This is a genomic window from Streptomyces sp. NBC_00250 (assembly GCF_036192275.1).
Classification (GTDB): domain Bacteria; phylum Actinomycetota; class Actinomycetes; order Streptomycetales; family Streptomycetaceae; genus Streptomyces.
In genome coordinates this window covers 1,373,123-1,430,383 of the sequence record NZ_CP108088.1, presented here as the reverse complement: position 1 = coordinate 1,430,383, position 57,261 = coordinate 1,373,123, and the positions used below count along the sequence as shown (strand labels likewise).

49 protein-coding genes (2 of these 49 only partly in view) are annotated in these 57,261 nt (G+C 72.7%); 27 read left to right on the top strand and 22 right to left on the bottom strand.

What is annotated here, in order from left to right; all coding sequences use genetic code 11:
* The 6 genes from OG259_RS06320 to OG259_RS06295 all read right to left on the bottom strand — a co-directional run.
* Positions 1-641, bottom strand: the 5' portion of a protein-coding gene (locus tag OG259_RS06320; protein ID WP_328941298.1) for a Gfo/Idh/MocA family protein. 526 nt of this gene lie to the left of the window's left edge; only the first 641 of its 1,167 coding nucleotides appear in the window; its start codon is at positions 639-641; its stop codon lies beyond the left edge, outside the window.
* A 44-nt stretch (positions 642-685) separates the two neighbouring features.
* Positions 686-1,567, bottom strand: a complete 882-nt coding sequence (locus OG259_RS06315) for a carbohydrate ABC transporter permease (protein WP_443052114.1) — start codon at positions 1,565-1,567, stop codon at positions 686-688.
* 35 nt (positions 1,568-1,602) lie between these two features.
* Positions 1,603-2,541 (bottom strand): carbohydrate ABC transporter permease, encoded by a 939-nt coding sequence (locus tag OG259_RS06310; RefSeq protein WP_328941296.1) that lies wholly within the window; start codon positions 2,539-2,541, stop codon positions 1,603-1,605.
* Positions 2,542-2,661: 120 nt separating this feature from the next.
* Positions 2,662-4,407: an L-arabinonate dehydratase gene (gene araD, locus OG259_RS06305; protein WP_328941295.1), complete on the bottom strand. Its 1,746-nt coding sequence runs from the start codon at positions 4,405-4,407 to the stop codon at positions 2,662-2,664.
* Positions 4,404-5,327, bottom strand: coding sequence for a dihydrodipicolinate synthase family protein (locus tag OG259_RS06300; RefSeq protein ID WP_443051921.1), 924 nt, complete (start codon positions 5,325-5,327; stop codon positions 4,404-4,406). Before OG259_RS06300 ends, araD begins: the two co-directional genes overlap by 4 nt.
* Positions 5,324-6,034 (bottom strand): GntR family transcriptional regulator, encoded by a 711-nt coding sequence (locus tag OG259_RS06295; protein WP_328941293.1) that lies wholly within the window; start codon positions 6,032-6,034, stop codon positions 5,324-5,326. Before OG259_RS06295 ends, OG259_RS06300 begins: the two co-directional genes overlap by 4 nt.
* A 227-nt stretch (positions 6,035-6,261) precedes the next feature.
* Here OG259_RS06295 and yicI point away from each other — a divergent pair, with 227 nt between their 5' ends.
* The 3 genes from yicI to OG259_RS06280 all read left to right on the top strand — a co-directional run bounded on the left by yicI (position 6,262) and on the right by OG259_RS06280 (position 10,575).
* Positions 6,262-8,505: an alpha-xylosidase gene (gene yicI, locus OG259_RS06290; RefSeq protein WP_328941292.1), complete on the top strand. Its 2,244-nt coding sequence runs from the start codon at positions 6,262-6,264 to the stop codon at positions 8,503-8,505.
* Positions 8,506-8,543: 38 nt separating this feature from the next.
* Positions 8,544-9,002, top strand: coding sequence for a pyridoxamine 5'-phosphate oxidase family protein (locus tag OG259_RS06285; RefSeq protein ID WP_328941291.1), 459 nt, complete (start codon positions 8,544-8,546; stop codon positions 9,000-9,002).
* A 301-nt stretch (positions 9,003-9,303) separates the two neighbouring features.
* Complete coding sequence (locus tag OG259_RS06280; protein ID WP_328941290.1) at positions 9,304-10,575, top strand: MFS transporter; 1,272 nt, start codon at positions 9,304-9,306, stop codon at positions 10,573-10,575.
* Positions 10,576-10,649: 74 nt separating this feature from the next.
* On the opposite strand, the gene OG259_RS06275 is transcribed toward OG259_RS06280, so the two are convergent.
* On the bottom strand, positions 10,650-13,610 hold the full coding sequence (locus OG259_RS06275) for a glycoside hydrolase family 3 C-terminal domain-containing protein (protein WP_328941289.1): 2,961 nt from the start codon (positions 13,608-13,610) through the stop codon (positions 10,650-10,652).
* 350 nt (positions 13,611-13,960) lie between these two features.
* On the opposite strand from OG259_RS06275, the gene OG259_RS06270 reads away from it, so the two are divergent.
* Genes OG259_RS06270 through OG259_RS41745 form a run of 5 tightly spaced genes read left to right on the top strand, consistent with a single transcriptional unit; the run spans position 13,961 to position 20,128 of the window.
* Positions 13,961-15,664 carry an extracellular solute-binding protein gene (locus OG259_RS06270; RefSeq protein WP_328941288.1) on the top strand — a complete coding sequence of 568 codons (1,704 nt, stop codon included), beginning with the start codon at positions 13,961-13,963 and terminating at the stop codon, positions 15,662-15,664.
* 2 nt (positions 15,665-15,666) lie between these two features.
* Positions 15,667-16,689 carry an ABC transporter permease gene (locus OG259_RS06265; protein ID WP_328941287.1) on the top strand — a complete coding sequence of 341 codons (1,023 nt, stop codon included), beginning with the start codon at positions 15,667-15,669 and terminating at the stop codon, positions 16,687-16,689.
* Positions 16,690-16,697: 8 nt separating this feature from the next.
* Positions 16,698-17,642 (top strand): carbohydrate ABC transporter permease, encoded by a 945-nt coding sequence (locus tag OG259_RS06260; protein WP_328947008.1) that lies wholly within the window; start codon positions 16,698-16,700, stop codon positions 17,640-17,642.
* Positions 17,643-17,690: 48 nt separating this feature from the next.
* Positions 17,691-19,715 (top strand): beta-galactosidase, encoded by a 2,025-nt coding sequence (locus OG259_RS06255; RefSeq protein ID WP_328941286.1) that lies wholly within the window; start codon positions 17,691-17,693, stop codon positions 19,713-19,715.
* On the top strand, positions 19,712-20,128 hold the full coding sequence (locus OG259_RS41745) for a glycoside hydrolase N-terminal domain-containing protein (protein ID WP_443051920.1): 417 nt from the start codon (positions 19,712-19,714) through the stop codon (positions 20,126-20,128). The genes OG259_RS06255 and OG259_RS41745 overlap by 4 nt, the downstream gene beginning before the upstream one ends.
* Positions 20,129-20,169: 41 nt before the next feature.
* Here the strand turns inward: OG259_RS41745 and OG259_RS06240 are convergent, their stop codons facing one another.
* The 4 genes from OG259_RS06240 to OG259_RS06225 all read right to left on the bottom strand — a co-directional run bounded on the left by OG259_RS06240 (position 20,170) and on the right by OG259_RS06225 (position 24,995).
* On the bottom strand, positions 20,170-21,390 hold the full coding sequence (locus OG259_RS06240; RefSeq protein ID WP_328941285.1) for a GNAT family N-acetyltransferase: 1,221 nt from the start codon (positions 21,388-21,390) through the stop codon (positions 20,170-20,172).
* 127 nt (positions 21,391-21,517) lie between these two features.
* Positions 21,518-22,549, bottom strand: a complete 1,032-nt coding sequence (locus OG259_RS06235) for a LacI family DNA-binding transcriptional regulator (protein WP_328941284.1) — start codon at positions 22,547-22,549, stop codon at positions 21,518-21,520.
* Positions 22,550-22,809: 260 nt separating this feature from the next.
* Positions 22,810-23,844 carry a zinc-dependent alcohol dehydrogenase gene (locus tag OG259_RS06230; protein ID WP_328941283.1) on the bottom strand — a complete coding sequence of 345 codons (1,035 nt, stop codon included), beginning with the start codon at positions 23,842-23,844 and terminating at the stop codon, positions 22,810-22,812.
* A complete protein-coding gene (locus OG259_RS06225; protein WP_328941282.1) occupies positions 23,841-24,995 on the bottom strand; it encodes a mandelate racemase/muconate lactonizing enzyme family protein in 1,155 nt (384 codons plus the stop codon). The genes OG259_RS06230 and OG259_RS06225 overlap by 4 nt, the downstream gene beginning before the upstream one ends.
* A 244-nt stretch (positions 24,996-25,239) precedes the next feature.
* Between OG259_RS06225 and OG259_RS06220 the strand changes: the two genes are divergently transcribed.
* Entirely contained in the window at positions 25,240-26,010 is a 771-nt protein-coding gene (locus OG259_RS06220; protein ID WP_328941281.1) for an IclR family transcriptional regulator, read from the top strand.
* 22 nt (positions 26,011-26,032) lie between these two features.
* Here OG259_RS06220 and OG259_RS06215 read toward each other — a convergent pair whose 3' ends face one another.
* On the bottom strand, positions 26,033-27,310 hold the full coding sequence (locus OG259_RS06215) for an ROK family protein (protein ID WP_328941280.1): 1,278 nt from the start codon (positions 27,308-27,310) through the stop codon (positions 26,033-26,035).
* Between the two features lie 208 nt (positions 27,311-27,518).
* Between OG259_RS06215 and OG259_RS06210 the strand changes: the two genes are divergently transcribed.
* The 5 genes from OG259_RS06210 (at position 27,519) to dgoD (ending at position 32,607) form a co-directional block, all read left to right on the top strand.
* A complete protein-coding gene (locus OG259_RS06210; RefSeq protein WP_328941279.1) occupies positions 27,519-28,424 on the top strand; it encodes an SMP-30/gluconolactonase/LRE family protein in 906 nt (301 codons plus the stop codon).
* Between the two features lie 585 nt (positions 28,425-29,009).
* Complete coding sequence (locus tag OG259_RS06205) at positions 29,010-29,699, top strand: bifunctional 4-hydroxy-2-oxoglutarate aldolase/2-dehydro-3-deoxy-phosphogluconate aldolase (RefSeq protein ID WP_328941278.1); 690 nt, start codon at positions 29,010-29,012, stop codon at positions 29,697-29,699.
* Positions 29,696-30,658 carry a sugar kinase gene (locus OG259_RS06200; RefSeq protein WP_328941277.1) on the top strand — a complete coding sequence of 321 codons (963 nt, stop codon included), beginning with the start codon at positions 29,696-29,698 and terminating at the stop codon, positions 30,656-30,658. Before OG259_RS06205 ends, OG259_RS06200 begins: the two co-directional genes overlap by 4 nt.
* A 54-nt stretch (positions 30,659-30,712) precedes the next feature.
* Positions 30,713-31,465 (top strand): SDR family NAD(P)-dependent oxidoreductase, encoded by a 753-nt coding sequence (locus tag OG259_RS06195; protein WP_328941276.1) that lies wholly within the window; start codon positions 30,713-30,715, stop codon positions 31,463-31,465.
* Entirely contained in the window at positions 31,462-32,607 is a 1,146-nt protein-coding gene (gene dgoD, locus OG259_RS06190; RefSeq protein WP_328941275.1) for a galactonate dehydratase, read from the top strand. Before OG259_RS06195 ends, dgoD begins: the two co-directional genes overlap by 4 nt.
* 63 nt (positions 32,608-32,670) lie before the next feature.
* Here the strand turns inward: dgoD and OG259_RS06185 are convergent, their stop codons facing one another.
* Positions 32,671-34,254: a glycoside hydrolase family 53 protein gene (locus tag OG259_RS06185; protein ID WP_328941274.1), complete on the bottom strand. Its 1,584-nt coding sequence runs from the start codon at positions 34,252-34,254 to the stop codon at positions 32,671-32,673.
* A 193-nt stretch (positions 34,255-34,447) separates the two neighbouring features.
* Positions 34,448-36,469, bottom strand: coding sequence for a beta-galactosidase (locus OG259_RS06180; RefSeq protein WP_328941273.1), 2,022 nt, complete (start codon positions 36,467-36,469; stop codon positions 34,448-34,450).
* Positions 36,470-36,678: 209 nt separating this feature from the next.
* Here OG259_RS06180 and OG259_RS06175 point away from each other — a divergent pair, with 209 nt between their 5' ends.
* The 6 genes from OG259_RS06175 (at position 36,679) to OG259_RS06150 (ending at position 42,632) form a co-directional block, all read left to right on the top strand.
* The gene (locus OG259_RS06175) at positions 36,679-37,992 is read left to right on the top strand and encodes an ABC transporter substrate-binding protein (protein ID WP_328941272.1); all 1,314 of its coding nucleotides are present in this window, start codon (positions 36,679-36,681) and stop codon (positions 37,990-37,992) included.
* On the top strand, positions 37,989-38,921 hold the full coding sequence (locus OG259_RS06170) for a carbohydrate ABC transporter permease (RefSeq protein WP_328941271.1): 933 nt from the start codon (positions 37,989-37,991) through the stop codon (positions 38,919-38,921). The genes OG259_RS06175 and OG259_RS06170 overlap by 4 nt, the downstream gene beginning before the upstream one ends.
* Positions 38,918-39,832: a carbohydrate ABC transporter permease gene (locus OG259_RS06165; protein ID WP_328941270.1), complete on the top strand. Its 915-nt coding sequence runs from the start codon at positions 38,918-38,920 to the stop codon at positions 39,830-39,832. The genes OG259_RS06170 and OG259_RS06165 overlap by 4 nt, the downstream gene beginning before the upstream one ends.
* A gap of 29 nt (positions 39,833-39,861) precedes the next feature.
* Positions 39,862-40,887, top strand: a complete 1,026-nt coding sequence (locus OG259_RS06160; RefSeq protein ID WP_328941269.1) for a LacI family DNA-binding transcriptional regulator — start codon at positions 39,862-39,864, stop codon at positions 40,885-40,887.
* Positions 40,888-41,167: 280 nt separating this feature from the next.
* A complete protein-coding gene (locus tag OG259_RS06155; protein ID WP_328947007.1) occupies positions 41,168-41,488 on the top strand; it encodes an L-rhamnose mutarotase in 321 nt (106 codons plus the stop codon).
* Positions 41,489-41,594: 106 nt separating this feature from the next.
* Positions 41,595-42,632, top strand: coding sequence for a LacI family DNA-binding transcriptional regulator (locus tag OG259_RS06150; RefSeq protein WP_328941268.1), 1,038 nt, complete (start codon positions 41,595-41,597; stop codon positions 42,630-42,632).
* A gap of 86 nt (positions 42,633-42,718) precedes the next feature.
* Here OG259_RS06150 and xylA read toward each other — a convergent pair whose 3' ends face one another.
* Positions 42,719-43,888 (bottom strand): xylose isomerase, encoded by a 1,170-nt coding sequence (xylA, locus tag OG259_RS06145; protein ID WP_328941267.1) that lies wholly within the window; start codon positions 43,886-43,888, stop codon positions 42,719-42,721.
* 117 nt (positions 43,889-44,005) lie between these two features.
* Here xylA and xylB point away from each other — a divergent pair, with 117 nt between their 5' ends.
* Together xylB and OG259_RS06135 are read left to right on the top strand one after the other, a co-directional pair.
* Entirely contained in the window at positions 44,006-45,499 is a 1,494-nt protein-coding gene (xylB, locus tag OG259_RS06140; RefSeq protein WP_328941266.1) for a xylulokinase, read from the top strand.
* A 73-nt stretch (positions 45,500-45,572) separates the two neighbouring features.
* Complete coding sequence (locus OG259_RS06135) at positions 45,573-45,803, top strand: hypothetical protein (RefSeq protein WP_328941265.1); 231 nt, start codon at positions 45,573-45,575, stop codon at positions 45,801-45,803.
* A gap of 38 nt (positions 45,804-45,841) precedes the next feature.
* Here OG259_RS06135 and OG259_RS06130 read toward each other — a convergent pair whose 3' ends face one another.
* The 3 genes from OG259_RS06130 to OG259_RS06120 all read right to left on the bottom strand — a co-directional run bounded on the left by OG259_RS06130 (position 45,842) and on the right by OG259_RS06120 (position 48,172).
* Positions 45,842-46,438, bottom strand: coding sequence for a DUF1349 domain-containing protein (locus OG259_RS06130; RefSeq protein WP_328941264.1), 597 nt, complete (start codon positions 46,436-46,438; stop codon positions 45,842-45,844).
* Between the two features lie 229 nt (positions 46,439-46,667).
* Positions 46,668-47,606 (bottom strand): ketopantoate reductase family protein, encoded by a 939-nt coding sequence (locus OG259_RS06125; protein WP_328941263.1) that lies wholly within the window; start codon positions 47,604-47,606, stop codon positions 46,668-46,670.
* Entirely contained in the window at positions 47,603-48,172 is a 570-nt protein-coding gene (locus OG259_RS06120; RefSeq protein ID WP_328941262.1) for a winged helix-turn-helix transcriptional regulator, read from the bottom strand. The genes OG259_RS06125 and OG259_RS06120 overlap by 4 nt, the downstream gene beginning before the upstream one ends.
* Positions 48,173-48,267: 95 nt before the next feature.
* Between OG259_RS06120 and OG259_RS06115 the strand changes: the two genes are divergently transcribed.
* Positions 48,268-49,479: an ROK family protein gene (locus tag OG259_RS06115; RefSeq protein ID WP_328941261.1), complete on the top strand. Its 1,212-nt coding sequence runs from the start codon at positions 48,268-48,270 to the stop codon at positions 49,477-49,479.
* 40 nt (positions 49,480-49,519) lie between these two features.
* Here OG259_RS06115 and OG259_RS06110 read toward each other — a convergent pair whose 3' ends face one another.
* On the bottom strand, positions 49,520-50,377 hold the full coding sequence (locus OG259_RS06110; protein ID WP_328941260.1) for an MBL fold metallo-hydrolase: 858 nt from the start codon (positions 50,375-50,377) through the stop codon (positions 49,520-49,522).
* 112 nt (positions 50,378-50,489) lie between these two features.
* On the opposite strand from OG259_RS06110, the gene OG259_RS06105 reads away from it, so the two are divergent.
* A complete protein-coding gene (locus tag OG259_RS06105) occupies positions 50,490-51,974 on the top strand; it encodes an ABC transporter permease (RefSeq protein WP_328941259.1) in 1,485 nt (494 codons plus the stop codon).
* Positions 51,975-52,011: 37 nt separating this feature from the next.
* Positions 52,012-52,719 (top strand): ABC transporter ATP-binding protein, encoded by a 708-nt coding sequence (locus OG259_RS06100; RefSeq protein ID WP_328941258.1) that lies wholly within the window; start codon positions 52,012-52,014, stop codon positions 52,717-52,719.
* 33 nt (positions 52,720-52,752) lie between these two features.
* Here the strand turns inward: OG259_RS06100 and OG259_RS06095 are convergent, their stop codons facing one another.
* A complete protein-coding gene (locus tag OG259_RS06095) occupies positions 52,753-53,718 on the bottom strand; it encodes a M23 family metallopeptidase (protein ID WP_328941257.1) in 966 nt (321 codons plus the stop codon).
* Positions 53,719-53,726: 8 nt separating this feature from the next.
* A complete protein-coding gene (locus OG259_RS06090; protein WP_328941256.1) occupies positions 53,727-54,998 on the bottom strand; it encodes an SPFH domain-containing protein in 1,272 nt (423 codons plus the stop codon).
* A gap of 176 nt (positions 54,999-55,174) precedes the next feature.
* Between OG259_RS06090 and OG259_RS06085 the strand changes: the two genes are divergently transcribed.
* Both OG259_RS06085 and OG259_RS06080 read left to right on the top strand, forming a co-directional pair.
* Positions 55,175-56,608, top strand: coding sequence for a WGR domain-containing protein (locus tag OG259_RS06085; RefSeq protein WP_328941255.1), 1,434 nt, complete (start codon positions 55,175-55,177; stop codon positions 56,606-56,608).
* Positions 56,605-57,087, top strand: coding sequence for a hypothetical protein (locus OG259_RS06080; protein ID WP_328941254.1), 483 nt, complete (start codon positions 56,605-56,607; stop codon positions 57,085-57,087). The genes OG259_RS06085 and OG259_RS06080 overlap by 4 nt, the downstream gene beginning before the upstream one ends.
* Positions 57,088-57,148: 61 nt before the next feature.
* On the opposite strand, the gene OG259_RS06075 is transcribed toward OG259_RS06080, so the two are convergent.
* Positions 57,149-57,261 carry the final stretch of a DUF350 domain-containing protein gene (locus OG259_RS06075; RefSeq protein WP_266899369.1) on the bottom strand. The gene runs 310 nt beyond the window's last position, so the window shows 113 of its 423 coding nt (coding positions 311-423); its start codon lies off the right edge, out of view; the stop codon is at positions 57,149-57,151.

The following is a 57,261-nucleotide window of genomic DNA, read 5'->3' as shown; positions in this document are numbered from 1 at the left end:
TCGACGTCCTCGGCCCGGGTGGAGCCGGACAGTGCGAGCGCCGTGGCGACGGCGTGGGCGAGGGGGTTGGTGAGCGCCCCGTCGACGACGTCGACCCCGCCGAGCCTCCGGTGGCCCGCCCAGGGGGCGCGCCGGAAGTAGGCCTCGTCACGGACCCAGGCGCCGGCCGCGCCGACGCCGAGGAGCTCGCCGATCGCGCCCTCCTCGACCATGCGGCGGATCGCGGGCACGGCATGCGAGCCCAGCGACTGGAAACCGATCTGGCAGGCCACCCCGGCCGCCTCGACCCCGTCGGCCATCCTGCGGAACTCGGCGAACGAGGGGGCGGGCGGCTTCTCCAGGAGGATGTGCGCCCCGTGCCGGGCGGCGGCGAGCGTCATGTCGGTGTGGGTCTGGATGGGGGTGCTGAGCACGACGATGCGGGCGCCGGTGGAGGCGAGGAGCTCCTCGAAGTCGGCGGACTGCGCCGGGTCTCCGATGCCGTCGAGCTCGTCCGCGTCGAGCGGGCGCAGCTCGCAGACCCCGGCGAGGCGGACGAGCCCCTGCTCTTCGAGGCGGCGGATGTTGAGGAGGTGGCTGCGGCCGTGGCCGCGGGCGCCGGCGAGGACGACCGGCGGCGGGGTGGTGCGTACGGTGTTCATGTCTTCCCTGTTCGTGCGTGCTGTGCTGATGCCGACGGCCCCGTTCATCCCTTCACCGCCCCGGCGCTGAAGCCGGTGACCAGCCACTTCTGGATGAAGGCGAAGACGATGACGACGGGCACGGCGGCGATGACGCCGCCCGCGGCGAGCGCCCCGAGGTCGACGCTGTCGGCGCCCATGAGGGTGTTGAGGCCGACCGGGATCGTCTGCTTGTCCTGGCTGCTGAGGAACATCAGGGCGAAGAGGAAGTGGTTCCAGGCGTGCACGAAGGCGAAGGAGCCGACGGCGACCAGTCCGGGCCGGAGCAGCGGGAGGACCACGATCCGGAAGGCGGAGAAGCGGTTGCAGCCGTCCACCCAGGCCGCCTCCTCCAGGGAGTACGGCACATTCCTGATGAAGCCGCTGATGAGGATCATCGACAGCGGGAGCTGGAAGACGGTCTCGGCGATGATCACACTGCCGAGCGAGTTGATCATCTTGAGCTCGGCGAAGATCTGGAACAGCGGGACGAGGAGCAGGGCGCCCGGCACGAACTGCGAGCAGAGCAGGGCCAGCATGAAGCCCTTCTTGATCTTGAAGTCGAAGCGGGCCAGCGCGTAACCGCCGGCCAGGGCGACGACGGTGGTGCTGATGAGCACGGCGACACCGATGAGCAGGCTGTTCTGGAAGAAGACGCCGAAGCTCCGCTCGTTCCAGACCTTCTCGAAGTGCGCCGTCGTCATCGGCCAGGGCAGCAGGGAGGTGGAGCCGGCGGGACGTACGGCGAAGAGCAGGATCCAGTAGAAGGGGATCAGGGTGAAGAGGAGGTAGATCCCGAGGGGCAGATAGATCTGCCAGCGGGGCACCTCGTCCCAGGCCCTGCGCCTGGCGCGGGCGGCGGAGGGCGGGGTCCGGTCGGGCGGTTGCGCGGCCCGGGACGGGGTCACGTCGGCCGGGGCCGGGCTCAGGGTGGACTCGGCTGTCACTTGCCGTCGCCTCCGAACTTGCTCAGGCGCAGATAGACCATCGAGCAGAAGAGAAGGATCACGAACGCCACCGTGGTGAGGGCGGAGGCGTATCCGAAGTTGTGGGCGTCGACGCTGGTGTGGGCGATGTACAGCGGCAGGGTGGTCGTCTCGCCCGCGGGGCCGCCGCCGGTCAGCGTGTACAGCAGGTCGACGTTGTTGAACTCCCAGACCGCGCGCAGCAGCGTGGACAGGACGATCGCGTCCCGGATGTGCGGCAAGGTGATGTGGACGAACTGGCGGACCCGGCCCGCCCCGTCGACCTCGGCCGCCTCGTACAGGTCCTTCGGTACGGACTGGAGGTCGGCCAGGATGAGGATGGCGAAGAAGGGCACCCCGCGCCAGAGGTCGGCGATGATCGCCGCCGGGAAGACGGTCGCGGTGTCGGAGAGCCAGGACGTGCCGTACGTGCCGACGCCCATGTCCGCCAGATAACGGCTGATGCCGGTCTGGGAGTTGTAGAGCAGCACCCAGATCGCGGAGGTGAGCACCCCGGAGACGGCCCACGGGGAGAAGACGAGGGCCCGGCCCAGGGCGCGGCCGACGAAGGTCTGGTTCACGATGAGGGCGAGCGCGAGACCGAAGAGGAGCTGGAGCGTCACCTCGACGACGACCCACTTGAGGCTGAAGGTCAACGTGCCCCAGAACCGCGGGTCGTCCGTGAAGATCCGGGTGAAGTTGTCCAGGCCGGCGAAGCCGTTCCGCCAGGGCTTCGTGGGGTTGTAGTGCTGGAGGCTGTAGTAGAAGACGCTGAGCACCGGGTAGGCGATGAAGCCCAGCATCAGCAGTCCGGCGGGGGCGATCAGCAGGTACGGCAGTCGGCGGGGGGTCGCTCCCGTGCGGCGGCGGCTCCGTGCCGTGACGGCTCGGGGCGGTGGGGTCACAGCTGAGGCCATGACGGCGGCTCCGTTCTCGGTGAAGCGCTTCGCGAACGACGTTCGAGATTTCGGACAAGGTGGGGCGGGTGGAGCTGGAGGTGTGAGGAGGGGCTGTGAGGCGGGTGTGGGGCGCGGGTGTCAGCCCGCGTACGGATCGGGAGTGGCTCCCGGCCTGGCCAGGAACTCGAAGTCGCAGCCCGTGTCGGCCTGGGAGATCTGCTCCATGTAGAGCGCGCCGTAGCCGCGCTCGTACCGGGCCGGCGGCGGTGTCCACGCGGCCCGTCGGACGTCCAGCTCCTCGTCCGTGACGTGCAGACGGAGAGAGCGTGCCGCGACGTCGAGGGTGATCGTATCGCCCGTACGGACGAGGGCAAGGGGGCCGCCGACATGGGACTCGGGCGCCACGTGCAGCACACACGCCCCGTAACTCGTCCCGCTCATCCGCGCGTCGGAGATCCGCACCATGTCCCGAACCCCCTGCTCCAGCAGGTACCGGGGGATGGGCAGCATGCCGTACTCCGGCATCCCGGGCCCGCCCTTGGGACCCGCGCCGCGCAGCACGAGCACGTGCTGGGGCGTGATGCCGAGCGCCGGGTCGTCGATGGTCCGCTGCATCGACCGGTAGTCCTCGAAGACGACCGCGGGGCCGGTGTGCTTCAGCAGCCGCGGCTCGGCCGCGATGTGCTTGATGACCGCCCCGTCGGGGCAGAGGTTGCCGCGCAGCACCGCCACCCCTCCCTCGGCGGCCAGCGGCCTGGCACGGTCGCGGATCACCTCCTCGTCGTGGACGAGGGCCCCGTCGAGCTGCTCCCGCAGGGTGGCGTGGGAGACGGTGGGCCGGTCCAGGTGCAGGACGTCGGTCAACCGGGAGAGGAATCCCGGCATCCCGCCCGCGAAGTGGAAGTCCTCCATCAGGAACCGCCCGCCCGGCCGCAGGTTCGCGAGGACCGGGACCGTCCGCGCGATCCGGTCGAAGTCGTCGAGCGTCAGCTTCACCCCCGAGCGCCCGGCCATCGCGATCAGATGGATGACCGCGTTGGTCGAACCGCCGAGCGCGAGCACCGCGGCGACCGCGTCCTCGTACGCCTCCCCCGTCAGGATCCGCGACAACCGCAGGTCCTGCCGTACGAGTTCGACGATCCGCAGCCCCGAGGCCGCGGCCATCCGGTCGTGCCCCGAGTCCACCGCCGGCACCGAGGACGCGCCCGGCACGGTCACGCCGAGCGTCTCGGCGGCGGCGGTCAGCGTGGACGCCGTACCCATCGTCATGCAGTGCCCGGGGGAGCGGGCGAGGCCGCTCTCCAGCTCCGCCATCTCGCAGTCGCCGAGGTTCCCGGCCCGCTTCTCGTCCCAGTACTTCCACATGTCCGTACCGGAGCCGAGGGTCTCGCCCCGCCAGTGCCCCGGCAGCATCGGCCCCGCCGGGACGAACACGGTCGGCAGGTCGACCGAGGCCGCACCCATGAGCAGCGCGGGAGTCGTCTTGTCGCAGCCGCCCATCAGCACCGCCCCGTCCACCGGGTACGAGCGCAGCAGCTCCTCCGTCTCCAGGGCGAGGAGATTGCGGTAGAGCATCGGGGTCGGCTTCTGGAAGGTCTCCGAGAGGGTGGAGACCGGGAACTCCAGCGGGAATCCGCCGGCCTGCCACACGCCCCGCTTCACGGCCTGGGCGCGGTCGCGCAGATGGACGTGGCAGGGGTTGATGTCGGACCAGGTGTTGAGGATCGCGATCACCGGCTTGCCGAGGTGCTCCTCGGGCAGATAGCCGAGCTGCCGGGTGCGGGCCCGGTGGCTGAAGGAGCGGAGGCCGTCGGTGCCGTACCACTGGTGGCTGCGCAGGTCCTCGGGGCGCCGCCCGGCCCCTGCCGGGTCTCCGGTGCTCATATCGGCCACCCGGCGGCGATCGTGGCGACCTCGGCCCGCTCGGCCTCGGGGAGTTCGCGGCTCGGCGGGCGGACCTCGCGGCGGCAGAGGCCGAGGGACGCGAGGGCCTCCTTGACCACGGTCACGTTGTCGGCACTGCCGTTCGCCGCGCGCAGCTCCTCGAAGCGGCGGATCCGCTCCCAGACCTTCATCGCGCTCGGGTAGTCGCCGGCCCGCAGGGCGCCCAGCATCTCCAGGGAGAGCGCGGGGGAGACATTGACCAGGCCGGAGGTGAAGCCGGTGGCGCCGCTCGCGAAGTAGGCGGGGGCGTACGGCTCGGCGAGGCCCGCCACCCACACGAACCGGTCGAGGCCCGCGTCCCGCGCGAAGCCGGCGAACCGGGCCGCGTCGGGGACCGCGTACTTCACACCGACGACATTGGGGCAGACGGCGCCGAGTTCGGCGAGCCGGCCCCCGCCGATCAGCGGGTTGCGGATGTAGGGGACGACGCCGAGCTCCGGGACGGCCTCGGCGATGGCCCGGTGGTAGTCGACCCAGCCGCTCTCGGAGACGTACGGGTGGACGGGCTGGTGGACCATCACCATGTGGGCGCCGGTGGCGCGGGCGTGCCGGGCGGCCTCGACCGCAGTCGGCACGTCGTGGCCGACACCGACCAGGATCGCGGCGCGGTCGCCCGCCTCCTCGACGGTGATCTCGGTGAGGGAGCGTCGTTCTTCGGGGGTGAGGGCGTAGAACTCGCCGGTGTTGCCGTTGGGGGTGAGGGTGCGGACCCCGCCGTCCAGGAGCCGGCGCAACAGCGCCCGGTGCGTGACGGTGTCCACGGAGCCGTCCTCGGCGAACGGCGTGACCGGGATGGCCACGACGTCGGCCAGGGCGGTCCTCAGGGTGTCGAACTCGATGCTCACGTGCTGCCCGCTCATTCGCTGATCAGGGGGGACTGGTTCATGGGGGACCGGTTCGTCGGGGGCGGGTCCATGGGGGACGGGTGCAGGGGGGAGTGCGGGAAGGCGCGCTCGACGAACGAGGCGATGTGGTCGTGCACGGCCAGGCCCGCGCCGTCGACGTCGCCCGCGTCGGCCAGCCGCAGGATCTCCTCGTGCTCCGCGGCCTCGCGCTCCCAGGAGGGGACGGCCGCCCAGGCGACCGTGGAGACCAGCGCGGCCTGGTCGCGCACCTCGTCGAGCATCCGGCCGAGCAGCGGGTTGCCGCAGGGGAGGTAGAGCGCGCGGTGGAAGTCGCGGTTGGCCAGGGACCGTTCGGCCGGGTCGTCGGCCCCGGCCGCTCGACGCAGCGCCTCGTGCGCCGCGTCGAGCGGGGCGCCGGAGGCGACGGCCCGACGGACCGCCTCGGGCTCCAGGAGCAGCCGCACGTCGTAGACGGCGCGGGCCATGTCCGCGTCGACCATCCGGACCGTGACGCCCTTGTACTGGCTCATCACCACGAGCCCGCTGCCCGCGAGGGTCTTCAGCGCCTCGCGGACGGGGGTCTTCGACACCCCGAAACGCGCGGCGAGTTCGGTCTCCACGAGTGCCTGCCCGGGTCTGAGGCCCCCGGTGAGGATGTCGTGCTTGATCGCTTCCAGGACGTACTGGGTGCGGGAGGGGATGGGGCTGGGGGCGAAGGCCATGGCGCACTCTCAGATCTCATGTATCGCGTCTCATATATGACGTACGAAGTGCAACGGGCATGAAGCTATGGGGGCGTTCGTGTTTCGTCAATGCTTCGCGCAAGCGGTTTCTACGGCGGGGTCCGGCGGTGATCACTCGGCTGTGGGGCTGGTTCGCGGTTTTGTTTTCTGGGATAACTATTGGGGGCTCGGTGCAGCCCCTCCCCACCCCACCCCCAAGGACCAGCATGAAGTTCACCGACGGCTTCTGGCTGATGCGCGAGGGCGTCCACGCCTCGTACGCCACCGAAGTCCGCGATCTGCGCCCGGAAGCCGACCGCTTCACCGCCTACGCCTCCGTCAAGCGGGTCGAGACCCGCGGCGACACCCTGAACTCGGCCCTTCTGACCGTGGAGTGCCACGCGCCCGCCGAGGGCGTGATCGGCGTACGCGTCACCCATCACGCGGGGAAGGCCCACCGCGGACCCGACTTCGAGCTCGACCGCCCCGGATCGGGGGCGGGCAGACTCCGCACGGACGGAACGGTCGTCGAGCTGGCCTCGGGGCCGCTGCGGCTGCGTCTGGACCGATCTGCGCCCTGGACCCTGGAGTTCGGCGACGCCGAAGGGCGTGCCCTCACCGAGGCCGGCCGCAAGGGCACCGCGTTCGTCACCACCCCGGACGGCGCCCACCACATGGCCGTCCAGCTCGCGCTCGGCGTCGGCGAGCAGATCTACGGCCTCGGCGAGCGCTTCACCCCCTTCGTGAAGAACGGCCAGAGCGTCGACATCTGGCAGGCCGACGGCGGCACCAGCAGCGAACAGGCCTACAAGAACATCCCGTTCTACCTCTCCTCGCGCGGCTACGGCGTCTTCGTCAACCACCCCGGCCGCGTCTCCTTCGAGGTCGGCTCGGAGGCCGTCGGCCAGGTCCAGTTCAGCGTCGAGGACCACACCGTCGAATACTTCGTCGTCGCGGGCCCCACCCCCAAGGACGTCCTCGCCCGCTACACCGCGCTCACCGGCCGCCCCGCCCTGCCTCCGCCCTGGTCCTTCGGCCTCTGGCTGACCACCTCCTTCACCACCCGCTACGACGAGGCGACCGTCACCTCCTTCGTCGACGGCATGGCCGAACGGGACATCCCGCTCTCCGTCTTCCACTTCGACTGCTTCTGGATGCGCGAGTACCAGTGGTCCGACTTCCGCTGGGACCCCGATACCTTCCCGGACCCGGAGGGCATGCTGGCCCGGCTCAAGGCGCGCGGCCTGCGCGTCGGGATGTGGATCAACCCGTACATCGCCCAGAAATCCCCCCTCTTCGAAGAGGGCAGGGAGCGGGGCCATCTCCTCAAGCGGCCGAACGGCGACGTCTGGCAGTGGGACCTGTGGCAGCCCGGCATGGCCCTCGTCGACTTCACGAACCCCGAGGCCAGGACCTGGTTCCAGGACAAGCTGCGACCGCTGCTCGCACAGGGCGTCGACTGCTTCAAGACCGACTTCGGAGAGCGCGTCCCCACCGACGTCGTCTGGCACGACGGCTCGGACCCCGAGCGCATGCACAACTACTACGCCCAGCTCTACAACCGGACCGTCTTCGACCTCCTGGAGAAGGAACGCGGCACCGGCGAGGCCGTCCTCTTCGCCCGCTCCGCGACCGCCGGCGGCCAGCAGTTCCCCGTCCACTGGGGCGGCGACTGCTGGGCCTCCTTCGAGGCCATGGCCGAATCCCTGCGCGGCGGACTCTCGCTCTCCCTGAGCGGCTTCGGCTTCTGGAGCCACGACATCGGCGGCTTCGAAGGCACACCCGAGCCCGAGGTCTTCACGCGCTGGCTCGCCTTCGGGCTGCTCTCCTCGCACAGCAGGCTGCACGGCAGCGACTCGTACCGGGTGCCCTGGGCGTTCGGCGAGGAGGCCGTGGAGGTCGCCCGGCGCTTCACCCGGCTCAAGCACCGCCTGATGCCGTACCTGTACGGGGTGGCCGCGGAGGCGCACGCGACGGGGGTGCCGGTGATGCGGCCGATGCTCCTGGAGTTCCCGGAGGACCCGGCGTGCCGGACCCTGGACCGGCAGTACATGCTCGGCCCCGACCTGCTGGTGGCGCCCGTGCTCGGTCCCGGGGGCGAGGTCGAGGTCTACCTCCCGGCGGGCGACTGGACCCACCTCCTCACGGGCGAGACGGTGACCGGCCCGTGCTGGCGCCGGGAGACCCACGCCCTCGACAGCCTCCCGCTGTACGTCCGCCCCGGCGCGGTCCTCCCCCTGGGCGCCGACGACACGCGCCCGGACGGCGACTGGCTGGACGGCCTGACGCTGCTCGTGGCGCCGGGGGATACGGGGGAGGGGCGGGGCGCGGTGACGGTCACGGTCCCCGACCACACGGGCGCCCCGGCGGCCGTCTACCGGGTGACCCGAACGCCGGAGGGGCCGCGGGCGACGGTGACCGGGACGGATCTGCCGTACGAGGTACGGGTTCTGCGGGCGGACGGATCATGACCGGGACGGCCCTCGGGGTCGGGCCGTAGGGTCGGGCCATGACGAACACCCGGACGATACGAGATCCCGAACAGCGCAAGAAGGACCTCCTCGCGCGGCTCGCGGAGGAGGTGGACATCTGGGTGGCCTCGGCGAGTGCCGACGGGACGCCGTACCTCGTACCGCTGGCCTTCCACTGGGACGGCACGGACATCTGGCTGTGCACCCGGCTGACCAACCCCACCGGCCGCAACCTCCGTACCGGCGGACGGGCCCGGCTCTCACTCGGGCACACCCGGGACGTCGTCCTGATCGACGGCGAGGTGACGACCCTCTCCGTCGGCGACGTACCGGCCGCGGCGATCGAGGAGTTCGCCGCGAAGTGCGGCTGGGACCCCCGGAACTCGGGCCCCGCGTACGGCTGGTTCCGGGTCCGGCCCACCGCCGTGGAGGCATGGCACGAGGAGCCCGAACTCGCCGGGCGCCACCTGATGCGGGACGGTGCCTGGGTGGTCTGAGGCGCGTGGAAAACAGGGTGCGCCGGGTGCTGGGAGACGGGTAACCTGCCCGCCATGTCGAGCCCCGAAGCATCCAGGGTGGGGGCTTTCGGTCACGCCGTCAGCCCCCTGATCCCCTGATTCCTCGCACGTCCGGACCTGTGAGCCGGTAGTCCGCTCGCGCCCTCCCGCCGCCCCGCGCGGCCGGACGGGCCGCGCCGGTGTGCCCAGGTCGGTGGGCTGACCGTGGTGACGAGACGTCGTTCTCACCACCCTCCCCACCCCGGAGCCCCCCTTGACGCGTCCCTCGACGCCTTCCTCGATGCCCCTTTCCCTGTACCTGCTCGCCCTGGCGGTCTTCGCCATGGGCACCTCGGAGTTCATGCTCGCCGGGCTGCTGCCCGACATCTCCCACGATCTCGGCGTGAGTGTCGGCGCGACCGGCGCGCTCACCTCGGCCTTCGCCATCGGCATGGTCGTCGGCGCCCCGCTGACGGCCGCGCTCGCCCGTGACCGGTCCGGCCGGGCCGGACTGCTCGGATTCGTCCTGGCCTTCCTCGCCGCCCATGCCGTGGGCGCCGTCACCGGCAGCTTCACGGTCCTGCTCGCCACCCGTGTCGCCGCCGCCCTCGCCAACGCGGGCTTCCTCGCCGTCGCCCTGACGACGGCCGCCGCTCTCGTCCCGCCCGAGCGGAAGGGCCGTGCGCTCGCCGTGCTGCTCTCCGGCACGACGGTGGCCACGGTCGTGGGCGTGCCGGGCGGCGCGCTTCTCGGCGGCCTCTTCGGCTGGCGCGCCGCGTTCTGGGCGGTCGCCGCCCTGTGCCTCCCCGCCGCGCTCGGCGTCCTCCGGGGCGTCCCGACCCACCCCGTACGCAAGGACGCGGACGGCCGGCGGGACGCGGACGGTCGGCGAGACATGGTCGGCCGGCGGGACGCGGACAGTCGGCGAGACATGGAGGGTGGGCGGCTCGACCCCGGCGCCCGGCGGTCCACGGACGGCCGGCCCGCGCTGCGGGCGGAGTTCGCGCGGCTCAGGAGTCCGCGGCTCCTCCTGGTCCTGCTGTCCGGAGCCCTGGTCAACGCGGCCACCTTCGGCGCCTTCACCTTCCTCGCCCCCGTGGTCACCGGATCCGCCGGACTCGCCGAACCCTGGGTCCCGGTCGCCCTGGTCCTCTTCGGAGCCGGTTCCTTCGCCGGGATCACCGCCGCCGGCCGGCTCTCCGACCGCCGCCCCGGCCTGGTCCTCGCCGTCGGCGGCCCGCTGCTGCTCCTCGGCTGGCCCGCCGTGGCGCTGTTCGCGGACCGGCCGGCGGTCCTCCTCGGGCTCGTCCTCGTGCAGGGAACGCTGTCGTTCGCGCTGGGAGGCACCCTGATCGCCCGGTCCCTGTACGCGGCGGCCGGGGCGCCCACCATGGCCGGGGCCTACGCGACCGCCGCCTTCAACGTCGGCGCGACGGTGGGCCCCCTCCTCGCGGCCGCGACCCTGGGGACCTCGGCCGGGCCCCTGGGGCCGTTCTGGGCGGCCGCCGTGCTCGTCGCGGCCGCACTGCCCGTCGCTCTCGCGGCCGTCCCGGCACGCGGCACAGGCGCCTGACCCCCCCCGCGTACGACGAGAGCCCGGCACCGGAAGGTTCGGTGCCGGGCTCTCGGGTCGGTTCCGCCGGTCCCTCAGCCGACGAAACCGACGTGGGCGAGGCGCACCCGCCCGCGCAGGGCGACCCGGAGGTCCACCACGTCCTGCGCGAGCACCGGGGCGACCAGGGTGCGGTAGGCGTACGGCCCGCCCGTCGGCTCGACCTCGAACCGGGCCAGGAGCGTGCCGTCGGCGAGGGACAGCTCCACCGTTCCCTCGCCCGCGACCGTCACCGCCGCCTCCGAGACGCCGTCGGCGAACTCACAGGCCCGGTAGACGAGGCGGCCGTCCACGTCCGGGTCCGCCGGAGTCACCGCGTCGCCCGAAACCTTCGTGCGGTCCACGATCACCGTGCCGGACTGCCCGTCGTAGTCGGCCGCGGCGAGGCCTTCCACCAGGACCGGACGCGGGCCCGGTGCCTCGCCCGCCACCTCGACGCGGACCGTGCGGCGGATGTCCGCGGCGGACGCGCCCACCTGGATCTCGTACGGGCCCGGCTCCACCGTCCACCGGCCGTGGGCCACGTCCCAGTACCCGAGCACCGCCACCGGCACCTCGAAGGAGAGCGCGGTGGACGCGCCCGGAGCGATACCCACGCGCGCGTGGGCGACGAGTTCCCGGTGGGGGCGCGGGACGGAGGGCGCCACTACGCGCGCGTACACCTGGATCACCTCGTCCGCGGTGAGGGCACCCGTGTTGGCGACGGTGCAGGAGACCGTCACGGTCCCGCCGTCGACGGCGGCCGTCAGTTCCTCGTACGCGAAGCTCGTGTACGACAGGCCGTGCCCGAACGGGAAGAGCGGTGTGCCGTCGAAGTACAGATACGTCTGCCGGCCGCCGATGACGTCGTAGTCCAGCATGTCGGGCAGGTCCTCGTCCGCCGCGTACCAGGTCTGCGGGAGCCGCCCCGCCGGGGAGACGTCACCGGCCAGGATCCGGGCGAGCGCCGTACCGGCCGCCTGCCCGCCGTGCGCGGTCCACAGCAGGGCCGGGAGCGTGGCGGCGGCCTCCGGGACGGCGTACGGGTACGAGGAGACCAGGACGAGGGCGGTCCGCGGGTTCGCCGCGTGCGCGGCCCGCCACAGCCGCTCCTGGTGGGCGGGGAGGGCGAGCGTCGTACGGTCCTCGGTCTCCCGGCCGTTGATGTGCGGGTCGTTCCCGGCGACGACGATCACCGTGTCCGCTCCGGCTGCGGCCCGGGCGACCGCCTCCTCGCCCCGCTCGATCACCTCCACCGTGAAGGGTTCGGCCGATTCCCGGTCGGCGGCAACCTTCACGCCGTCGGCGGCGACAGAGACGTAGCCACCCGTACCGAGGTGCAGAAGGAGGTGTCGGTTCCCGTGTTCCTCACGCCCCGCGTGTCCCTCATGGGCTTCGAGCCGGAAGGTCTCCTGGACGACCCAGCCGCCGGGTTCGTCCGCCGAGGCGCGGACGAACCCGTCCTCGGCGACCGACAGGTACCGGCCGTCGGGGGCGCGCAGGGTCAGCACCCCGTCGCCCCGGTCGACCAGGGCGAGTTCCGAGCCCTCCGCGTCGGCGGTGAGCGGCGGCAGGTCGGTCCGGCCCGCCAGCAGGGCCGGGTCGAGCGCGACCTCGGTGCCCCGCACCGCGTCGGCCGCGCCGCCCTCCGGCACCCGCAGCACGGTGCCGGACGCGGTCCGCAGCCGTACCCGGTCCACGCCCTCGGCGAACGTCACCCGGTCCGCGCCGAACCGCTCCCGCAGCCCGTCCAGCGGGGAGGAGCGGTGGATCAGCGAACCGCTGTACCAGTCGAGCTTGCAGGCGTCGGCGAGCAGCCCCACCACGGCGATCCGCCGCCCGTCGTCCGCGAGCGGCAGCAGCGGGCGGTCCGGTCGCTCCGGGGACCTGCCGAGCAGTTCCGGGCCGCCGGAATCCAGGCGCTCGTCGCGCGGTACCGGGCCACCGGGCCCCAGGGGCTCGTTGCGCAGCAGGACGATCGCCGCCTCCGCCGCCTCGCGGGCCAGCTCCCGGTGCTCGGCCGTGTCGAACCGGTCCTCGGCCGCGTACGGACCGAGGTCCGGGTCGAACTCGCCGAGCAGACACCGCACGGTCAGCTGGCGCCGTACCGCCCGGTCCACGTCGCTCTGCTCGATGAGTCCGGCCTCCAGGGCCCGCCGCAGCCGCCCGAGGATCACCGAGGTGTCCGTTCCGTGGTCGGTGAAGGAGTCGACCCCGGCGCGCAGCGACGCCGCCACCGCCTCCTCGTGCGTCGCGAAGTACCCCTGGGAGTCGGCCAGGTTGGAGGGCGCGCCCGCGTCCGAGCAGACGAGCAGCTCCTGGTCCGTCCAGGTGCGCAGCTCCTCCTCCAGGTACGGGGAGAGGTGGTTGGGCCGGCCGTTGACGAGGTTGTACGCGGGCATCACCCCCGCCACCGCGCCCGCCTCCACGGGTCCGCGGAAGGCCCGCAGGTCGTACTCGTGCAACACCCGCGGTCGTACGGAAGCGGAGGAAGTGTCCCTCGCCGCCTCGTTGTTGTGGGCGAGCCAGTGCTTGAGGACCGGTGCGGTACGCCAGTACACGGGATGGTCGCCGCGCAGGCCCCGGGTGTACGCGGTGGCGATCGCGGCGGTCAGCGTCGGGTCCTCCGCGTATCCCTCCTCGCCGCGTCCCCACAGCGGGTTGCGCAGCAGGTTCACCGTCGGTGCCCACACGTTGAGACCGACCCGGTCGTCCTTGGCGCGCATCGCCCGCGCCTCGCGGGACACCGCCTCGCCCACCCGGCGCACCAACTCCGGGTGCCAGCTCGCCCCCAGGCCCACGGACTGCGGGAACACGGTCGCCGGCCCCATCCAGGCGACGCCGTGCAGGGCCTCCTGGCCGGTGCGGAAGGCGGCGAGTCCGATCCGGTCGACACCGGGCGTGAACTGGTGGAGGAGCGCGAGGCGTTCGTCGGCGGTGAGCCGGTCGAGCAGATCGTCGACCCGGGAGGCGACGGGGAGCGCCGGGTCACGGAAGGGCGGCCGGTGTGCGGTCACGTGCGAGTCCCTTGCAGAGGAGCTTGGATGCCGACAGGGCGGAGCGTTCGAAGCGCTTCGATGCTCCGTGCGGGAGGAGTGGGTGTCAAGCGGTGCAGGGCGATCATTCGCCGTGCCCGCAACGTCACTTGGGACGACCGGGTCTGGCGTGGAATCCCCCGAGATTCTCGGGAACGACTCTTGCCGCACCTGTGACGGTCACTTAACCTCGCAGCAATATCGAAGCGCTTCGACTCGATCGTCGACAGCGCCCGGGGTACCGCCCCGCCCGCACCACCTCCACCACCGCAGCCGGCCGGCACCTCCACGGTCGCCGTATGTCCTGGCGCGTGCCATGAAGGGTTGACGCAATGACGCCGAACGCCGTCTCCACGGGCTCCCGGAGATCCGCCCCGAGCCGGAGGGGCTTCCTCGCCTCCACCGCCGTCGCCGCCGCCGCGGTCGCCGGTGGCGCACCGCTGCTCACGGCCTGCGGTGGCGGCGGCTCGGACAGCGGGAAGAAGGACGGCACCACCACCGGCAAGGACGCGGCGAAGCTCCTCCCCGCCTTCGTCGCGAGTACCGTCGTCGCCCCCGACATCGCGCCGAAGAACGGCTCGGCCGCCGGCTTCACCCGCGCCGTCCCGAGCGCCGAACTCAAGGCCTCCGTCGACGGGAAGCGGGGCAAGGGCGGCGCGCTCACGATCATGGCCCCGTTCTGGGGACCGCCGCCCGCCCCCGACAACCCGTACTACAAGGCCATGAACGAGGCCATCGGCGTCCGGGCCACCTGGCAGAACCAGGACGGCAACGTCTACGACCAGAAGCTCGGCGCCGTCCTCGCCTCCAGCGAGATCCCCGACGTGGTCGTCGTCCCCGGCTGGAACCTCGGCGGCAAGATCCCCAGCGCCGTCGACGCCAAGTTCGAGGACCTCGGCCCGTACCTCTCCGGCGACAAGGTCAAGGCGTACCCGAACCTCGCGGCGATCCCCACCGACGCCTGGCAGCGCTCGATCTTCGGTGGCAAGCTCCGCGGCCTGCCCATGCCCGCCTCCTACGTCACCAACATCGCGCCCTTCTACCGCAAGGACCTCTTCGACGCGAAGGGCTGGCAACTCCCCAAGAGCGCGGACGAGTTCCTCGCCCTCGCCAAGGAGATCACCAGCGCCAAGGCGAAGGTGTGGGCCTGCGGCGACATGACCTGGACCGCGTACAACATGTTCGGCGTGCTGTCCGGCAGCGACAAGGCGCTCGGCTGGAACCTCGTCGACGGCAAGCTGATCAACCGCATCGAGACGCCCGAGTACCTCGAAGCGCTGGAGTGGACCCGCAAGCTCTTCGACGCCGGAGTCGTCCACCCCGACGAGAAGACCCAGAACCAGGGCGACGCCGGGATCCGCTTCACGGCCGGCCAGTGCCTGATCTACAACAACGACCTCTCCCACTGGTACGCCAAGACCTCCGAACAGGTCGCGCAGAAGCCGTCGTTCGCGATGGCGGCCATGGACATCCCCGGCCACGCTGGCGGACTCCCGAAGCTGTGGGCCACCAACCCCGCCAACATCTGGGCCTTCATCAGGAAGGGCAGCTCCAAGGCGGTGATCGAGGACGCCCTCGCCGTCGCCGACTTCACCGCCGCCCCCTACGGCACCAAGGAGCGGATGCTCACCGACTACGGAGTCGAGGGCGTCCACCACACCGTCAAGAACGGCCTTCCGGTGAAGACCGACAAGGGCAACCAGGAGGTCAGCAGCTCCTGGATGTTCGTCGCCAGCCCCTCCCCGTACATCGCCCACCCCGACACCCCCGAGGTCACCCGGGCCATGATCGAGTGGCAGCAGCGCATGGGCGCGGTCACCTCCAAGTCCTCCTTCTACGGCATGACCGTCACCGAGCCGTCCCGGTGGACCGGCCTCATGAACGACTTCGAGCAGCTGGAGAAGGACGTCGTCCGCGGCCGCAAGAAGGTCTCCGACATGCAGCAGGCCGTCTCCGAGTGGAAGACCAAGGGCGGCGACGAGCTGCGCGACTGGTACCGCAAGCTCCTCGACACCAACGGTTCCGCGGCGAGCTGACGGTGAGCACGCTCGACACCAAGACGGCGGAGCCGCCGGGCGCGCGCGCCTCGACCGGAGGCGCCCCACGAGGCCGCCGCCGGGACCGTACGACCGGGCACGTTCCGCTCGGCCGGCGGCTCCGCCGCGACCGGACCCTGCTCCTGATGACCGTCCCGGCGCTCATCCTCGTCGTCGTCTTCAACTACGTCCCGATCCTGGGGAACGTGGTCGCCTTCCAGGACTACGACCCGTACATCTCGACCAACGGCGTCACCGCCATGATGGAGAGCCCCTGGGTCGGCCTCGCCCAGTTCGAACGGGTCTTCTCCGACCCGGGGTTCTGGCACGCCGTCGAGAACACCCTCGTCCTCTTCCTCCTCCAGCTGGTCCTCTTCTTCCCCGTGCCCATCGCGCTCGCCCTGCTCGTCAACAGCGTGCTGCGGCCCCGGGTCAGGGCGCTCGTCCAGGCCGTCCTGTACCTGCCGCACTTCTTCTCCTGGGTGCTCGTCATCACGGTCTTCCAGCAGATCCTCGGAGGCGCCGGCATCATCGCGCAGACCCTCAGGCAGCACGGCTACGAGGGCTTCGACCTCATGACCGACCCGGCGATCTTCAAGTTCCTCGTCACCGCCGAAGGCATCTGGAAGGACGCGGGCTGGGGCGTCATCGTCTTCCTCGCCGCGCTCGCCGCAGTCAACCAGGACCTGTACGAGGCCGCCGCCATGGACGGCGCGAACCGGTGGCGCCGGATGTGGCACGTCACCCTGCCCGCGCTGCGGCCGGTGATCGCGCTGCTGCTCGTCCTCCGCGTCGGCGACGCGCTCACCGTCGGCTTCGAACAGCTGCTGCTCCAGCGCGACGCCGTCGGCCCGGGTGCCGCCGAGGTCCTCGACACCTTCGTGTGGTGGACCGGTCTGCGCAGCCAGGACTTCAGCTACGCGGCCGCCGCAGGCCTGGTGAAGGGAGTCGTCGGCCTCGTGCTGGTGCTCTCCGCGAACAAGACCGCCCATCTCATGGGCGAGCAGGGGGTGTACCGCAAGTGACCCAGAGCCTGCAAGCGCCCCGCCGACCGCGAGGGGCCCGACGACCCACCTCGTCGCGATGGGCGGCGCCCGCCCGGCCCGTCTGGGAGGAGCCGCCCGGCAGGGCCGGCCTAGCCGCCAAGGGCGCGATCCTCGTCCTCGCCTGCCTCGCGGTCCTCCTCCCGCTGTGGATCGTGGTCGTCACCAGCCTCTCGTCCAAGAAGACGATCACGGAGACCGGCGGGCTGGTGGTCGTCCCCCGGGACATCACCTTCATCGCCTACCAGGAACTCCTGAGCGGCGGCCAGGTCACCCGCGCCGCCGTCGTCAGCGTCCTCGTCACCGTGACCGGCACGCTCTTCTCGATGGCCGTGTCGATCCTCTGCGCGTACGGACTCTCCCGGCCCGGCTCGCTCGGCCACCGCTTCATCCTGCTCACCCTGATGGCCACCATGTTCTTCGGCGCCGGCCTGATCCCCACGTACCTCCTCGTGCAGACCCTCGGCCTCACCGACACCTATCTCGCGCTGATCCTCCCCAGCGCCGTCAGCGTCTTCAACATCCTCGTCCTGCGGGGCTTCTTCATGGGCGTCTCACCCGAACTCATCGACAGCGCGCGCATCGACGGAGCGGGAGACATGCGGATCCTCTGGCAGATCGTGATGCCACTGTCGAGGGCGGTCATCGCCGTCATCACCCTGTTCTACGCGGTCGGTTACTGGAGCGCCTGGTTCAACGCCTCCATCTACCTCAGCGACCAGAACATGATGCCGCTGCAGAACGTCCTCATCCAGCTCGCGCAGAAGCAGGAGATCCCCGTCGGCCTCGGCCAGGCCGTCAAGGCGGGCAACCTCTCCGGCCTCGCCGTCCAGATGGCCGTCATGGTCCTCGCCCTGCTGCCGGTCGCCGTCCTCTCGCCCTTCGTCCAGAAGCACTTCAGGAAGGGCATGCTCACCGGCGCCGTCAAGGGCTGAGCCCACCCGAGCGACACCCTGAAGCCCCCACCCTTTACGGAGAGTTCGATGCCGAGCCTCGACGACGTGACCCGGCCGCCCGGCCGCCCGCCCCGGATCCTCTACGGCGGCGACTGGAACCCCGAGCAGTGGCCCGAGGAGACCTGGGCCGAGGACGTGCGGCTGATGCGCCGTGCCCGCGTCGACTCCGTCACCCTCGGGGTCTTCTCCTGGGGGCGCATCGAACCCAGGCCAGGCGCCCGCGAGTTCGGGTGGCTCGACCGCCTCATGGACCTCACCCACGACCACGGCATCGGTGTCGTTCTCGCCACCCCCACCTCCTCGCCCCCGCCCTGGATGGGGCGGCTCCACCCCGAGACACTGCCCCGCGACGAGGACGGCAGGACCGAATGGTGGGGCTCGCGCCAGCACTTCTCCCACTCCAGCGAGGTCTACCGGCAGTACGCCGCCGCGATCACCGAGGACCTCGCCGCCCGCTACGCCGGACACCCGGCCCTCACCATGTGGCACATCAACAACGAGTACTGCACCTACGACTGGGGCGACGAGGCCGCCCGTACCTTCCGCCGCTGGCTCCAGGACCGGTACGGCACGCTCGACGCGCTCAACACCGCCTGGGGCACCGCCTTCTGGAGCCAGCGGTACGGCGACTGGGCCGAGGTTTTGCCACCCCGCCGCGCCCACTACCTGAAGAACCCGGCACACGTCCTCGACTTCCGGCGCTACACCTCCGACCAGCTCCTGGAGTGCTACCGGGCCGAACGGGACATCGTCCGCCGCCACACCCCGCACCTGCCCGTGACCACCAACTTCATGCCGTTCTGGTCCGGCCAGGACGGCTGGGCCTGGGCCGCCGAAGAGGACCTCGTCTCGGTCGACGTCTACCCCGACCCACGGGACCCGGGCGCCGGAGCGTACAACGCGATGATCGGAGACCTGACCCGCTCCCAGGCCGGCGGCGGGCCGTGGATGGTCATGGAGCAGGCCGCCGGCGCCGTCAACTGGCGGGGCGTCAACCACCCCAAGCCGTACGGACTCAACCGGCTCTGGGCCCTCCAGACCGTCGCCCACGGAGCGGACGCCGTCTGCTACTTCCAGTGGCGGCAGTCCCGTCAGGGAGCGGAGAAGTTCCACTCCGGGATGCTGGGCCACGCCGGGGAACGGGGCCGCGTCTTCCAGGAGACCGTCCGCATCGGCGAAGACCTCGCCCGGCTCGGCCCCCGCGTCGCCGGCAGCCGCGTCACCACCGACATCGCCGTCCTCCACGACTGGAACTCCTGGTGGGCCGGCGCCCAGGACGGGGCGCTCTCCCGCCGGGTCGACCACGCCGAGATCGTCCGCGCCTGGCACCGCGCCCTCTGGGACGCCCACCTCCCCGCCTCCTTCGCCCACCCCCACCAGGACCTCGGCGGTCACCGGCTCGTCGTCGTCCCGCACCTCTACCTCCTCGACGACACCGCCGTCGACAACCTCCTCGCGTACGTGCGCGGCGGCGGCACCCTCGTCTGCGGCTTCCTCACCGGCATCGCCGACCAGGACGACCGGGTCCGCCCCGGCGGGATGGACGCCCGCCTCCGGGAACTCCTCGGCATCGACCTGCTCCAGGAGTGGTGGCCGCTCGACGAGGGCGAACACGTCGACTGCGGCACCTTCAGGGGCTCCCTCTGGTCCGAGGAGCTGACCGCCGTCCCCGGCGCGGAGACGGTGGCCGCCTACCGGGGCGGGGAACTCGACGGCCTTCCCGCCGTGCTCCGCAACGGCCGAGCCTGGTACGTCTCCACCCTCCCCGAACCGGCAGGGCTGCGGGACCTGCTCGCCGCCGTGGCCCACGAGGCCGGGGTGCGACCGGTCCTCGACGGCCTGCCGGCCGGCGTCGAGGCCGTCCGGCGCGGCGAACTGCTCTTCCTCCTCCACCACGGGCCCGACCCGGTCACGGTGCCGCTGCCCGGCCGCCATCGTGACCTGCTCACCGGTGCGGAGGTCGAAGGGGCGCTGAAGCTCGACCGGTACGGAGCGGTGGTCCTGGAGGAGTGCGGACCGGGCCCCGTGCCCGCGTCGGAGGAACGTCCGTGATCCACGGAACCTGGGAGCCCGCGCCCGCCACCCGCTGGGAGGACGCCTTTCTCGCCGGGAACGGCAGGCACGGCGCCCTCGTCCTCGGCGACCCCGAGGACGACCGGGTGATCGTCACCCACCACACGCTCGTACGGCCGAACAACGCGCCCGCCGACACACTCGTCGAGGCCCTCGTGCAGTCCACGCCCGCGCGGCTCGTGCTGCTGCCCGCGCCACCCGCCCGGTGCCCACGCGGCCGGCTCACCGGCGTACGGACCCGGTTCGGCGCCCGTGTCGACCTGACATGGTTGCCCGGGACGTACCGCGCGGTCCTCCGCCCCGACCGGGACGCCGAGATCGACCTCAGGACCCCGGCGGGGGCCGCACGGCTCGTCCTGCGGGCGGGGGAGGAACGCACGGTCGGTTCCTGAGCCCGGCCCGGAAGATGTCCGCAGGGCCGGTGAGCACGCGGTCAGAACCAGTGCAGGCAGTGCGGGGAGCGCTCGGCGCGGAAGAGGGTGTCGGCGAGGGCGGCCGCCCCCGGGTGGTGGGAACGGATGTGTCCGGCACGCACGAGCGTGCTCGGGGCGGTGCCGCCGAGGTAGACCGAGCCCAGGTCGCGCACGTCCAAGGACAGGTCGGGCTCCCGGTCCGTCGGCACGCAGTCGGCCTTGCCGTCCCGGACGGTCAGCAGGTAGCGGCCGTGCTCGCCGAGGAACGGGTCCTCGACGTCGAGGACGAGCTCGCCGTCGGTGAACCAGCCGCGCGCGGTCAGGGCCCCTGGGACGTCGAGCAGCCGCACCCACAGCCAGTCGGTGTCGCCGCTCACCCGGCCGGCCCGGAAGTCCGCGAACTGCCAGCGCAGCGGGTGCTCGGGCGGGACGTGCTTGAACACGACCTGAGAGACCAGGTCGTGGCCGAGGGCGAACCGGGCCAGGGCCGTGAAGGCGGTGTCGTCGCAGGCGATGGTCTCGTCGACCGTCAGGGTCTCGGCCTCGCCGATCGAGTAGCTGGCATACCCGTCAGGGACGCCGTCGGAGTCCCGGTGCACGGCGACGTGGCGCGGTGCCGGTGAGATCGGGGGCTGCCCCGCGCGCAAGGCCCACCAGCGGTGCGGCCGGGACAGCGCGCCGGGCTGGGAGCGGCGGTACCGGTCGTAGACCGTTTCCAGGATCTCTCCGCACTCGGCACGACGCAGTACCTCGACCGTGCCGGTGTCCGGTGCGTCGGTCACCGCGCGCGTCCGGGGCGAGGCGAGGGCGGCCTCGTGGCGCTGCACCGTCAGCCGTCCCGTGTAGGTCGCCGGTCCGTAGCCGAACCTGCCGTAGATCGGGGCCTCCGAGGCGAGGAGTACGGAGAGGAACTCCCCTCGGGCCCGCAACTCGGTGAGCTGATGCCGCATCATCGCGCTGAGCACGCCCTGGCGGCGGTGCGAGGGCAGCACGCCGACGGCGGTCACCCCGGACGCCGGGACGAGGGTCTCACCGGGCAGGGTGAGTTCGAAGGAGTGCGCGGCGGCGGTGCCGACGGGCCGCCCGTCCGCCGTCAGGGCGAGCAGGCAGCGGTCCGTTTCGAGCGCCGACCACCAGAGTCCGCCGCCCTCGACCGGTGTTTCCGGGAAGCGCCCGAACGCGGTATGGACAGTGTCGACGAAGACGTCGAAGTCCTCTTCGGTCGTGGAACGAATCTCCATTGCAGCCGCTGTCCCCTCGGATCGCGGGCCCACGATGCGTGGGGCCCGGCCACAGTGCAGCGTCGACGCGTGGCCAGAGCAAGCGAATTACGGGTCCGGGGTCGTGCGGGCCTTCGGATCCGAGCCCTCACGGCCGGGTCGGCGGCGCCGGCGGGGGGCCCGAGCTGTCCCGTACCGTCAGGGCGGGTGTGAGGAGTTCGACCGCGGCGGTGTCCGCCCCTGACCGCCGGGCGAGGCCCGTGATGAGCCGCTCCACCGCCCTGCGGCCCAGCTCCTGCGCGGGAATCGCCACCGAGGTCAGCGGCACCGAGGCCTGGGTGGCGATCTGGTCGGCGCAGACCGCGACCACCGACACGTCCTCCGGCACCGCCCGGCCCGTGCGCCGCAGCAGGGCGAGCAGCGGCTCGACCGCCGTCTCGTTCTGCACGACGAAGGCGCTGACCCCGGGCCGCTCGTCGAGGATCCGGGCGAGCACCCCCGCCACGGCGTCGTGACCGCCCTCGCACGGCCGGTGCAGCAGGCGGACCCCGAGCCCGGCCGCCCGGTCGCGCAGCCCGCGCAGGGTGCGCTCGGCGAAGCCCGTATGACGGGCGTAGACACCGGGGGACTCGCCGATGACCGCGATCTCCCGGTGCCCGAGGGACGCCAGATGCTCCACGCACAGCGCTCCGGCCGCCGTGAAGTCCAGATCGACACAGCTCAGACCGGTGGGGTCGGCGGGCAGCCCGACCAGGACGGCCGGCGGGCCCGCGGCGCGCAGCACCGGAAGCCGCTCGTCGTCGAGTTGGACGTCCATCAGGATCACCGCCTCGGCGAGGCCGCTGCCGGTCACGCGGCGGAGCGCCGACGGTCCTTCCTCCCCGGTGAGGAGCAGTACGTCATAGCCGTGGGCGCGGGCCGCGGTGGCGACGGCGACCGCGATCTCCAGCATCACCGGCACGTACATGTCGGTGCGCAGGGGGACCATCAGCGCGATGATCCGGGAACGGCTGCTGGCGAGCGCGCGGGCGCCCGCGTGGGGCTGGTAGCCGAGCTGCTCGATACTGGCCCGCACCCGCTGCCGGGTGGGGTCCGAGATGGGCCGCTTGCCGCTGAGGACGTAGCTCACCGTGCTCGCCGACACTCCGGCGTGCCGGGCGACCTCGGCAAGCGTGACCATCCGTTCTCCCCGCGGGCCGTGACTGAGGTGAAGCGACGCGCACCGCTTCGAACCGCTTCGACGACGCCTGTCGAACGATCGCTTCGACGGCTCAGCGAGACCGTAACGCGGGCGGGTTGACGTGTCCAGAGAAGTGGGTCAAGAAGATCGAAGCGCTTCGACGGGAGAGGTGTCGCAGCTGAAGCGCCGCAGTTCGCCCGGTTGCCGGGAGCCCGGCGGGGAGAGGGCGGACGCGGAACGGGGTGGCCGCGAGGCCGGGTTCACGGGCGGAGGAGGACCTTGCCCGTGTCCGGGGAGCCGCCGCCCACCAGGGCGAGCGCCTCGCCGAACCCTTCGAACGGGAACTCGTGGGTGACGAGCGGGCCCGGATCGAGCAGTCCGAGCGAGAGGGCGCGGACGGCATCGGCCCAGGCCGCGGAGGAGGCGCCGAAGACGCTGCGGACCTCGAGCTGGCTGACGGAGAGGTGGACGGGGTCGATGCCGGCGGCCCCCGCCGTGAACATGCCGGTGAGGACGACCCGGCCGCCCCGGCGGGCGAGCAGACAGGAGGACGCGGCCGTGGTGGACGCCCCTGCCGTCTCCACGACCAGGTCGAAGTGCCCGGTCTCGCCGTCCGCCTCGGCCGGGGCGAGGGCCCGGGTCGCCCCGAAGTCCAGGGCCCGTGCGGCCCGTTCCGTCCGGGGGGCCACGACGGCCAGCTCGGCCAGGGAGGAGGATGCGAGCCACTGCACGGCGAGGAGCCCGAGCGTTCCGGCACCGACCACGGCGATCCGCTCGCCCGGGCGCGGCCGGCCCGCCCGTACCGCGGCGGCGACGACGGCGGCCGGTTCGAGCAGGGCGGCGGCCCGGAGGTCCACCCCGTCCGGCAGGGGGTGCAGGAGCCGGGCGGGTACGAGGACGTGGTCGGCGAACGCGCCCGGTTCGGTGAAGCCGGTCTCGGCGTATCCGGCCGTGCACAGGCTGGTCTCGCCGTACCGGCAGCGCTCGCACAGACCGCAGGACCGGAAGCCCTCGGCGACGCACGGCCGGCCCAGGAGCGAGGGATCGACCCCGGTGCCGACGGCGTCCACGGTGCCGGACCACTCGTGGCCGGGGACGATCGGATAGCGGACGTAGCCGGGGGCGCGGCGGCCCTCGTACAGCTCGCGGTCGCTCATGCAGATCCCGGCGGCGGCGATCCTTACCCGTATCTCGCCGGGGCCCGGCTCGGGGACCTCCCGCTCGACCAGCCGGTGGGCGCCGGGCCGTTCGACGAGGACGGCGCGGCTCACGGAGGCGGACGCGGCGCGCCTCACTTAGGCTGCCTCTTCTCCCAGCCCTCGGCCCACAGGTCGAACCGGGCTCGCTGCTGCGGGAATTCGGCTGCGGCGTCCGGGTCGAACTCCACCCCGAGGCCGGGCTCGTGGGAGACGGAGAAGCAACCGGTCTCCGGGTCGACCTCGGGCGCGCCGCGCACGACCTTCTTGATCTCCGCGTCCGCGAAGTCGTTGAAGTGCTCCAGGATCTTGAAGTTCGGGGTACAGGCGGCGAGTTGGAGTGAAGCGGCGGTGAGGACCGAGCCGCCGACGTTGTGCGGGGCGACGAGGACGTAGTGGGTCTCGGCGGTCGCGGCGAGCTTCCTGGCCTCCAGGATGCCGCCGATGTGCCCGACGTCGGGCTGCACGATGTCGGCCGCCTGCGACTCGAAGAGTTCCCTGAACTCGATCCGGTCGTGGATCCGTTCACCCGTCGCGATCGGCAGGTCCACCTTCTCGGCCACCTTCGCCAGGGCCTTGAGGTTCTCCGGCGGCACCGGCTCCTCCAGCCACGCGGGCCGGAACGGGGCGAGTTCGCGCGCGAGCCGGACCGCGGTCGAGGGGGAGAAGCGGCCGTGCATCTCCACCATCAGCTCGGTGTCCGGGCCGACGGCGTCCCGTACCGCCTCGATCAGGGCGACGGCCTCCCGCGACCGCTCGGCGTCCAGCTCGTAGTGGCCGTTGCCGAAGGGGTCGATCTTCAGCGCCCGGTAGCCGCGCGCCACGACCTCACGGGCGGCCTTGTGGTACGCCTCCGGGGTGCGCTCGGTGGTGTACCAGCCGTTGGCGTACGCCTTCACCCGGTCGGTCACCTTCCCGCCGAGCAGCTGCCAGACGGGGACGCCGAGCGCCTTGCCCTTGATGTCCCAGCAGGCCGTCTCCACGACCGCGATGCCGGACATCACGATCTCCCCGGCCCGACCGAAGTCCCCGTACTTCATGCGCCGTACGAGGTCCTCGACGGCGAACGGGTCCGAACCGGCGATGTGGTTCGCCTCCGCCTCGCGGAGGTAGCCGAGGAGCGCGTCGGTGTGCCCGAGCATCCGGGTCTCGCCGACCCCGGTCAGGCCCTCGTCCGTGTGGACCAGGACGTAGGTGAGGTTGCGCCAGGGCGTGCCGACGACATGAGTGGTGATTCCCGTGATGCGCACGGTGGTTGCTCCCCGGGGACGCGGAAGTGTTCTTCGAGAGGCCGAATTGTTCGAGATGCCGAATCGCGTTCGATGAATCGGCGAGACCGTAGGCAGCGGCCCGCCGGGGTGTCAATGGGAGCGCGTCCACCCGGCCCGTCCGCGACGGGAGCCGTTGCCGGGCGTGGGGCGCGCCGCTAGTCTCTGTTCGCGATTTCGATCGTGGTACGGAATACCGAACGGACAGAGGCGAGGTGGGGGACCCATGGGACGACTCGTTCCGGCGGTGACCAGGGCATTCGACGTACTGGAGCTCTTCCTGGAGGGCGACGGGACACTGTCCGCCCCCGAGATCACCCGCAGGCTCCAGCTGCCCCGCACGACCACCCATGAGCTGGTCACCACCCTGACCGCCCGCAACTACCTCGTACCGGTGCCGGAACGGCCCGGCCGCTACCGGCTCGGCGTCCGCACGTACCAGCTCGGCAGCCGGTACGCCGAGCAGCTCGACCTCGCGGCCGAGGGCCACCAGGTCGCCCGCGAGGTGGCCGACACCTGCGGCGAGACGGTCCACGTGGCCGTCCTGGAGGACATGGACGTCATCTACATCGCGAAGGTCGACTCCACCCACGCGGTACGGATGGTCTCGGCGGCCGGACGCCGACTGCCCGCCCACTGCACGGCCGTCGGCAAGATGCTGCTCGCGTCCCTCCCGGAGGCGGAGCTCGGCGAGCGCCTCGACGGGTACGAACTCACCGGCATGACACCCCGAAGCCTCACCGACCCGGACGCGCTGCGCGCCGCGCTGGCCGAGATCCGGATCCTCGGGGTCGCCGGCGAGCAGCAGGAGTCCAACCCCGACGTCAGCTGCGTCGCCGCACCGGTGCGGGACCGCACGGGCGGGGTCGTCGCCGCCCTGTCCGTCTCGGTACCGGTGCACCGCTGGAGCGAGGACCGCGAGAACGAACTCACGGCACTCGCGGTGAAGGGTGCGAACGAGCTGTCGGAGCGGCTTGGGTACCGGATCGTGCGCTGAACCCCGGCCCGCCCCGGCCCGGTCAGGCCTCCGCATCGGCGGGTCCGGCGTGTCCGCCGTCCCTTCGCTCCCGGGGGCGGCGCATCCGGCTGACCGGGCCGAAGACCTCCCGGTCGTCGAGGAAGCCCTCCAGGGCGAACGCGGCCGCACCCCGGGTGACCGCGTTGTGCGGCACCGCGCTGCGCCGCAGGGTCGCCGCCCGGTGCGGCAACGGCAGCGCGTGCCGCGTGACCGCCTCGTACGTGGCGGTCAGCAGACGCTCTCCCAGCAGGTCGACGACCTGGTTGCCGAGGACGAGGGCCCGGGGGTTGAGCAGGTTGACCAGATTGGCCACCGCCGCGCCGAGGTAGCGCCCGGTCCGGTCGATGACCTCGGCGGCCGTCGGGTCCTCCTCGGCCGCCGCGCGCGCCAGGGCGGCGACCGTGGCCGCGTCGTCCGGCCCGGCGGCCCGCTCGTCGCCGGGGGCGAGCTCGCGCCAGGTCCGGGCGATCCCCCGGGTGCTGACGTACGCCTCCACGCACCCCCGGTTGCCGCAGGTGCAGAGCCGCCCGTCGATCGCGAGACAGGTGTGGCCCCATTCGCCCGCGCTGTTGGTGAATCCCCGGTAGAGCTGCCCGTCGACGGCGATCCCGGCGCCGACACCGGCCCGCAGGGTGAGCACCACCAGGTCGTCCACCTCCCGACCGGCGCCGAACCACAACTCGGCCACCGTGCTGGCCCGCAGGGGGTTGTCCAGCCGGAGCGGCAGCCCGAGGCGTTCGTCGAGCAGCGCGCGGAGCGGCACCTCGCGCCAGGACCAGTAGGGGGAGAAGGCGGAGACGCCGCCCTCGTGCTCCACCATGCCGGGCACGCTGACCCCGACCCCGAGCACGCGCGCGCGGGGGACCCCGGAGACGCGCAGCAACTCCTCGACGCACCCGGCGAGCTGCTCGACCACGTCGGCGGGCCGGACGTCGTCCGGGGGGAGCGGGCGTTCCACCGAGTGCCGGACCTCCAGGGCGAGATCGAACAGCTCGGCGTGGACGGAGGTCTCGGCGATGTCGACGCCGATCAGCGCGCCCCGGTCGGCGTTGACGGCGAGCCGTGCCCGGGGCCGGCCGCCGCTGGAGTCCTCGTGACCCGCCTCGACGAGGACGCCGGCCTCCAGGAGTTCGGAGGTCAGGTTGGCGACGGTCGCGAAGGAGAGGCCGGTCGCGGCGGCGAGGTCCTGACGGCTCATCGCGCCGGACCCCGCGTAGAAGCGCCGCAGGACCTCGAAGCGGTTGAGGCGGCGAATGTCCTGGGACGTCCGCTTGATCATGGGTGCTGTCCTCCGCTCGTACGGCCCGTACGCACGACCCGCTCGTACGGCCCGTACTTCGGGATCTTATTCAAAGGGTTGGAAGAACTGGAGGGCGGGATATTTACAACCGTTAGACGAACCCGTAGTTTTTCCTTCGCCACACCCCTTCGCCACACCCCTTCATCGCACCACTTCGCCGCACCGCTTCACCGACCGAGGAGGCCAGATGCAGCACCTCAGGGCCGTGCCCTGCTCCCCCCTGCCCGGACGCCTGACGGAAGGGCCCGTATGGGACGCCCGGCGCCGGGAACTGCTCTGGGTGGACATACCCGACGGCCTCGTCCACCGGGCCGCCCTGACCCACGAGGACGCGACGCCGGACCTGGTCGCCGTCTCCACGATCCGCCTCGACCGCCCGGTCGGTGCGGTCCAGCCCTGCGCCTCCGGAGCCCTGCTGGCCGCCGCGGGCACGTCCTTCCTGCGACTGGAGGAGGACCGCCCGGTCGCCGAGGCGGTCGAGCTGGCAGCGCCCCTCCTGCCCGAGGACGGCCTGCCCCGCCGTATGAACGACGCCGCCGTCGACCCCGCGGGCCGGCTCCTCGCCGGAACCATGGCGTACGACGAGAGCCCCGGCGCGGGCGCGCTCTACCGCCTCGACGGCGACGGCCTCGCCACCCTCCTGGAGTCGGTCACCATCTCCAACGGCCTCGGCTGGAGCCCCGACGGCACGCTCCTCTACTACGCCGACAGCCCGACCGGCAGGGTCGACGTCTTCGCGTACGACACGACCACCGGCACCCTGAGCGGACGGCGGCCGTTCGCCGTCCTCGACCGCGGGGTGCCGGACGGGCTCACGGTGGACGCCGAGGGGCGCGTGTGGGTCGCGGTGTGGGGAGGCGGGGAGGTTCTCGCCTTCACCCCCGAAGGCGGCCTCCACGCGCGCGTGGAGGTCCCCGCCTCGCACGTGACCAGCTGCGCCTTCGCCGGACCGGACCTCGACGTCCTGGTCATCACGACGGCGACGGAGGGCCTCGACGAGGACCGCCGCCGGGCGGAGCCGGATGCGGGACGCCTGTTCGTCTGCCGCCCGGGGGCGCGGGGCCTGCCGAGTGTTCCGTACGCCGATCGCTGACTGCCGGTTGCCGACCGCTGACCGCTGACCGCCGCCCCTGACCGCCGATTGCGGACCAGGGGAACGCGGATGGGTCTGCGGGGGACGGCCGGGCCCGTCGGCCGCTCGGCCTGACGGGTTCCTTCGGCGCGCCCGCCGCCGCATTGCCGGAGCGTAGCGCGGTCGTCGACTCCGCGCGCTCCTGCGGGTGGAGCACGGCCGCCGCAGCTCTGCCGGACCGCCGCCGCAGCCCCGCCGGACCGCGTCGCCGTAGCCCGTAGGCCGTCGCCCGGTCGCCGTGGCCCGCCGGTCGGTCCGCTGCCGCGCCGTGCCGCCGGCACGCCATGCGCCGCCCGCCGCCTCCCCACCTCCTTGCTCGTGCCGCCCGGCGGGCAGGCCGCCGCTCCCGGCCGCCGACCCACCTGCCCGGCGGGCTGTCCGCCGCGCCCGCCTGCCCGTCTCCGGACCACCCTGCTCGCCCGCTCGCCTGTCGTCCGCGCGCGCCTGCCATTCCCCGGACCCCGCCCGCTCGCCTGTCCGCCGGCGGACCGTCAGCCGTTCCCGTCCGCCCGTCGCCCACCCCGTACCCCTGAGGAAGCACCGGCCATGACCACCCCGCCCACCCCACCCGCAGCGACCACACCGCCCGACGAGCGCACCCGGCCACACGCCGCCGCCCTCCGGACCGCCCTCGCCTCCGCGCCCGTCATCGCGATCCTTCGTTCCACCTCCGCCACCCGCTTCGCCGAAGTCACCGACACCCTCCTCGCGTCCGGCATCCGCGCCGCCGAGTTCACCCTCACCACCCCCGGCGTGCTCGACGCCCTGCGCGAGTACGCCGCCGACGCACCGCCCGGCCTCGCGCTCGGCGCCGGTACCGTGACCACGCCCGCCGAGGCGGGGGCGGCCGTCGAGGCCGGGGCGACGTACCTCATCACCCCGACCACCTCCACCGAGGTCATCGCCGAGGCGGCCCGCCTCGGCGTCCCGGTGCTCCCCGGTGCGTACACCCCCACCGAGATCCTCACCGCCTGGCGGGCCGGGGCCACCATGGTGAAGCTGTTCCCCGCCGCCACCGGCGGACCCGAGTACCTCCGCGCGATCCGCGCCCCGCTGCCGCACGTCCCCCTGGTCCCGACCGGCGGCATCGGCGTGACCGACGCCCCCGCCTATCTGGCCGCGGGCGCCACCGCCCTCGGCATCGGCGGCCCCCTCGTCGGCGACGCCTGCGAGGGCGGCTCCCTCGCCGCCCTCGGCGAGCGCGCCGCCGCCCTCCTCGACGGAACACGCCGATGACGGCGACCGGACAGCGGCCCGCCCTCGTCACCCTCGGCGAGGCCATGGCGGTGGTCGCCGCGACCGAAGCCGGACCGCTCGCCACCGGCGCGCCCCTCCGCCTCGGCTGGGCGGGCGCCGAGGCGACGGTCGCCATCGGCGTCAGCCGGCTCGGCCACCGGGCCGCCTGGACCGGCCGGGTCGGCGACGACGCCGCGGGCGCGATGGTCCTGGCCGGACTCCGGGCCGAGGGCGTCGACGTCTCCGCCGCCGGTACGGACCCGGCCGCGCCCACCGGTCTGATGCTCCGAGAGCGCCGCACCGCCGACCGGCTCCGCGTCAGCTACTACCGGGCCGGGCTCGCGGGCTCCCGGCTCGCCCCCGAGGACCTCGACGAGGCACAGCTGACGGGTGCGCGGATACTCCATGTCACCGGAATCACCCCGGCGTTGAGCGGCACGGCGCGGGCGGCCGTGGAGCAGGCCGTCGCCCTCGCCCGCGCCGCGGGCGTCACCGTCTCCTTCGACGTCAACCACCGCGAACGCCTCTGGAGCCGCCCCGAGGCCGCCGAGGTGCTGGCCGGGCTCCTCCCGTACGCCGACGTCGTCTTCGCCGGACCGGAGGAGGCCGCCCTCTTCGTACCCGAGGAGACGCCGGAGCGGATGGCCCGGGCCCTCACCCGGCTCGGCCCGGGGCAGGCCGTGCTCAAACTCGGCGCGAAGGGCGCCCTCGTGGCCACGGCGGACGGCGAACTCCATGTCCGGCCGGCCGTCCCCGTCACCGCCGTCGACCCCGTCGGCGCGGGCGACGCCTTCGTCTCCGGCTATCTCGCCGCGGCCCTCGACGGCTCCCCGGTGGAGGGACGCCTGCACCTCGCCGCACTCTGCGGCGCCTTCGCGGTCTCGGTCCCCGGCGACTGGGAAGGCCTTCCGCGCCGCGCCGAACTCGGCCTGCTCGCGGCCCAGGACATCAGTCGCTGAGCCGTTCGCGCCCCCTTCATCCCCTTCCGCACCAGCACTCAGGAACCCACACCCATGAACCGTTTCTCCGGGCAGACCGCCGTCGTCACCGGCGCGGCCTCCGGCATCGGGGCGGCCAGTGCCGTCCGGCTCGCCGCCGAGGGCGCGGCCGTGCTCGTCTCCGACATCGCCGACGGGCCCGGCGAGGCCGTCGCCGCCGCGATCCGCGCCGACGGCGGCCGCGCTGCCTACGTACGCTGCGACGTCTCCTCCGAGGAGGACTGGACCGCCCTCCGTGCCGAGGCCCACGCCCGGTTCGGCCCGGTGAGCATCCTCCACAGCAACGCCTTCACCCACACCACGGCCGCCGCCCACGAACTCCCCGTCGCCCTGTGGGACCGGGAGATGGCCGTCAACCTGCGGGCCCTCTACCTCGCCACCCGCACCTTCCTCGACGACCTGCGCGCCGAGCGCGGCAGCCTCGTCGCCACCTCCAGCGTGCACGCAGACTTCGGCCTGCCCGGATACCCCGCGTACGCCGCCGCGAAGGGCGGGATGTGCGCGCTCGTCCGCCAGTTCGCCGTCGAGTACGGGCCCGACGTCCGCTTCAACTCCGTGCTGCCCGGCCCGATCCTCACCGACGTCTGGAACGACGTCGACGAGGAGGGACGGCGGCTCTCCGCCGACGCCACCGCGCTCGCCCGGCTCGGCCGGCCCGAGGAGGTCGCCGCCGCCGTCGCCTTCCTCGCCTCCGCCGACGCCGCCTACATCACCGGAACCAACCTGGTCGTCGACGGCGGCTGGACCGTGAAGAAGGAGTCCAAGTGAAGATCACCTCCCTGCGCACCTACCTCGTCGCCCCGCGCTGGTGCTTCCTGCGCATCGACACCGACGAGGGTGTCACCGGCTGGGGGGAGCCCGTCGTCGAGGGCCGCGCCCACACCGTCGCCGCCGCCGTCGACGAGCTCTCCGACCACCTGATCGGCCAGGACCCGATGAAGATCGAGGACCACTGGCAGGTCCTCACCAAGGGCGGCTTCTACCGTGGCGGCCCCGTCCTCTCCAGCGCCGTCGCCGGCATCGACCAGGCCCTCTGGGACATCACCGGCAAGGCCCTCGGCGTCCCCGTCTGGCAGCTGCTCGGCGGCAACGTCCGCGACCGCGCCCGCGTCTACAGCTGGATCGGCGGCGACCGTCCCGACGAGGTCGCCTCCGAGGCCCTGGCCCGCAAGAACGAGGGCTTCACCGCGATCAAGATGAACGCCTCGGCGCAGCTGCGGCTCATCGACACCCCCGCCGCCGTCCACGGGATCGTGGACCGGGTCGCCTCGATCCGGGAGGCCGTCGGCGACGAGTTCGACATCGCCATCGACTTCCACGGGCGGCTCACCGCCCCGATGGCCCGCCGCGTCCTCCCGCTGCTGGAGCCGTACCTCCCCTTCTTCGTGGAGGAACCGGTCGTCCCGGAGATGAGCGACCACATCGGCGACATCGTCCGCTCGACCTCGATCCCCATCGCGACCGGCGAACGCCTCTACTCCCGCTGGGACTTCAAGAAGGTGCTCGACCAGGGCATCGCGGTCGCCCAGCCGGACCTCTCGCACGCCGGCGGCATCTCGGAGGTGCGCAGGATCGCCGCCATGGCGGAGGCGTACGACGTCTCCCTCGCCCCGCACTGCCCGCTGGGTCCGATCGCGCTCGCCTCCTGCCTCCAGGTCGGCTTCGCCGCGCCGAACCTCCTGATCCAGGAGCAGAGCCTGGGCATCCACTACAACACCGGCTCCGACCTGCTCGACTATCTGGTCGACCCCTCCGTCTTCCGGTACGAGGACGGGCACGTGGGCCTGCCCACCGGACCCGGTCTCGGCATCGAGGTCGACGCGAAGGCCGTCGAGCGGGCCGCCGAGGTGGGCCACCGCTGGCGCAACCCGGCCTGGCGCCGCGACGACGGCTCCCTGGCGGAGTGGTAGCCAGGACGCACGGAAGGGGCGGGCTCGTTCACGAGCCCGCCCCTCCTCAGGTGTGCGGTCGGGTCAGCGGTGCGCCAGCCAGCCGGCCGCAGGCAGCAGCTTGCTGTCGTAGTCGAACAGGGCCTGGTTCTCCCAGCCGTTGCCGGACGAGGAGTCGGCCGGGTCCCAGCCGTTGCCCGTGACGGCGGTCCAGGCGGGCTCCCAGTAGACGACGCCGAGGCCGCGGCCGTTCGGCACCGCCTCGACGACGTTCATGACGTCCCGCAGCCAGGCCGACTGGCCGGCGCTGCTCGCCGGGTAGCCGGTGACCAGCTCGCTCGACAGGTCGATGATGTTCTCGTGGGCGTCCTCGCTGTCGAGGCGGAAGGGGTACGCGGTCTCGGCGACCATGACCTTCTTCCCGTAACGGGCGGAGATGTCGTCGAGGTTGGTCTGGAGCGAGGACAGGGCGCCGTGCCAGTAGCCGTAGAACGAGAGCGCGATGACGTCGTAACCGACGCCCTGCGCCTTGGCGTTGTCGAACCAGGTGCGGTAGAGGGTGTTGTCGCCGCCGTTGGCGAGGTGCAGAGCGATCTGGGTGCTGGACGAGACCGTCTTGGCGGCGGAGATACCGGAGTTGAGCAGCCCGGCGAGCTGGGGCCAGTTGCTCGTCGAGCCCTCGGGCCAGAGCATGCCGGTGTTGATCTCGTTGCCGATCTGCACCATGTCGGCGGTGGTGCCCTGCGCCTTCAGGGCGTTGAGGACGTCGTACGTGTGGTTGTAGACGTCCGTCTTCAGCTGCGCGTACGAGTGTCCCTGCCAGGCGGCGGGCTTGGTCTGGGCGCCCGGGTCGGCCCAGATGTCGGAGTAGTGGAAGTCCACGAGGAGCTTCATGCCCTGCGCCTTGATCTTCTGGGCGGTGGCGAGGACACGGGCCTTGTCGTTGTAGCCGTCGGCCGGGTTCACCCACACCTTGAGACGGCCGTAGTTCGCGCCCGCGTTCTTGAGCAGGGCGACCGCGTCACCGATGGTGCCGGAGCTCGACCGGTAGGTACCGCCGAGGTCCTCGCTCTTCTTGAGCGCGGAGAGGTCGACGCCCTTGACCGAGAGTCCGGTCGTGCCGGAGGTGAACGTCAGGTCGTCGACGTTGAGCCAGTTCCCGGCGTTGGCATCGGAGTTGACGCTGATCGTGCAGGCGCCTCCCGTCACGGTGATCGGGGTGACGATCCGTATCCAGGAGCTGGAGGTGACCGGCAGGTCGGTGCGCTGCTCCGCGGACCCGCAGTTGCGCAGGGCCAGATAGGCGGAGTTCTGCCCGCCGCCCGAACGCACCCAGGCGCTCAGCGTGTACGTGCCGTCGGTGAGCCCGGAGAGGTACTGGTACGTCTCCACCTTGTACGCGGAGGCCGACCAGTGGCTGAGGCGGTAACCGCCGCCGTGGCCCCCCGCCTCGGTGAACGAGGCGGCGTTCTGGCCGGCGGCCGAGTAGGTCGACCAGCCGGCCGGGGTGGTGGTCCCGGTGGCGTCGCTCTCGAAACCGGCGTTGGTGAGGGTGGCGGCGGCCTCGGCCCGCTGCGCGGCGGGCAGGGGAGCCAGGAGCAGGGCGCCGAGCGCGGCGGCGACGGCCGCGACGCGCGGCCGGAAGCGGCTTCTGGTGGTGGGGTGCATCGTCGAGTCCCTTCGACGGTGGCGGACAGGAGTGTGGTGCGTTTCCCAACGTGTGGTGCGGGTGGTACGGGTGGTGCGGCCCGTGCCGGGGGGCACGGGGGTACGGCTCACCCGGGGACGGCGCAGCGGGTACTGCCGCCGCCCCCGGGGAGATCGGGGGCCGCCCCGCGGAACACGGGGCGGGAAAGGGGGCTCAGGCGTCGAGACGTACGACCCTGACGGCCCCGGCCGGAACCGCGAGCTTGCCGGTCACGTGCGCACCGCCGAGCAGCTCCGTCCCGGCGCCTTCCAGCGGCACCTCGACGTCCTCCCCGGAGTGGTTCAGGGCGAAGACGTACTCCCCGCCCTCCCCGGCCCGTCGCACGACCTCCACGTCACGCGGCAGTCCGGCCCGCGCCGGGACCCCCGCGTCCTCGGACGCGGCGGCGACGATCGCGTCGAGCGACGCCGCGTCGAGCCGGGTGGAGACGTACCAGGCCGTGCCCTGCCCGAGCCGGTGCCGCGTCACCGCGGGTCCGCCGGCGGCCGGCCCGTCGACGTACGTCCACACGGTCTCGGCGCCGCGCGGCCGGACGAACTCCGTCCACACGTCGCCGGTGAGCGACGCGCCGTCGGGTCCGGTGATCCGTACGCGCTGGTCGTCCAGGAGCGGCGACCACTCCTCCACGGTGAGGCCGAGCACGTCCCGCAGCGCACCCGGGTAGGCGCCGGGGTGCACGGCGTCGTGCTCGTCGACGATCCCGGAGAAGTAGGAGACGACGAGCGTGCCGCCGTTCTCGACGTACTCGCGGAGGTTCTGTCCGGCGGCCTCGGTCATGAGGTAGAGCGCGGGGACGACGACCAGCGGGTAGGCCGCGAGGTCGGCCTCGGGGTGGGCGAAGTCGACGGTGAGGTGCCGGTCGTAGAGGGTCTCGTAGAAGCTGTCGGCGCGCTCACGGGCCTCGTGGGCCTCGTTCGGCCGCCACTCCAGGTTCTGCGCCCACCAGGAGTGCCAGTCCCAGAGCACGGCGACGTCCGGGACGGTCCGGGTGCCGCGTACCTCCTCCAGGGACTCCAGGTCGGAGCCGAGGGCGACGACCTCGCGCCAGATCCGGGTGTCGCTGCCGCCGTGCGGGACCATCGCGGAGTGGAACTTCTCGGCGCCGCGCCGGGACTGGCGCCACTGGAAGAACATGGCGCCCTCGGAGCCGCGCGCCACGTGGGCGAGCGAGTTGCGGGCCATCTCGCCGGGGCGCTTGGCCGGGTTGCGGGCCTGCCAGTTCACCCCGGACGTGGAGTGCTCCAGGAGCAGCCAGGGGGCGCCGCCCGCGACGGAGCGGGTGAGGTCGGCGGCCATGGCCAGGTTGACGTGGGTTCGGCGGCCGTCGGTCATCAGATAGTGGTCGTTGGTGACGAGGTCGACCTCGCGGCCCCAGGCCCAGTAGTCGATCGAGTCGCACTGGCTGAGCGCGGTCATGAAGTTGGTGGTGACGGGGATGCCGGGCGCGAGTTCGTGCAGGATATCCCGTTCCGTCCGGAAGTTCTCCCGGATGGTGGCGTCGGCGAAGCGCCGGTAGTCGAGCTGCTGGGCCGGGTTTCCGACGGTGGGGGTGACGCGGGGCGGGTCGATCTCCTCGTACGAGCCGTAGCGCTGGCCCCAGAAGGCGGTGCCCCAGGCCTCGTTCACGGCGTCGACCGAGCCGTACGTCTCGTGCAGCCAGCGGCGGAAGTGGGCGGCGCAGCTGTCGCAGTAGCAGGCGCTGACGGGTACGCCGTACTCGTTGTGGACGTGCCAGAGCGCGAGCGCCGGATGGCTGCCGTAGCGGCGGGCCAGCTCGGTGGTGATGCCCGCGGCGGCCGCGCGATAGGCGGTGGAACTGTGACAGATCGTCCCGCGTGAGCCGTACGAGAAGCGCACCCCCTCGGCGGTGACGGGCAGGGCCTCGGGGTGGGCGCGGTAGAACCAGGCGGGCGGTGCCACCGTCGGTGTCCCCAGGTCGACCCGGACGCCGTGCTCGTGGAGGAGGTCGAGGAGCCGGTCGAGCCAGCCGAAGTCGTACCGGCCCGGCTCCGGTTCGAGGAGGGCCCAGGAGAAGATCCCGACGCTCACCATGGTGACGCCGGCCTCCCGCATGAGCCGGACGTCCTCCTGCCAGACGCTTTCCGGCCACTGTTCGGGGTTGTAGTCCCCGCCGAACGCGAGCCGGTGCAGGCCCTTGGGAGTGGTCTGCGGCATGAGTCTCTCCTGAAACCTCGAACGGTGAAAGCTGCGGAGCCTTGTGAACGTGCACACAGTCGATCTCGATGTGGCAACGCAACATAACCGCACACGAACAACCATTGACAAGTGTCCGGAACATTTCTCTACTGTGAACGCTCACAGATGCATGACCGGCCTTCCCGCTCTGGGGAGAGGCCCCTTTTTCGGTCAGGGAGAAGCACCCCATGCCTCACATCACGCGCCGCAGCCTCGCCGCCGCCACCGCCGTCCTCCTCGGCGCCACCGCGCTCACCGCCTGTGGATCCTCCGACTCCGGCGACGAGGCGGCGGCGTCCGGCCCCGTCTCGCTGACCTACTGGGCCTGGGCGCCCGGTATGGACAAGGTCGTGGCCCTCTGGAACGCCGAGCACCCCGACATCAAGGTCACGGTGCAGAAGCAGGCCTCCGGTGACGACCTGGTCACCAAGATCATCACCGCCGCCAAGGCGCACAAGGCCCCCGACCTCGTCCAGGCCGAGTACCAGGCCCTGCCGACCCTGGTCTCCAACGACGCCCTCGCGGACATCGCCACCGACGTCACGGGCGTCGAGGACAAGTTCGCCCCCGGCATCTGGCAGCAGACCACCCTCGGCAGCGACGAGGCCGTCTACGCCCTGCCGCAGGACTCCGGGCCGCTGATGTTCTTCTACCGCCAGGACCTCTTCAAGAAGTACGGCCTCTCCGTCCCCACCACCTGGGAGGAGTTCGCCGCCACCGCCCGCGACCTGAAGAAGAAGGCCCCGAAGCAGTCGCTCACCACCTTCTCCGCCAACGACTCCGGCCTCTTCGCCGGACTCGCCCAGCAGGCCGGCGCCAAGTGGTGGACCTTCGAGGGCGACACCTGGAAGGTCGGCATCGACGACGCCGCCACCAAGAAGGTCTCCGACTTCTGGGGCGGTCTGGTCGCCGAAGGCGCCATCGACAACCAGCCGATGTACACCCCCTCCTGGAACAAGGCCATGAACACCGGCGAGCAGCTCGCCTGGGTCTCCGCCGTCTGGGCCCCCGGCACCCTGACCACCGCCGCCCCCGACACCAAGGGCAAGTGGGCCATGGCCCCGCTCCCGCAGTGGACCGAGGGCGGCTCCTCCACCGGCAGCTGGGGCGGCTCCTCCACCGCCGTCACCACCGACTCCAAGCACAAGACGGCCGCCGCGCAGTTCGCCACCTGGCTGAACACCGACCCGGTCGCCCTCACGGCCCTCGTCAAGGAGAGCGGCATCTACCCGGCCGCCACCGCCGCCCAGACCAGCGGTGCCCTGGCCAAGGCCCCCGACTACTTCGCCAACCAGCCCGACTTCTACACCCGCGCCGCCGAGATAGCGAAGACCACCGCGCCGGCCGCCTGGGGCCCCAACGTGAACGTCGCCTACACCGCCTTCAAGGACGAGTTCGGCAAGGCCGCCAAGGCCAAGTCCGGCTTCGACACCGCCCTGTCCGCCGTCCAGTCCGCCACCGTCGCGGACCTCAGCAAGCAGGGCTTCGAGGTCGCCCGGTGACGCAGCCCCCCAAGGGCGCGCGCCGGTCGTACGGGGTCAAGGCGGCCCCGTACGGCTTCCTCCTCCCCGCCGCCCTCCTCTTCGCCCTCTTCTTCGCCCTGCCCATCGGCTACGCCCTGTGGCTCAGCTTCCACAAGGTCCAGATCAAGGGCCTCGGCCTCGGCAAGGGCGCCAAGTCCGAGGTCTGGGCCGGCCTGGAGAACTACACCTCCGCACTCACCGACTCCGAACTCGCCGCCAGCGCCCTGCGCGTCCTGGGCTACGGCGCCATCGTCGTCCCCGTGATGCTCGGCCTCGCCCTCTTCTTCGCGCTCCTGCTCGACTCCGAGCGCGTCCGGGCCCGCTCCTTCGCCCGGCTCGCGATCTTCCTGCCGTACGCCGTCCCCGGTGTCATCGCGGCCGTCCTCTGGGGCTTCCTCTACCTCCCGGACGTCAGCCCCTTCCACTTCGTCCTCGACAAGCTCGGCCTCCCGCAGCCCGACCTCATGGACGGTGGACCGCTCTACCTGGCGATGTCGAACATCGCGATCTGGGGCGGCACCGGCTTCAACATGATCGTCATCTACACCGCGCTGCGCTCGCTGCCCGCCGAGGTGTACGAGGCGGCCAAGCTCGACGGCTGCTCGGAGCTCCAGATCGCCCTGCGCATCAAGATCCCGATGGTGGTGCCCTCCCTGGTGCTCACCTTCTTCTTCTCGATCATCGCCACCCTCCAGGTCTTCAACGAGCCCATGACGCTCAAGCCGCTCACCAACGGCATCCCCTCCACCTGGAGCCCCCTCATGAAGGTCTACAGCGACGCTTTCACCGGCGGGAACATCCACGCCGCCTCGGCCACCGCCGTGGTCCTCGCCCTCGCCACCTTCGTGCTCTCCTTCGCCCTGCTCAGAATCTCCAACCGCCGCACCACACAAGGAGCCAGCCGATGACCGGGCTCGCCTCCCCTCCGCTGCGCAAGGCGGCCCCGGCAGCCGGCAGTACCCCCGGCGTCCCCCAGGCACCGCCGCGCCCCCGCCGCACCGCGCTGCTCCCCACGGCCGCCCTGGTCCTCGGCGCGCTCTACTGCCTGCTGCCCGTCGCCTGGGTCGTGGTCGCCGCCACCAAGCCCGACAACGAGCTCTTCTCCACCTTCACCTTCCTGCCCGGTGGCGGTCTCGCCGACAACGTCTCCGAGCTCACCGCGTACCGCGAGGGCATCTACTGGCGCTGGATGCTCAACTCCGTGTTCTACGCGGGCCTCGGCGCCGTCCTGTCCACCGTGGTCTCCGCGCTGGCCGGCTACGCCCTCGCGATCTACCGCTTCCGCGGCCGCGAGGCCTTCTTCAACGTGATGCTCACCGGCGTCCTCATGCCCCCGGTCATCCTCGCCATCCCGCAGTACCTGCTGATGGCCGAGGCCGACCTGACGGACACCTACGCCTCGGTGCTGCTGCCGCTGATCCTCTCCCCGTACGGCGTCTACCTCGGCCGCATCTACGCCGAGGCCGCCGTCCCGATGGAGCTGGTCGAGGCCGGCCGCATGGACGGCGCGGGCGAGTGGCGGATCTTCGTGCGGATCGCCGTCCCCATGATGTCCCCGGGACTGGTGACGATCTTCCTCTTCCAGTTCGTCGCCATCTGGAACAACTTCCTGCTGCCCTTCATCATGCTCGGCGACGACGAGAAGTTCCCCATGACGGTCGGCCTCTTCACCCTCCTCAAGCAGGGAGCCTCCCAACCCTCCCTCTACACCCTGGTGATCACCGGCGCGCTCCTCGCCATCGCCCCGCTCATCGCCCTGTTCCTCGTCATCCAGCGCTTCTGGAGCCTCGACCTGCTCTCCGGCGCCGTAAAGTCCTGAGCACAGGGGATCGAGGGGAAACACACAGCATGAGCACAGCAGCGAGCAGGCGCCGCCCGGCGACCATCCACGACGTGGCCCGCGAGGCCGGCGTCTCGCGCGGCACCGTCTCCCGAGTCCTCAACGGCGGCCACTACGTCAGCCCGACGGCCAAGGCGGCCGTCGACGCCGCGATCCGCAGAACGGGCTACGTCGTCAACCGGCACGCCCGCTCGCTGATCACGGGCAAGTCCGACTCGGTCGCCTTCCTCCTGACCGAACCTCAGGAGCGCTTCTTCGAGGACCCCAACTTCAACGTCCTGCTCCGCGCCTGCACCCAGGCACTCGCGGCCCAGGACATCCCGCTCCTCCTGATGATCGCGGGCACCGAGGACGAGCGCCGCCGCAACCTCCGCTACATCGAGGCCGGTCACGTCGACGGCGTCCTCCTCGTCTCCAGCCACTCCGGCGACCCCGTGGTGGCCCGGCTGCACGAGGCCGGCGTCCCCGTCGTCGCCTGCGGCAAGCCCCTCGGCCAGACCGCCAAGATCGGCTACGTCGCCGCCGACGACCGCGACGGCGCCCGCGACATGGTCCGCCACCTGTACGGCTCCGGGCGGCGCCGGATCGCCACCGTCACCGGCCCGCTCGACACCCCCGGAGGAGTGGAGCGCCTCGCCGGTTACCGCGAGACGCTCGCCGAGTACGGGCTGCCCGCCGACGAGACGCTCATCGCCACCGGCGACTACAGCCGGGCCAGCGGCGAGGACGCGGCCGTAGCCCTCCTGGAGCGCGCCCCGGACATCGACGCCGTCTTCGTCGCCTCCGACCTGATGGCCCAGGGCGTCCTCGACGCCCTCGCCCGCGCGGGCCGGAAGGTCCCCGAGGACATAGCCGTCGGAGGCTTCGACGACTCCCCGGCAGCCCTGTCCTCCCGCCCCTCGCTGACCACGATCCGTCAGCCCTGGGACCGGATCAGCACCGAGATGGTACGGACGCTGCTCGCCCGGATAGCGGGGGAGGACCCGGCGACGGTGATCCTCCCGACGGAGTTGGTCCGGCGGGAGTCTGCGTAGTCGGGGCGGTCGGCGTCGTCGGCGTCGCCGGCGCAGCGCGTACGTCAGGGGAGCGGTCGCATCCTTCGGGAAGCGGCCGCTCCTTCGTGTCGGGCGCGGGGCGCCTGGATCGACTCTTGCGTGAATCGATTCATCCCATGGGAGATCCGGCTGCCGTCCAGGATGTCGTCGCAACCCTTGACCACGATCATGTCCACGGCCTAGCGTCGAGCGCACGGACTGAATCATTTCAGCCATGGGGTCGGCGACGGCGAGGGCGAGGGTGAACGGGATGGCGAACATGCGGCGGGTCTGTTTCCTGCTCAAGGTCCGGGCCGGGCGGGTGGAGGAGTACCGGGCGCGCCACACGGACGTCTGGGCCGACATGCTCACGGCACTTTCCGCTGCCGGCTGGCACAACTACTCCCTCTTCCTCCGCGAGGACGGGCTGCTCGTCGGCTATCTGGAGACGCCGGACTTCGACCGGGCCCGCGCCGCGATGGAGGCCACCGAGGTCAACGCCCGCTGGCAGGCGGAGATGGCGGAGTTCTTCGAGGAGCTCGACGGGCAGGCGCCCGACGCCGCCATGCGCCCGCTCACCGAGGTCTTCCACCTCGCGTGAGAGGCGCCGGGCGGCGGCCCGCCGCGACGCGGCCGCATAGGATGAAAAGCGGGGCGGGACCTCGCCCGGCCGGGGCGGTAGGGGCAGGACGGACCAGGTGGGACGGATGACGGACACCGCGCGGGCGGTCGGGAACGTCGGCATCAAGGACGTGGCACGCGAGGCGGGAGTCTCCGTCGGGACCGTCTCGAACGTGATCAACCAGCCCGAACGGGTCTCGCCCGCGACGCTCGAACACGTACGGCGGGTCATCGCCCGCCTCGGCTACGTGCGCAGCGAGTCCGCCCGCCAGCTACGGGCCGGCCGCAGCCGGATCATGGCCTTGCTCGTCCTCGACATGGGCAACCCCTTCTTCGTCGACATCGCCCGGGGCGCCGAGCGCACGGCACGTGCGGCCGGTCTGGGCGTCATGGTCTGCAACAGCGACCAGAACGCCGGTGAGGAGGCCGACTACCTGTCCCTCTTCGCGGAGCAGCGCGTCCGCGGCGTCCTGGTCACCCCCGCCGACCCGAGCGGTGCGAACCTGCGCGAGTTCCGCCGCCACGGCATCCCGTCCGTGCTCGTCGACCGGGTGGCGGGCGACGGCGCCGGCTGCTCTGTCTCCGTCGACGACGTCGTCGGCGGCTCGCTGGCGATCCGGCACCTCACCGCGGCGGGACACCGCTCCTTCGCGTACGTCAGCGGCCCGTCCCACCTCCAGCAGATCCGCGACCGGCGCGAGGGCGCGCTGCTCGCGCTCGCGGAGGCGGGACTGCCCGCGTCGGCGCTCCGGGAACTCCCGGCGGAGCGCCTGGACGTGGCCTCGGGGCGCGACGCGGGCTCCCGTCTGCTCGGCCTCGCCGACCGCCCGACGGCCGTCTTCTGCGCCAACGACCTGCTGGCGCTCGGTGTGCTCCAGTCGCTCTACGCGGCGGGGGTCAGGGTCCCGGAGGACATGGCCATCGTCGGCTACGACGACATCGAGTTCGCCGCGGCCGCGACCGTACCCCTGACGTCCGTACGGCAGCCGGCGCTGACGCTCGGAGCCAAGGCGGCCGAGCTTCTCCTGGAGGAGACCGGCGAGCGGGCGGCCGACCACCGGCACGAGCACGTGGTGCTCCAGCCGGAACTGGTCGTCCGCCGCTCGACCCTCGCCGGGCACTGACCGCCTGCGTACGACGGCTTCGTACGCGGGCCTCGTGCGACGGCTGCGTGCGACGGTCTCGTACGGCGCCTCGTGCGACGGCGTTCTCAGCGGACGCCGAGCAGGTGCTCCAGGGCCAGCTGGTCGAGGTGTTCGAAGGCCATGGAGCGGGCCGCCGCCGCGTCCGGGTCGAAGGTCTCGTACGCCGTGGGGTCGGCGAGCAGCGCGGCGAGGCCGTCGGCGGCCGTGGGGACGGCGAGTTCGGGCAGCCGGGAAGCGGTCAGGGCCCGCTGGACGTCCGGGTCGGCGCGGAAGGCCGCCGTGCGCTCCTTGAGGATCAGGTAGTTCCGCATGCAGTTCTTCGCGGACTCCCACACCCCGTCCGCGCCGTCCGTCCGCACCGGCTTGAAGTCGAAGTGGCGCGGGCCCTCGTACCCGGCCGTCTCCAGCAGGTCCACCAGCCAGAACGCCTGGCGCAGATCGCCCGCGCCGAAGCGGAAGTCCTGGTCGTACTTGATGCCGGACTGGCCGTTCAGGTCGATGTGGAAGAGCTTGCCCGCCCACAGGGCCTGCGCGATGCCGTGCGGGAAGTTGAGGCCGGCCATCTGCTCGTGGCCCGTCTCCGGGTTCACACCGACGAGTTCGGGGCGCTCCAGGCGCTCGATGAAGGCCAGGGCGTGCCCGATGGTGGGCAGCAGGATGTCGCCGCGCGGCTCGTTCGGCTTGGGCTCGATGGCGAAGCGCAGATCGTAGCCCTGCTCGGTGACGTACTCGCCGAGCAGGTCGAAGGCCTCCTTCATCCGGTCGAGCGCGACCCGTACGTCCTTCGCCGCGCCGGACTCGGCGCCCTCCCGGCCGCCCCAGGCCACATAGACGGTGGCGCCGAGTTCGACGGCCAGGTCGATGTTGCGGAGGGTCTTGCGCAGGGCGAAGCGGCGGACGTCCCGGTCGTTGGCGGTGAACGCGCCGTCCTTGAAGACGGGGTGGGTGAAGAGGTTCGTGGTGGCCATCGGCACCGCGAGTCCGGTGCGGTCGAGTGCGGCCCGGAAGCGCTTGACGATCGCGTCGCGCTCGGCGTCCGGGGCGCCGAAGGGGATCAGGTCGTCGTCATGGAAGGTGACGCCGTACGCGCCGAGGGCGGCGAGCCGCTCCACCGTCTCGACGGGATCGAGGGCCGGCCGGGTGGCCTCGCCGAAGGGGTCGCGGCCCTGCCAGCCGACGGTCCACAGTCCGAAGGTGAACCGGTCCTCGGGGGCGGGGGAGAAGAGATCCGGCATGGTGTGTCCTTCTCTCGGGATTTGTTTTCTGAGATAACTAATACGGGACGGACGCACCGGGGCGCCAGTCCCCCGCCATGAATCGCCCCGGACGAACCACAGGAAAGAGGTGAGGGCGTGCCCACGAGCCGCTCCGTCGTGATCGGCGTGGACAGCTCCACGCAGTCCACCAAGGCCGCGGTCGTCGACGCCGACACCGGCGAGCTCCTCGCCCTCGGCCGCGCCCCGCACACCGTCACCGGCACCGCCGGCGCGCGCGAGAGCGACCCCGAGGAATGGTGGACCGCCCTCGCCACGGCCGTCCGCACGGCGGTACGGGACGCGGGCGTCCCGGCCGACGCCGTCACCGGCATCGCCGTCGCAGGGCAGCAGCACGGCCTCGTCACCCTCGGAGCCGACGGACGCCCCCTGCGCCCCGCGCTGCTCTGGAACGACACCCGCTCGGCGCCCCAGGCCGCCGCCCTCGCCGCCCGCCTCGGCGGTCCCGACGCCTGGCAGGCACGCACCGGTTCGATGCCCGTCGCCTCCATGACCGCCGCCAAGTGGCAGTGGCTGCGCGCGCACGAACCGCACGTCGCGGCGGCCGTCGCCGGGGTCCGGCTCCCGCACGACCACCTCACCGAGCGCCTCTCGGGCGTCGCCGTGACCGACCCCGGGGACGCCTCCGGGACCTGCTGGTACGGAACCGCCGAAGGCGCGTACGACCCCGAGATCCTGGACCTCATCGGTCTCGACCCGGCGCTGCTGCCCACCGTCGCCCCCGGCGGCGCCACCCGCGTCGGCACCCTGACCCCGGCCGCCGCCGAGGCCCTCGGGCTGCCCCGTACCGTCGTCGTCGCAGCGGGGACCGGCGACAACATGGCCGCGGCCGTCGGCCTCGGCCTCGGCGGCGCGGGACTCCTCGACCATCCGGTCGTCAGCCTCGGCACCTCCGGCACCGTCTTCGCCGCGACCCGCGCCCGCCCGGCCGACCCCGGACTCGCCGGCTTCGCCGCCACCGACGGCACGTACCTCCCGCTCGGCTGCACCCTCAACTGCACCCTGGCGGTGGACCGGTTCGCCACACTCCTCGGCCTGGACCGGGAGGACGCGGCGCCGGGGGGAGACGTGGTGGTCCTGCCGTACCTCGACGGCGAACGCACCCCCGACCTGCCCCACGCGGCGGGGCTCGTCACCGGCCTCCGGCACGGCACGGACCCCCGATCGGTCCTCGGTGCCGCCTACGAAGGCGCGGCCTTCACGGTCCTGCGCGCCCTCGACCGACTCCTCGTCGCCTGCGGCCTCGACCCGTCGGATCCCGCCGTACGGGACCGGCCGCTGCGCCTGATCGGCGGCGGCGCGCGGGGCCGCGCCTGGACCGAGACCGTCCGCAGGCTCTCCGGGCGCCCCCTGATGGTCCCGGCCGCCGACGAACTCGTCGCCCTCGGCGCGGCGGCCCTGGCGGCCGGCGCGGTGACGGGCGCGGACCCGGTGGCCCTGACGACGGCCTGGGACACGGGGTCGGGCGAGCTCCTTCCCCCGGTCGCGCGTGACGAGGAGACCTGGAGCCGTATCGAGGGGGTCCTGTCCGCCGCCACGCCGACACTGCTGGGCGGCCCGGTCCCGTCGTGAGGTGACCCGGGACTCTGGCCCTGCCGCCGACCGGCCGCTTACCCTGAGGGGAACGACGGGGGAGGCGCAAGTGGTGGCGGTATTCGTTCTGTTGGGGATCCTCGGCGGCGCGGGGATCCTGATGGTCGTCACGTTGGTCCGTCGAGGAGGCGGGCGGAGGACGGACACGGCCGAGGGCATGCTCCTGGAGCAGGAAGCCCTGCGCCGGGCCCGCCACGACCGGGTGTCCTTCGGTTCCGCGGCCGTCCACAACTCCGTCCCCACGGCGAGCGACTCGTACCACCGCGGGAGCGGTCGCCCTTGAGGGGTGGCGCCCGGGCAGGGGCGCACCCCACGGTGGTGTCAGCGACCGTCGAAGAGGTGGGCCAGGGTCGTCGGGGCGAGACGGAGTTCGTCGAAGTCGACGCGGCATCCCTCGCCGACGGGTGACTGGACCTCGATGCCGACCCGTACGGGATCGGGGCCGTCCAGGGCGAACTGCCGCACCAGGCGCCAGAAGCCGCCGTCGTCCGAGACGTGGAAGGCGAAGCCCTCGCCGATCCGGCTGATGCGCAGCCACAGCGCGTCTCCCGGGACCGGGCCCGCGAGCGCGTCGTCGGACCGCCCGCGGGTGACGACCGAGTAGACGCTCGGAGCGCCGTCGGGCGCCTGCTCGAAGTTGAGCTTCGCCCAGTGGTCGTCGTCGTACCGGACGATGAGCGCCCCCGCGTCCCACGCGGACCGGAAGCCGACGCGCAGCCGGGCCGAGAACTGCCAGTCGCCGTCCGGCGGAGCGGTCAGAGCCATGGCGGCGTCTCGTCGCGCCGCCCCGCCGACGGGGTCCGTGAAGACGTCCGTGCGGGGGGCGGCGGAGACGGTCAGGACGTCACCGGAGAGGGACCAGGCGGCCGGGTCGGTCATCCAACGCAGGCCGAGCGGGGGCGAGTCGTCGACGTTCATGGCGTCATGATCGCGAACCCGACGGGCGCCCGCCACGGACTCCACCAAGGATCCAAGAGCCGGTACGAGAGTCCAACTCGGCAGATCACTCGCGAGGGGCCGCCCGGCTTCCGGTCCGGCTTCCGGAGCGGCCCCGCCCGGCTTCCCGAGGGGACTCGCGAGGGGCCGTCCGGTTCCCGAGCGGCCCCGTCCGGCGGCCCGGCTGCGAGAGCCCCCGGTCCACCGACCGTCAGGCCCCGGCGCCCGCCGTCGCCGTGATGCGCCGCTGGTGCACCCGCAGGTGCAGGGTCGCCAGGTCGAGGAGCGGGGTCGCCACCCCCAAGGCACGCGCGCGGGTGGTCAGGTCGCCGAAGAGGTGCTCGACCTCGGTCGGGTGCCCCGCCGTGAGATCGCGGTAGAGGGACGGGACCATCGGCGAGCCCGACGCCGAGACCACGGCGAGCGTCGCCGCCCGCTCCGCCTCCGGTACGGGGTGTCCTGCCGCGGCGGCGACGGCGGCCGCCTCGTCGAGCAGCGCCGGGCCGAGTGCGGGACCGCCCGGTGCGTCGTACACATCGCCCACCGTGCCCCGCATCAGGCTCGTCACGGCGCCGAAGGTCGTGATGAACACCCACTTGTGCCACATCGCCGTGATCACGTGCTCCGGCTCCGGCGACGCGATTCCCGAGCCGTCGAGGACCGCCCTGATCTTCGCCACGCGCGCGGAGTCCGTGCCGTCCTGCTCGCCGAGCGTCAGATGGGCCAGCGGGGCGAGCCGCCGGATGTCACCCGTGTCGTCGAGCGTGGTCACCACCTTGGCCACGCCGCCGAGGACGGCCGAGGCCCCGAAGCGGGCGTTGAGGGCGTCGATGTGGGCGAGACCGTTGAGGAGCGGCACGACGGCCGTGTCCGGCCCGACGGCCGGCGCGGTGTCCTCGATCGCCCTGTCCAGGCCGGTGGACTTCACCGACAGCAGGACCAGGTCGTACGGGGAGTCGAGCGCGTCGGCCGTCACGAGGCGGGGCGCGAGGACCCACTCCTCGTCCCGGCCCACCACCCGCAGCCCGCGCTCCCGCAGCACCGCCGCCCTGGCAGGACGGACCAGGAAGGTGACGTCCTGTCCGGCGCGGGCGAGCAGGGCTCCGAAATAGCCACCGGTGGCACCGGCGCCGACGACCAGGATCTTCATCGTTGTGGACCTCTCGTGGAGCGCCCCGAGGGCGCGGTGGTGAGCAGGGGATGGAGCAGCCGGTGCGGCCGGGCGAGCGCGGCCGTCACCGGGTCGTCGTCAGGGGCGGACGGGGTGAGCCCGGGGCCGGGGGCGACCAGGACGTCCGCGACGGGTACGGCCGCGCCGCAGCGCGTACAGCGTCCGTCCGCGTCGAGCGGGGCCTCGTCCCCGGCGTGCAGGAAGACGCGGCGCGGGCCGCCGTCCGCCGCGTGGAACTCCTCGCCCCAGGCGGTCAGCGCGCGGACGGCCGGCCAGAGCGCGACTCCCTTGGGCGTGAGCGCGTACACCTCGCGGCGGCCCGTGCCCGGCTCGGGGCGGCGCTCCAGGACGCCCGCCCCGGTGAGGGTGGTGAGCCGGTCGGTGAGGACGGCCCGGGGTACGCCCAGGTGCGCGGCGAACTCCCCGAACCTGCGCACCCCGTAGAAGGCGTCGCGCAGGATCAGCAGCGTCCAGCGCTCGCCGACGATCTCCATCGAGCGGGCGAGGGCGCAGGTCTGGCCGCGGTAGTCGCGCGGAAGGGTCATGGCGGGACCCTAGCGCAGAACAGTTCGGTGACCGAACTGTTTGTGAGGGAACGGTTCTCCGGCGAGTGAAGGGGACCACTAGGCTTTCGCTCACCATGAACCAGCCCACGGAACCCAAGGCCGACAAGTCGGGCGTGCGTCGGCACAACCTGAGCCTCGTCCTGCGGACCGTCCACGACGCGGGCGAGACCACCAGGGCGGCCGTCGCCGGCCGCGTCGGCCTCACCCGGCCCGCCGTCTCCTCGCTCGTCGAGCAACTCCTCGACCTCGGCTTCCTCGTCGAATCGGGCAAGACGTTCAGCGGGCAGGCGGGACGGCCGGGCACCGTCCTCAAACCCGCGGACACCGGACCGGCCGGGCTCGGTGTCGAGATCAACGTCGACTACGTGACGGTCTGCGTCGTCGACCTCACCGGCACCGACCGCGTCCGGCGCACCGAACGCCTCGACAACCGCTCCGTCGGCGCCCCCGAAGTCCTCGCCAGGGCCGCCCGTGTCGCCGCCGACGTCCTGGACACCGCCGCGGAACGACGTCTCGCTCCGGCCGCCGCCGGACTCGCCCTGCCGGGCCTCGTCTCCGGCGGGACCGTCCGGCAGGCCCCCAACCTCGGCTGGTACGAGGTCGAGGCCGAGCGCCTCTTCGGCGAGGCCCTCACCGCACTGCGCCCCGGCACCGAGGGCCTCGCCCTGACCTCCGACAACGAGGCCAACATGGCGGCCCTCGCGGAGCTGTGGTTCGGCACGCTCGGCGACCTCCGCACCTTTCTCCACCTGACCGGCGAGATCGGCGTCGGCGGCGCGATCGTCGTCCACGGCGAACTCCTGCGCGGCGCGCACGGCTTCGCCGGCGAGATCGGCCATCTCGTCGTCGACGCCGAAGGGCCCCGCTGCCGGTGCGGCTCCCGCGGCTGTCTGGAGCAGTACGCGGGCCAGGCGGCGCTCCTCCGGGCGGCGGAGGCGACCGGCGTCCCCGACCTCACGGACCGCGCCGGGGCGGGAGACCCGCGGGCCCTCGCCGCGCTCGCCGAGGCGGGCAGGATGCTCGGGCGCGCCCTGTCCGGCGCCGTGAACCTCCTCGACCCCGAGGCGGTCGTCCTCGGCGGCATCTACCCGCAGCTGATGCCGTGGCTCGTCCCCGCCCTCGCCGAGGAGCTCTCCGACCGGGTCGTCTCCGGCCTCTGGGCCCCGGAATCGGGCCGCCTCCGCCCCGCCTCCGCCGCCACCGACGCCGCCCGGGGCGCGGCGGCCCTCGTCCTCCACGACGTCCTGGCCGACCCGCTGGCGTACCCCACGGCGACGGGCGCCTGACGAGAGCGGCGGTCGGACGGTTGCGGGGGCCCGACGGGGCTCACCGGGCGTCGGCGGCCCCGCCGCCGGGCGGTCGGCCGGTGGGGGCCGTCGGCGGTTCGACGAACGGCCGCGTCAGATGGGCCGTCGCCAGCACCGCGCCGCTGTCGGCGGCGCGCGCCAGCAGCTCCGCGCGCGAGGAGCGGGCGGTGGCCGGGTCGCGTTCGTGGGCGTACGCCACGCCCGGTGCGACGAGCTGTACGGCGTGGACGAGGACGTCGCCGGTCACCAGGACGTCCCGGCCGTCCGGCCGTTCGACCAGGACGGACTGATGGCCGGGGGTGTGGCCGGGAGTGGGAAACAGCGTGACGCCCGGGCGCAGCCGGTGCCTGCCGTCGACCTCGTGCAGCTGCCCGGCGGCCCGGAGGGGTGCCACCACCCAGTCCCACACGGGGTCCTGCCGGTCGAGGGCGGCGGTCTCCGCGCGCTGGACGACGTACCGGGCGGACGGGAAGAACGGCCGGCCGGCGGCGTCGGCGGCCCAGCCGGTGTGATCCTCGTGCAGATGCGTCAGGACCACGGTGTGGACGTCCGCGCGGTCGATCCCGGCCTCTGTGAGCAGGTCCGGCAGTCGGCCGGGCACGGGACACCAGGGCGCTCCCGGCCCGCCGGCGGGGCCCACCCCCGCGTCGATGAGCGTCCACCCCGAACCGCCGGGGTCCGTCACGGCGAAACAGCGGAAGTCCAGCCGCCACGCGCCCTCGGGACCGACCGCACCCGGGTCGAGCGCGGCGGCGGCCGCCCAGTCCGCCGGGACCGCGCCGGGGAAGGCGTCCCGCGCCGACCTGAAGAACAGCCCGGTGGCGTCCAGGAGTGCCGTCACCGGGCCCATCCGCGTCAGTTCGCTGCTGTTCGGCATGACGCCGACCCTGCCACCGTCAGGCTCCGCACGTACAGCAGACCGATCACTCTCATCCCGCTCTCACGCCGGCCTTATCCCGTCATCACGCGCCGCCCCTAGCTTCACGCCCATGTTCTTCACCTACCTCCGGCGCGAACTGCGCCGCCGCAGAAAGGCGGCGCTCGTCGTCGCCTCCGGGCTCGCGCTCGGTATCGCGCTGGTCATCGTCGTCAACTCCGTCTCCGCCGGCATGAATCAGGCCCAGGGCAAGGTCCTCGAGTCCCTCTACGGCCTCGGTACGGACCTGACGGTGACCAAGGCGCAGGAACGGCCGGAGGGCGGCGCGCAGCCGCAGCGACCCCGGTTCGAGTTCCAGGGCAAGGAGGACGGTGAGGAGCAGAGCAGCGACCGGCTGATGGTCCAGGGCTTCCAGACCCTCGCGGACTCCACCGTCGCCACGGTCGCCGGACAGCCCGGTGTCGACCGAGCGGTGGGCGGGCTCAGCCTCGTCAACCTGAAGATCGACGGGGAGTTCGCGCGGGGCCGGATCCAGCGCGGCCAGACCCAGCAGGGTCAGCCCGGCGAGCAGGGCGGCCAGAACGGCGGAAGCGGCAACGGCGGCGGTTCCGGGCCCGGCGACACCGTCACCGGTGGCGGCGCGGCCTTCGACGTCGACTCCTTCACGCTCTACGGCACCGACGTCACGTCGCCCGACCTCGGCCCCCTCACGACCTCCACCGTCTCCCAGGGCCGTACCTTCAAGACCACCGAGACCGACGCGAAGGTCGCCGTCGTCGACAGCGCCTACGCCCAGGAGAAGGACCTCGCGCTCGGGGACGAACTCACCGTCAAGAACGTGAAGTTCGAGATCGTCGGCATCGCGACCGCCGACCGGGGCCAGTCCGCCGCACAGGTCTACCTTCCGCTGAAGCAGGCGCAGACCCTCTCCGCCTCCGCGGCCGAGATCACCACGATCTATGTGAAGGCGACCGACTCGACGCGGATCGACGCGGTGAAGACCGCCATCCAGAAGAACGTCACCGGTACCACCGTCACCACGTCGGCCGACCTCGCCCAGACGGTCTCCGGCTCGCTCGACACCGCCGCCGACCTCGCCTCGAACGTGGGCCGGTGGCTCTCGTACGCCGTGCTGCTCGCCGCGGTCCTCGTCGCGGGTCTGCTCACCTCCTCCGCCGTCACCCGCCGGGTCCGTGAGTTCGGCACGCTCAAGGCGCTCGGCTGGAAGAGCGGCCGGGTCACCCGCCAGGTCGTCGGCGAGGCCCTCGTCAACGGATTCATCGGCGGCGCCCTCGGCATCGCGATCGGCCTGGCCGGAGCGTACGCGGTGTCCGCCGTCAGCCCGACGCTCACCGCCGAACTGGGCGCTACCGGAGGCGCGTTCGGCGGCGGACGCGGCGGCATGGCCTTCGGTGGCGGCCCCGGCGGCACGGCAGCCGGCAAGACCGTCGACATCGCCCTCACCGCCCCGGTCAGCGTCACGACGGTGGGTCTCGCCGTCCTCCTCGCCCTGGGCGGCGGTCTGGTCGCGGGCGCGTTCGGCGCCTGGCGCGCCTCGCGACTGCGCCCCGCGGACGCCCTGCGCCGCGTCGAGTAGCCGCCCGAACCCACCCACGCACCACAGGAGTCCCACCATGTACGAACTCATCGGCGTCACCAAGCAGTACCGGCGGGGCCAGGAGAGAGTCGACGCCCTCGCCGGGGTCGACCTCACCCTCGCCCAGGGCGACCGGCTGGTCATCCAAGGGCCCACGGGCGGCGGCAAGTCGACGCTCCTCCAGATGCTCGGCGGCCTCGACCGCCCCACCTCCGGCCGGGTCCTGCTCGACGGCACGGACCTCGCCGCGCTCTCCGAGCGCAAGCTGACAGCCGTACGCGGCCAGAACATCGGCTTCGTCTTCCAGAGCTTCAACCTCATCCCCACGCTCACCGCGCAGGAGAACGTGGAGACCGCGCTCGTCCCGCTCGGTGCGAAGCCCGCCGAGCGGCGGAGCCGGGCCGCCGAGGCGCTGGAGTCGGTAGGACTCGGCGAACGCCGCGGACATCTGCCGTCCGAGCTCTCCGGCGGTCAGCAGCAGCGGGTGGCCATCGCCCGCGCGCTCGTCAAGCGCCCGAAGGTGCTGCTCGCCGACGAACCGACCGGAAACCTCGACGAGTCGATGCGCGACGAGATCGTCGACCTGCTCGAAGGGCTGTGGAAGGAGCACGGGTTGACCTTCGTCATGGTCACCCACGACAGCGCGATCGCCCGCCGGGCGCCCCGCCTCGCCACGATCCGCAAGGGCCGGATCACGATCAAGGAGAACCGCCCGGCGGCGACGCCGGACCCGGTCGAGGCCTGAGCGACTGCCGTCGCCGCACGGGCCCTCGGGGGGCTACACGGGAACGCCGTGGCCGCGCAGATAGGCCGACGGGTCGATGTCCGAGCCGAAGTACGGCGTGGTCCGCACCTCGAAGTGCAGATGCGGACCCGTCACCCGGCCGGTCGCGCCCGAGCGGGCGATCCGCTGCCCGGCCGACACGCTCTGGCCGGGCGACACGTCGATACGGGAGAGATGGGCGTACTGGGTGTAGCGGCCGTCCGGGTGGCGGATCACCACCTCGTAGCCGTACGAGCGTCCGTACCCGGCGGTCACCACCCGTCCGGGACCCACCGAGCGGACCGTCGTTCCCGTCGGGACGGCGAAGTCCTGCCCCGTGTGATAGCCCTTCGACCAGGAACCGCGCTGGCCGTAGGAGCCCGTGTAGACGTACGAGGAGACCGGCGCCGTCCAGCCCCGCGAGGAGCCGGAGGGCGCCTTCGGCCCCGAAGGCCCGGAGTGTTTCGTGGAGTTGGAACTGTCGCCCGAAAGGCCCGTACGCTGCTGGTACTTCCACGCATGGCCGGTCCAGTACCAGTGGCCGCGGGACTTGTACCAGTAGACGCGGTCCTGGGCGTCCCAGCCCTGCCGCCCCCGGAAGACCGGCTCACCGGTCCGGCCGCCGCCCGCGGGGGAGGTGGCGGCCGGGGCTCCGGTGCGCTGCTCGTACGTCGTGGCGTGACTGGTCCAGCGCCACTCGCCGGCCGCGTTCCGGAACCAGTACTTCGAGCCGTCCCAGCCCGCGTGCGCCGGGGCGGGTTCGGCCGCGGCCGTTCCCGCCGCCGCGCCCGCCAGGACGACCGCGCCCACGGTCGCGACGACCGCGCGGCGCACCCCGTGCAGGGACGCCACCGCGCGCGGTCCGCCCGGGGCGGTGTGCCGGGCGGCGTCGGCGCAGCCCGCGCAGGCGCAGTCCGGGGGTATCTCGTCGGTGAATGCGGGGGTGGTGAATGCCGGGGCGGTGAATGCGGGGGTGTTCACGGTCCTCTTCACTCCTGGTTCGGGTGGGCCGGGCCGCCACTCCGGGTGTAGAAGGCCACGGTCAAGTCCTTGACCAGGGCCTGGCGTTCGAAGTCGTCGAGCTCGACGAGTCCCCGGACGGTCAGCCGGGTCACGGTGTCGTCCACGGCGTCGATCACGCCGGTGAGGACGGAGTCCCGGTGCTTGGCGTCCAGTACGGCGATCTGCCGCCGACGCATGGCGGAGGCGACCTCGGGGGCGTACTCGATGCGGGTCGGCTGTGCGGAGAAGACGGCGATGCCGACCGGCCGGCACTCGGCCGCGAGCATGCGCGTGAGCGCGTCGCCGACCGCCTCCGCGTCCCGCAGGGTGGGTGTGCCGCCCCGGAAGGCATCGGCGGGCAGCTGCGAGAGCACCCGCGCGGCCGCCGCCTCCACCTGCTCACGCAGATAGCCGAGATGGTCGTCGACGGAGAGCAGCGCGCGGGCCGTGTCCCGTACCGACCAGACGACCAGGACCACCACGCGCAGCGCCGAACCCTCGGCGTCGACGACGGCGATCGGCTCACTGCGCCAGTGCCGCAGCCGTACGTCGATCCGGCGCCGCAGCACGAAGGGGCTGATCCAGACGAGGCCGGTGCGGCGCACGCTGCCCCGGTAGCGGCCGAAGAGCGAGAGCACCCAGGCGGAGCCGGTCCGCCCGCGGGTCAGTCCGCCGAAGGAGACGACGGCGACGACGACACAGCCCGCGAGCGCGGCCCATTCCCAGGGCGGCAGCTCGACTTCGCGGAGTGGGCGGGCCCGCCACAGCGCCGTGGCGATGCCGACGAGCGCGGTCAGTCCGGTCAGCACGGCCGTCCAGCCGGGGACGGCGGGCCCGGGGCGTTCCACCAGGTCGGGGTCGACGGGCGGGGGGCAGCGGGGGAGCGCGGGGGCGGGGGTGCCCGACGCGGACCGTGCGGTGGGTGTGGTGGACAGGGCGCGCGGCGAGGCTGCCCGGGTGGTGGTGGGCTCGGTGGGTGTGGTCCCGCGCTGCCGGGCGTGCTGCCGGGGGGAGTTCGGCCCGGCGCCCGCGGTCGCCTCGCCCCGGCCGACCGTCGGTTCCGTGGTCCCCGGCAGGGCCGTGGCCTGTGCCGGGGCGGTGGTCTTCGACGGGGTCGTGGTCTTCGGCAGGGCCGTGGTCTTCGACGGGGTGGTGGTCGGCTGCTGGGCGCGGTCCGACCGGAAGAGGTCGTCCATCGGTATGCCGTCCGTGTGCCGGCGCGCACGGACGGGCAGGGGCCGCTTCTGTCGCTCGGTCATGAGGCCCTTCCGGCCGTTCCTGAGGTGACGGCACGTCGGATGATCTTCACGCACCATCGTCACAGGGGTGTATGTCCGGAATGCCGCGACGAACGTCCTGAATGTCCAGGACTTAAGTCCCTCGGTCAAGGTTTCACCGGGGGCCGTTGTCAGTGGGTGCCCCTACCGTTTTCACCATGACGACGACCTACCTGGAGCTGTCGCAGGACGACGGCGCTGCCCACAAGTTCTACGAAGTGACCGTCGACGACCTCACGGTGTCGGTCCGTTACGGACGGATCGGTGCGGCGGGCCAGACGCAGCGCTCCACGTTCCCGACGCAGGCGAAGGCGCAGGCCGCCGCGGCGAAGAAGATAGGGGAGAAGGTCCGCAAGGGATACGCCCCGGCTGTCCGGGGACAGCGGGCCGCCCGCGCCGTGACGCGGCGCGCGGTGACCTCCGCGCCCTCCACCGCGCGCGCCGTCGCCCCTGTGCTCTGGCGCTTCCGGACCGGCTCGGCCGCCTTCGGCATCCACGTCGACGAGGAGCGCTGCTGGGTCGGCAACCAGGCGGGCGACGTCTTCACGCTCGACCGTTCCGGCGAGGTGCAGGCCCGGTTCAGCCTCCCGGACGGCGTCAAGTGCCTGGTCGCCGACGACTTCTGGATCTACGCGGGCTGCGACGACGGCAAGGTGTACGACCTGTCGTCCAAGCTGCCCTTCGCCGCCTACGACATCGCCACCGACGTCGACATCTTCTGGCTCGACATCCACGAGGGCGTCCTGCACGTCGCCGACCGCTCGGGCCGGCTCACCGTCATCGACCACGAGGACGAGCACCAGTGGGCGCGCGGCGGACAGGGCGAGCACGCCTGGATGGTCCGCGCCGACGGGGAAGGCGTCTACTACGGGGACACGCGGGGCGTCGCCGCCCACGCGCCGGACGGCGGCGGCGAACTGTGGCACACGGCCACCGAGGGCGGGGTGCTCTTCGGCTGGCAGGAGGACACCGCGGTCTACGCGGGCACCGCCCGCAAGAAGGTGCAGCGGCTCGCGAAGAAGGACGGGCGGATCGAGGCGGTGTACGCCTGCGACAGCCCGGTGTACTCCTGCGCCACCTCGCCCGGCGGCCGGTTCGTCTTCGCCGCCGACTCGGCCTCCTCGGTCTACTGCTTCGCCGAGGACGGCACCCGGCTGTGGAAGCTCGGCACGGGAGGCGGGTCGGCGCTCTCCATGCAGTATCGCGACGAGCGGCTCTACCTGGTGACCACCGACGGTTCGCTGGTGTGCGTGGACGCGAGCGAGGCGGCGATCGAGGCCGCCCAGGGGGGCACGGTCCCGGTCGCCCGCGACATCAAGCTCGCGGCGGCCATGCCGGTGTACGAGCCGGCGACGACCGTCACCGCCGTGACCACTGTCAGCGACGCCCCGGCCGGCTCGGTGGTCGTGGAGTGCGTGACCGAGTCGGGCCGGACACGGGTACGGGTCGTCTCCCAGGGCTACGACTCCGCGTGGAACGTGCAGTTCCCGAGGGCGATCCGGGAGCCCGGTGCGCGGTACGTGGTCGATGCCCTGCACGCGGCCGCCGGTGGCTTCTATCGGGTGCGCGGTGACATCCGGCGGCTGCGGTGACAGCGGGCCCGGGGGGCGGCGGCACCTTCGAGGCGGCCACGGGGGACGGCCCGCCGGTGCCTCCGGCGGACGTCGAGCAGCGGTCGAGGGAGGTCCGGGCCGCCCTCGACGGGCTGCTCCAGATCAGACGGCTGACCCACCACCAGGGCGGCCGCGACCCGAAGTCCGTGCCCGCCGACTGGGAGCTCCGGCAGCCGGTTCGCGCGGTGGCGCTCGCCTTGGAGTCCGGTGGGCTCGCCCCCTCGTCGGTGGACGCCGCCGGAGTGCGGGTCGCCACCGGATACCGCGTCCGGGCGGGGGACCGGCCGGACGCGGCCGTGGTGGAGTGGCTGGGCCCGGCGGGCTCGGGCGCCGCGCAGGAGGAGACGACCGCCCTCGGCGCGTGCGTGCCGGCCCTGGCGCGGCTCGGCTGGGAGGCCCTGCTCTACAAGGGGCCGCGCGGGCGGCGCTTCCTGGAGGTGGAGCCCATGGCGGGCTGAGCGCGGGGGAAGGGGCGACGAGCGTGGGCCCGGGAAGGGCCGGGGGCGAACCCCCGGGGGTTCAGGCGATCGAGGCGGAGACGATCGCCGAGACCGCGATGTTGCAGGAGGCGGTCACCCAGACGGCCGGGTGCGGCTCGGGGTCGACCAGGGTGGCGCCGAGCTTGCCCGGCG

Bases quoted from the DNA above. Each gene is read 5' to 3' on its own strand.
- OG259_RS06255 (WP_328941286.1), top strand. From the start codon at position 17,691: ATGCCGAGCCTCGACGACGTGACCCGGCCGCCCGGCCGCCCGCCCCGG.
- OG259_RS06085 (WP_328941255.1), top strand. From the start codon at position 55,175: ATGACGACGACCTACCTGGAGCTGTCGCAGGACGACGGCGCTGCCCAC.
- OG259_RS06115 (WP_328941261.1), top strand. From the start codon at position 48,268: ATGAACCAGCCCACGGAACCCAAGGCCGACAAGTCGGGCGTGCGTCGG.
- OG259_RS06110 (WP_328941260.1), bottom strand. From the start codon at position 50,377: ATGCCGAACAGCAGCGAACTGACGCGGATGGGCCCGGTGACGGCACTC.
- OG259_RS06205 (WP_328941278.1), top strand. From the start codon at position 29,010: ATGACCACCCCGCCCACCCCACCCGCAGCGACCACACCGCCCGACGAG.
- OG259_RS06195 (WP_328941276.1), top strand. From the start codon at position 30,713: ATGAACCGTTTCTCCGGGCAGACCGCCGTCGTCACCGGCGCGGCCTCC.
- OG259_RS06100 (WP_328941258.1), top strand. From the start codon at position 52,012: ATGTACGAACTCATCGGCGTCACCAAGCAGTACCGGCGGGGCCAGGAG.
- OG259_RS06180 (WP_328941273.1), bottom strand. From the start codon at position 36,469: ATGCCGCAGACCACTCCCAAGGGCCTGCACCGGCTCGCGTTCGGCGGG.
- araD (WP_328941295.1), bottom strand. From the start codon at position 4,407: ATGAGCACCGGAGACCCGGCAGGGGCCGGGCGGCGCCCCGAGGACCTG.
- OG259_RS06285 (WP_328941291.1), top strand. From the start codon at position 8,544: ATGACGAACACCCGGACGATACGAGATCCCGAACAGCGCAAGAAGGAC.
- OG259_RS06210 (WP_328941279.1), top strand. From the start codon at position 27,519: ATGCAGCACCTCAGGGCCGTGCCCTGCTCCCCCCTGCCCGGACGCCTG.
- OG259_RS06235 (WP_328941284.1), bottom strand. From the start codon at position 22,549: ATGGTCACGCTTGCCGAGGTCGCCCGGCACGCCGGAGTGTCGGCGAGC.
- OG259_RS06150 (WP_328941268.1), top strand. From the start codon at position 41,595: ATGACGGACACCGCGCGGGCGGTCGGGAACGTCGGCATCAAGGACGTG.
- OG259_RS06175 (WP_328941272.1), top strand. From the start codon at position 36,679: ATGCCTCACATCACGCGCCGCAGCCTCGCCGCCGCCACCGCCGTCCTC.
- OG259_RS06120 (WP_328941262.1), bottom strand. From the start codon at position 48,172: ATGACCCTTCCGCGCGACTACCGCGGCCAGACCTGCGCCCTCGCCCGC.
- OG259_RS06300 (WP_443051921.1), bottom strand. From the start codon at position 5,327: ATGAGCGGGCAGCACGTGAGCATCGAGTTCGACACCCTGAGGACCGCC.
- OG259_RS06165 (WP_328941270.1), top strand. From the start codon at position 38,918: ATGACCGGGCTCGCCTCCCCTCCGCTGCGCAAGGCGGCCCCGGCAGCC.
- OG259_RS06295 (WP_328941293.1), bottom strand. From the start codon at position 6,034: ATGGCCTTCGCCCCCAGCCCCATCCCCTCCCGCACCCAGTACGTCCTG.
- OG259_RS06160 (WP_328941269.1), top strand. From the start codon at position 39,862: ATGAGCACAGCAGCGAGCAGGCGCCGCCCGGCGACCATCCACGACGTG.
- OG259_RS06130 (WP_328941264.1), bottom strand. From the start codon at position 46,438: ATGAACGTCGACGACTCGCCCCCGCTCGGCCTGCGTTGGATGACCGAC.
- OG259_RS06280 (WP_328941290.1), top strand. From the start codon at position 9,304: ATGCCCCTTTCCCTGTACCTGCTCGCCCTGGCGGTCTTCGCCATGGGC.
- OG259_RS06125 (WP_328941263.1), bottom strand. From the start codon at position 47,606: ATGAAGATCCTGGTCGTCGGCGCCGGTGCCACCGGTGGCTATTTCGGA.
- yicI (WP_328941292.1), top strand. From the start codon at position 6,262: ATGAAGTTCACCGACGGCTTCTGGCTGATGCGCGAGGGCGTCCACGCC.
- OG259_RS06090 (WP_328941256.1), bottom strand. From the start codon at position 54,998: ATGACCGAGCGACAGAAGCGGCCCCTGCCCGTCCGTGCGCGCCGGCAC.
- OG259_RS06220 (WP_328941281.1), top strand. From the start codon at position 25,240: ATGGGACGACTCGTTCCGGCGGTGACCAGGGCATTCGACGTACTGGAG.
- xylA (WP_328941267.1), bottom strand. From the start codon at position 43,888: ATGCCGGATCTCTTCTCCCCCGCCCCCGAGGACCGGTTCACCTTCGGA.
- OG259_RS06215 (WP_328941280.1), bottom strand. From the start codon at position 27,310: ATGATCAAGCGGACGTCCCAGGACATTCGCCGCCTCAACCGCTTCGAG.
- OG259_RS06270 (WP_328941288.1), top strand. From the start codon at position 13,961: ATGACGCCGAACGCCGTCTCCACGGGCTCCCGGAGATCCGCCCCGAGC.
- OG259_RS06105 (WP_328941259.1), top strand. From the start codon at position 50,490: ATGTTCTTCACCTACCTCCGGCGCGAACTGCGCCGCCGCAGAAAGGCG.
- OG259_RS06240 (WP_328941285.1), bottom strand. From the start codon at position 21,390: ATGGAGATTCGTTCCACGACCGAAGAGGACTTCGACGTCTTCGTCGAC.
- OG259_RS06200 (WP_328941277.1), top strand. From the start codon at position 29,696: ATGACGGCGACCGGACAGCGGCCCGCCCTCGTCACCCTCGGCGAGGCC.
- OG259_RS06155 (WP_328947007.1), top strand. From the start codon at position 41,168: ATGCGGCGGGTCTGTTTCCTGCTCAAGGTCCGGGCCGGGCGGGTGGAG.
- OG259_RS06310 (WP_328941296.1), bottom strand. From the start codon at position 2,541: ATGGCCTCAGCTGTGACCCCACCGCCCCGAGCCGTCACGGCACGGAGC.
- OG259_RS06185 (WP_328941274.1), bottom strand. From the start codon at position 34,254: ATGCACCCCACCACCAGAAGCCGCTTCCGGCCGCGCGTCGCGGCCGTC.